This window comes from Xanthomonas sp. DAR 35659, from assembly GCF_041242975.1.
GTDB lineage: Bacteria > Pseudomonadota > Gammaproteobacteria > Xanthomonadales > Xanthomonadaceae > Xanthomonas_A > Xanthomonas_A medicagonis.
Window position 1 is genome coordinate 3,967,486 of the sequence record NZ_CP162488.1, and the last position, 56,558, is coordinate 4,024,043.

Sequence of the window (56,558 nt, forward strand, 5' to 3'; positions counted from 1 at the left end):
TCCACAGCGGCGCGGGGAGGACGCGCCGGCGCCGGCTGCGGCTCGAAAAACGGCGCGACCCGGGAGCCGCGCCGCTGCGTTCAGAACCGGTATCGTACACCGAAATATGCGCGCCGCCCGTAGCTGACGTACTCGCGGAAGTTGCCGTAGACAGGCTGGGATGCGACCCGCGGTTCGTTGGTCAGGTTCATCAGTTCCAGCGACAGCGACAGCTGTTTGCTGACCCGGTAGCGGGCGCGGAAATCGACGCTGGTGTTGTCGTCGTAGTAGCGGTTCTGCTGCGCGATATTGCCGGTGAAGTCCTGGTAATACTTGGAGCGGTACTTGCCGATCGCCTGCATGTCGAAGCGGCCCAGTTCCCAGTAGATCGAGCCGGACAGCACGTGGCGCGAGAACCCGCTGAGCCCGGCCGGGCCGACGATGGCCGGCAGCACGGTACCGGTGACCGCGTCGACCTGCTCGCCCAGGCGCGGATCCTGGGTCTCGTAGTCGGTGTCGGCGTAGTTGTAGCTGAGCTTGAGGCCCAGCCCATCGAACGGCTTGGGCAGGTAGGAGAAGCGGTGCGCGGCGCTGAGCTCGAAGCCGGTCAGCGTGCTCTTCTTGTCGGTGGTCACCTGGCGCGGGACCGGCACGGTGGCGCTGCGCCCGTCGACGACGAAGGTTTCGTCGAACAAGGCGGTCTCGGTGCCGCCGTTGAATTGCTTCCAGTACAGCGCGCCGGCCAGCAGGCTGTCCTCGTTGGGATACCACTCCAGCGACACGTCGCCGTTCCAGGACATCAGCGGCTTGGCCTCGGGATTGCCGCTGGCGGTGATCCCGGCCAAGGCCTCTTCCAGGGTGGTGAAATTCTCGGTCCCGGTGAGGTTGACGTTGCGTCCCGAGCCCAGCGCGGCGATGTCCGGACGCGACATCGCCCGGTACGCGCCCACGCGCAGCAGCAGGTTGTCGCGCAGTTCGAACGCGGCGTTGGCGCTGGGCAGCAGCTTGTCGTTGCCGGCCTTGGCGACCAGGGTCTGGTAGGCGCCGGTGGGCTGCAGGCGCAAGGTGCCGGCGCCGTTGTCGATCAGCTCCAGCTCGGCGCGCACGCCTTCCGAGCGCACGTCGGTCTTGACCCAGCGCACGCCCAGGTTGCCGCTCACCGGCAGGCCGAACAGTTCGCTGCGGTAGTCGGCCATCAGGAACAGCGCCTTGGTCTTCTCCACCACGTCGACGTTGTTGGGATCGCGGTAGTTCGGGTCCACGCCGGTGTCGCTGCTGCCGCGGAAGGCCTCGTACAGGCAGGACGGATCGAAGTAGGCCCAACTGGAGAGGGTGTTGCCGCTGGCCGCGTCGAGGAAGTCGTCCTGCGGGAACGGCGCGCGGCAGGCGCGGTTGGCGGCGACGATCTGCGCGCGCCCGGCGCCGCTGGCGGCGATGTCGGTGGTGATGGTGTTGTCGAAGTAGGTGTAGTCGGCCTGGCTGGCGCGCAGGCCGAAACTGATCTTGGTGAGCAGGCCCTCCTCGGGCAGGTAGCTGACGTCGAAGCGGCCGGCGCGAATGCGGTGCTCGTTGTCCTCTTCCTCGGAGGTGACCCGCGCCGCGCCGGTGTAGGCGTCCCAGTTGCCGGCGTCGAACGCCGGATCGAGCGCGATGCTCGGCACGTCGCCGCGCTTCTCCCAGTCGTAGTTGACGTAGCCGGTGGCGCCGCTGCTGATGCCCGGCACCACCGCGTTGTTCGCGTCGCGGGCGTTGGCGCGCAGGCGGGTCATGCGCTGGGTGTCCTGGCGCAGGGTGTGCGAATAGGACAGGTCGGTGGCGATCTCCCAGGCCACGCTCGGGCGCAGGATGATGTTCAGGCCGCCGCCGGTGTATTCCTCGTTGCGGTCGTAGCGCGTGGAGGTGGAATCGATCGAGGTGTTGCCCGAATAGCGGCGCAGCACGCCGTTGGCGTCGACGTCGCGGTTGACGATGCCGCGGCGGGTGTTGGACAGGCTCAGGTCCGAGCGGTTCTCGTGCCAGTTGCGGTCGGTGTGTTCGTAGTCGACGTTGACCTCGAGCAGGTCGTTGGGCTTCCACTGCACCGCGGCGAACTCGGACTGGCGGTCGTTGCGTTCCTGCTTGAGCCGGTAGATGCGGCTGCTCGGCACCAGGTAGTACGGCGCTCCGTTGGCGATGGCATTGGCGCCGACCTCGGCGCAGTTGGCGTTGCGCACGTTCTGGGTGCCGTCGCAGGCGTACCAGGTCGAGCCGCTGGTCATGCTCTCCTCAGGATCGGTGCCGTCCAGCGCCTGCAGCCCGATCGACACGCCGAGCTTGCCGCCGTTGGCGAACTCGAACTGGTCGATGTAGCTGGCGGTGCCGCGCCAGCCAATGCCGTCCTTGTCGCGGTACTTGTTGTCGTACTCGGCCCAGCTGCCGCGGCCGTCGAGCTGGATGGCGCGCTTGCCGTAGTCCAGCGGCTTCACCGTCTCCAGGCCGATGGTGCCGGCCACGCCGCCTTCGATCAGGTCGGCGCGCTGGGTCTTGTAGATGGCCACGGTGTTGATCAGTTCGGCCGGGAACATATTGAAGTTCACCGAGCGGTCGCCGCTGCCGTTGGTGATCTCGCGGCCGTTGAACTGGGTGCTGCTGAGGAACGCGCCGAGGCCGCGGATGGAGATCTCCGACGCGCCGGTCTTGTCGCGGGTGGAGGCGGCGCCGGTCAGGGTCTCGATGGCGTCGGCCAGCGACGGCGCCGGCAGGTCGCCGATGTCCTCGGCCGACAGCACGTCGGAGATCACCGTGTCGTCGCGCTTCTTGTTGATCGAGGACTGGATCGAACCGCGGATGCCGGTGACCTGGACCTGGTCCAGCGTGGTCGCCGCGCTGGCCGATTCCGGCGCTGGCGCGGACGGCGGCGGTTCCTGCGCCTGGGCCGCGACGCTGCTCAACGACACGGCGATGGCGCAGGCCAGCGCGGTGCGCAGGCTGCGTGCGCCGGCACGTCTGGCGGACGGTGCCGCATTGGGGTGCCGCATGGTCTCTCCTCCCGGGTAACGCCGTAGGGCTACGACTTGGGAGCGGAGCCTTTCATCGCCACTCGACCAATGTCAACAAATTGGTAGAAATATCCGTCCAGGCCAATTGGTTCTTTCATATGCCTGGCAATTTATGTGCATTTGCAGCACGAATCTGCGCCAAATAACCTTTCCAGATAACCGAATTTTGGTATGCGAATCTGGTTGACGACTGTTCGACCTCTGTTACCATCCAGCCCACGGCGACGCCGCCCGGCGCGCATCGGAGGGAGCAACATCATGGCAATCCCCGCCCCGCGCCACTGCGTCGCCCTGCTGGCGCTCGCGCTCGCCGCCAGCCAGGCCAGCGCCGCCGACATCCTGGTCGCCACGCCGGCCGAGTACCTCGCCGCGACCGCCGCCCTGCAGCCGGGCGACCAGGTGATCCTGGCCGACGGCGAATGGCGCGACTTCCAGATCGTGTTCACTGGCCAGGGCACCGCCGCCCAGCCGATCCGGCTGCGCGCGCAGACCCCGGGCAAGGTGATCGTCACCGGTCAGTCCAATCTGCGCATGGCCGGCGAATACCTGTTGGTCAGCGGCCTGGTGTTCCGCGACGGCTACACCCCTACCGAAGCGGTGCTGTCCTATCGCGTCTCCAGCAAGCAACGCGCGCGCCACAGCCGCATCAGCGGGGTGGTGATCGACCGCTTCAACCAACCCGAGCGCAGCCGCTCGGACAACTGGGTGGCGATGTACGACAACGACAACCGCTTCGACCACAACCAACTGGTCGGCAAGAACAATGCCGGCCCGACCATGGTGGTGGTGCGCGATACAGTGCAGGGCCTGGACAACCGCCACCGCATCGACCACAACTGGTTCGGCCCGCGCCCCAACCTGGGCGCCAACGGTGGCGAAACCCTGCGCATCGGCACCAGCAACGACGCCGGTTCCGACTCCAACTCGCTGGTGGAGAACAACTGGTTCGAGGGCTGCGACGGCGAAGTGGAGATCGTTTCCAACAAGTCCGGCGGCAACACCTACCGCGGCAACGTGTTCAAGCGCTCGCGCGGCGCGCTGGTGCTACGCCACGGCGACGGCAACCTGGTCGAGAACAACGTGTTCTTCGGCGACGGCAAGGACGACACCGGCGGCGTTCGCGTCATCAACCGTAGGCAGACGGTGCGCAACAACTACTTCGAAGGCTTGGCCGGCGACGGCTATTCGGCGGCGCTGAGCATCATGTACGGCGTGCCGAATTCGCCGGCCAACCGCTACGTGCAGGTGCAGCAGGCGCTGATCGAGCACAACACCTTTGTCACCAGCAAGCAGCTGTTCTTCGGCGCCGGCAAGGACGACGAGCGCACCGCCGCGCCGATCGACAGCGACTTCGCCGACAACTTGATCGTCGCCGAGCACGACCCGGTGCGCGTGCTCGGCGACCTGTCCGGGATCTCCTTCAGCGGCAACCTGCAGAGTCCGAACGCCTCGCCGCGGCTGCCCGGCGGGGTAACCGGCCGCACGTTGGCGATGACGCGCGCAGCCACCGGCCTGCTGGTCGCGGCGGACGCCGGCGGCATCGGTGCAGACCCTGCGCTGACCTATGTGCCGCGCGACGACGTCGGCGTGGCCTGGTACGCGAAGGAAACCGTGCCGGTGGCGCTGGACAGCGGCCGCCGCCAGCGCGTGCGGCCCGGCAACGACACGCTCGCGCACGCGGTGGCGGCCGCCGGCGCCGGCGATCGCCTGCAGTTGGATGCCGGCCGCTACCAGGTCGATCAGGTCCTGGCGCTGCACCACCCACTCAGCGTCGAAGGCCCGGTGCGCGGCCAGGCGCGGATCGCGTTCTCGCGCGCCACGCTGTTCCAGATCGAAGCCGGTGGCGCGCTGAAGCTGGCGCGGCTGCAGATCGACGGCAGCGGCGCAGCGGACCAAGTGGGCAATGCCGTGATCCGCACCGCGCCCGGTTCCAATGCGGCCAACTACGACCTGGTGATCGAGGACAGCCGCATCCACGGCCTCGCCGGCAACCGCGGCTTCGACGTGATCGCGCTGGGCAAGGGCACGCTCGCCGAGCGCATCGCACTGCGTCGCGTGGTGGTGGAGGACGTGTCCGGCGCGGTGCTGTCGGCGCGCGCCGAAACCAACGACCGCGGCACTTACAACGCCGCGTGGGTGGAGATCGCCGACGCGCAGTTCCGCCGCATCGCCGGACCGGCGGTGGATCTGTACCGCGGCGGCCGCGACGAGAGCACCTTCGGTCCGGTGCTGACGGTCAGCGGCTCGCGCTTCGAACGCGTCGGCGGCGCGCAGGTGCCGTCGCTGCGCCTGCACGGCGTGCAGCGCACCTTCCTGCACGACAACCAATTCGTCGACAGCGCCGCGCTCAGCGTCATCCGCACCACCGGCACGCCGCAACTGACCGCCACCCGCAACCAATTCCTCGGCACGCCGGCGCTGTCCGCCGACGCCGGCGCGGAGCCTTTGCTATGACCCGATCCAACCGCCTGATGCTGCTGGTGCTGGCCGGCACCACCGGCATCATGCCACTCGCCTGGGCCGCACCCGCCCCCACCCCCAGCGCCCGTGCCGCCGTCGCCAGCGACACCGCCCCGGTGCTGGTCAGCGCAGACGAATGGCGGCAGATGGCCCGCGACGGCGCGCGCTATCCGCTGTTCGCGCGCGAACAGGCGCGCGCCGAGGCCAGCCTGCGCAAGGCGATGCGGGCCGGCATCGACGTGCCGGTGCCCAAGGACCCGGGCGGCGGCGCCAGCCACGAGCAGCACAAGCGCAACTACCAGGCGATCCAGGCCGCCGGCGCGCTGTATCGGCTCACCGGCGAGCGCGCCTACGCCGACTACGCGCGCGACCTGCTGCTGGCCTACGCCAAGCTGTACCCGACCCTGGGCGCGCACCCGGCCGGGCGCGGCCAGGTGCCGGGCCGGCTGTTCTGGCAATCGCTCAACGACTCGGTCTGGCTGGTCTACGCCGCGCAGGGCTACGACGCGATCCGCGACAGCCTGACGCCTGCCGAGCGCGAGACCATCGACGCGCAGGTGTTCCGGCGCATGGCGCATTTCCTGTGCGAGGAAAGCGCGGACAACTTCGACAAGATCCACAACCACGCCACCTGGTCGGTGGCCGCGGTCGGCATGACCGGCTACGTGCTGCGCGATCCGGCGATGGTCGACAAGGCGCTGCGCGGCAGCAAGCGCGACGGCAAGGCCGGCTTCCTGAAGCAGATCGACCAATTGTTCTCGCCCGACGGCTACTACGCCGAGGGCCCCTACTACCAGCGCTATGCGTTGGCGCCGTTCGTGCTGTTCGCACGCGCGATCGAGCGCAACCAGCCGCAGCAGCGGATCTTCCAGCGCCGCGACGGCGTGCTGCTGAAGGCGGTGGACACGCTGGTGCAGAGCAGCTACGCCGGCTATTTCTTCCCGATCAACGACGCCATCCTGGACAAGGGCCTGGACACCGAGGAACTGGTCGCCGGCCTTGGCATCGCCTATGCGCAGACCCACGACGCGCGCCTGCTGTCCATCGCCCAGCGCCAGCAGCGGGTGCTGCTGACGCCGGAAGGCCTTGGCGTGGCCGCCGCGCTGGCGCAGAACCAGGCCAAGCCGTTCGCGTTCCGCTCGACGCTGCTGCGCGACGGCGCCGACGGCGACCACGGCGCGCTGGCGATCCTGCGCGCCGGCGGCGAGGACGGCCAGACCCTGGTGATGAAGAACACCTCGCAGGGCATGGGCCACGGCCACTTCGACAAGTTGAACTGGCTGTTCTACGACAACGGCCAGCGCGTGGTCACCGACTACGGCGCGGCACGCTTCCTCAACGTGGAGGCCAAGTCCGGCGGCATCTACCTCCCCGAGAACACCAGTTGGGCCAAGACCACGGTGGCGCACAACACGCTGGTGGTGAACGAGCGCAGCCACTTCGACGGCGACTGGCGCGTGGGCGAGCACTACGCGCCGACACCGCTGCTGTTCGCCCGCGACGACACCACCCAGATCGTGTCCGCACGCATGGATCACGCCTACGAGGGCGTCAGCTTCACCCGCACCCAGGCGCTGCTGACGCATCCGGAGCTGGGCCTGCCGATTGTGATCGACCTGCTGCGCGTGCACGGCGCCAAGCCGGCGCGCTACGACCTGCCGCTGCATTTCAACGGCCACATCATGCAGGTCGGCTTCGACGCGAAACGCGCCGTGGCCGAACGCCCGGTGCTGGGCAAGGCCAACGGCTACCAACACCTGTGGGTGGATGCGAGCAGCGACGCGTCACAGGCGCCGCGCAGCCTGAGCTGGCTGCTGGACGGGCGCTTCTACAGCTACCGCTTCGGCAGCAGCGCGCCATCGCGCGCGCTCCTGGCCGAGAGCGGCGCCAACGATCCGGACTTCAACCTGCGCCGCGAGCCGATGCTGCTGCAGCGCGTGGACGGCCAGGCCGACGTCACGTTCTTCGGCGTGCTGGAGCCGCATGGCGAGTACAACGGCACTGCCGAATACGTGCACGGCGCCGACAGCCGCATCCGCGACATCGCGCGCGTGCGCGGCGACGACGCCGAGGTGATCGTGCTGACCCTGGCCTCGGGCAAGACCCTGGCGCTGGCGGTGGCCGACGATGCCGCCGCCGGGCGCGAACACAGCGTGCAGGCACAGGGACAGCGCTACGCCTGGCGCGGCGGCTACGCGCGCTTCGACCGCGCGGCGGGCGGCCAGTGAGCGCGCCGGTGCCCGGCCTGGCCAAGCCGACCAAACGCAGCGCGGTGCGCTGGCTGATCGTGGGCCTGATCGCGGTGGCCACGGTGATCAACTACATCGACCGCAATGCCTTGGCGGTGATGTGGCCGGCGATCTCGAAGGATATCGGCGCGACCAAGGAAGACTACGCGCTGCTGGTGACCATCTTCATGCTGTTCTATGCCGCCGGGCAGTTCGTGTTCGGGCGCCTGTTCGACATCATCGGCACGCGCATGGGCTTCGCGCTGTCGATCGCGGTGTGGTCGATCTCCATCGCGCTGCACGCGGTGACCCATTCGATCCTATCCTTTGGCGTGGTGCGGGCGATGCTCGGCATCAGCGAGGCCGGCGCCTGGCCGGGCGCGGTCAAGGCCAACGCCGAATGGTTCCCGGCGCGCGAGCGCGCACTGGCGCAGGGCATCTTCAATGCCGGCGCGTCGATCGGCGCGATCGTGTCGGCGCCGCTGATCGCGCTGCTGTTCGTGTGGCTGGGCTGGAAAGGCACCTTCGTGCTGGTCGGCGCGATCGGCTTCGTGTGGCTGCTGCCATGGCTGGTGATCTACCGCGCCGGCCCGGACCGGCACCCGTGGGTCAACGCCGCCGAGCGCGCGCTGATCCTGGATGCGCCGGCCGACGGCAGCGCCGCGCACACGCCGGCCTATGTGCCGAGCCTGCGCCAGATCATGTCGCACCGGCAGAGCTGGGGCATCGTGCTGGCGCGCTTCTTCATCGATCCGATCTGGTGGCTGTTCGTGTCGTGGCTGCCGATCTACCTGGCCGAGACCTTCCACTTCGACATCAAGCAGATCGGCGCGTTCGCCTGGGTGCCGTTCGTCGGCGCGATGCTCGGCAGCCTGTCCGGCGGCTGGCTGTCCGGGCGCCTGATCGCGGCCGGCTGGAGCGTGGACCGCGCGCGCAAATGGACCATCACCCTGGGCGGGGCGATCATGGCGCCGGCGCTGCTCGGCGCGGTGCTCGCCGCCGAACCGACCGTCGCGGTACTGACCATCGCCGCGGTGCTGTTCGGTTTCCAGATCGCGATCGGCAACATCCAGACCCTGCCCGGCGACCTGTTCGACGGCAAGTCGGTCGGCTCGCTGGCCGGCATCGGCGGCATGGCCGCGGTGGCCGGCACGCTGGTCACCACCTGGCTGGTGCCGGTGATGACCGCCCACTCCTACGCCCCCATGTTCATCCTCGTCGCCGCGCTGGTGCCGGCCTCGCTGGCCGCTGTGTGGCTGGTGACCGGCCGCATCCACAAGCTCGACGCTCCCTCCGCACGCGACTGATCGCGCGCCTTCCCCTCCCCCCGCAAAGGACTCATCGCCCATGCAATTCAAAGACAAGGTGGCCATCGTCACCGGCGGCGGCCGCGACATCGGCCGCGACGTTTCGCTGAAGCTGGCCGCCGCCGGCGCCAAGGTGTGCATCAACTACGCCAACGACGCGGCCAGCGCCGAGGAAACGCTGCGGCGGATCCAGGCCGCCGGCGGCCAGGCCATCGTGCACCGCGCCGACGCGGCCGATGCGCAAGGCGTGGCCGGCCTGGTCGCGGCGACGCAGCAGGCGTTCGGCGCGCGCATCGACGTGCTGGTCAACGTCGCCGGCGGCATGGTCGCGCGCAAGCCGCTGGCCGACATCGACGAAGCCTTCTTCCACCAGGTCATGGACCTCAACCTGAAGTCGGTGTTCCTGACCACGCAGGCGGTGGCGCCGCACATGCAGGCCGGCGCGGCCATCGTCAACTTCGCCTCGCTGGCCGGCCGCGACGGCGGCGGCCCGGGCGCGGCGATCTACGCCACCGCCAAGGCCGCGGTGATGACCTTTTCGCGGGCGATGGCCAAGGAACTGGGCCCGCGCGGCATCCGCGTCAACGCCTTGTGCTGCGGCATGATCGCCACCCGCTTCCACGACGACTTCACCAAGCCGGAAGTGCGCAGCTTCGTCGCCAACGCCACCCCGCTGCGCCGCGAAGGGCGCGCCGAGGAAGCCGCCGACGCGGCGCTGTACCTGGCCTCGGACGCGGCCAGCTTCATCAACGGCGCCAACCTCGACGTCAACGGCGGCGTGTTCTTTTCCTGATTCCGGCGTAGGAGCCACGCTCATGGTCTTGCGATTCCCGCGCGTGCGGCGCTTGGTCTGGAATGCCGCCGCGGCGGCGATGCTCGCGCTGTGCCTCGCCGTCCCGGCGACGGCGCAGGACGCGGCGCACTGGGTGCCGGCATGGATCGCCTCGCCCACCCCGGACCGGCTCGACGGCCCGGGCGGCAGCTCGCTGCAGCTCGAACGCCAGAGCGTGCGCCAGGACATGCGCCTGGGCACCGCCGCGCAGGCGCTGCGCTTCCGCATCAGCAACGAACTGGGCACCGCGCCGCTGCGCATCGGCGCGGCCTCGGTGCGTCTGGCCGATGCCGCACAGCCGGCGCAGGCGGTGCTGTTCGGCGGCCGCGCCGAGGTCGTGCTGCCAGCGGGTGGCGTCCTGCTCAGCGATCCGGTGGCGTTGCGCGTGCCGGCCCTGGCCGAGGTCGCGCTGACCCTGTATTTCCCGGACGCGGTGCGGCCGGCGGTCCGCCGCACCGCGGTGCGCGTGGCCGACGGCCAGGCCGACGTGCCCGCCGCCACCGCGCTGAGCTACCGGCAGAACGTGGTGTCGGCGGTGTATGCGCAGACCACGGCCCGGCCGCGCGTGGTGGTGGCCCTGGGCGACTCGATCACCGAAGGCGCCACCGCCAGCCGCGGCCGCCACGGCGACTGGCCGGCGCTGCTGGCCACGCGCCTGGAACAGGCCTGCCCCGGCCAGGTGGTGGTGCTCAACGCCGGCATCAGCGGCAACAAGCTGCTCGACGCCGGCCGCAGCCCCAGCGCGCTGTCGCGCCTGGACCGCGACGTGATCGCCCTGCCCGGCGTGGACCAGGTGCTGCTGCTGGAAGGCATCAACGACATCCGCCACGGCGGCGCGCCGGCGCTCGTACCCGGACGCGACGCCGCCGACATGATCCTCGGCTACCGGCAGGTGATCGATCGCCTGAGCCAACACGGCATCGCCACCATCGGCGCGACGCTGACGCCGTTCGGCGGCTCCGAGCGCTACGAGCCGGTCGCCGCCGCCACCCGCCAGGCGTTGAACGACTTCATCCGCAACGGCAAGGCGTTCTCGGCGGTGATCGACTTCGACGCGGCCCTGCGCGCGCCGGATCAGCCCGAATCGCTGCCGGCCGCGATCACCCGCGACCACCTGCACCCCAACGACGCGGGCTATGCGCGCATGGCCGCGGCCATCGACCTGTCGCTGTTCGGCTGCAAGGCGCGCTGACCGAGCGGGATCGGGGCGTTGTTGCCGCGGCGTTGAGTGCACGAGGCTGCGCACGTCCCCTCATCCGCCCCTGCTGGTCCCCCGAAAAGGGGGCAGTGTTCCCGATGTAAGAAGGGAAGTTAGCCCCTCTCCCGTCGGGAGAGGGGTTGGGGTGAGGGTCCGGCGCAAAGCGACTCGCGGCGTTTGAGGCATGTCCTCACTGCAAGGGCCACCACACAGAAAACATCGATCCCGATTGAGCACGCGCCGTCGCCGCAGGCCGCCGCGAGCGGATCCGGTGGTGCCTTACCATGGGGCTTCCCGGACCGCGAACCCCACCCATGCCCGACAGCCTCCACGACCTGCAAGCCGCCCAGCGCGCATTCGCCGACGCACGCGAGTGGGGCCGGTTTCACACCCCGCGCAACCTGGCCGCGGCGCTATCGGTCGAGGCGTCGGAACTGCTCGAGCATTTCCAGTGGCTCACCGACGAGCAGAGCCGACAATTGTCGGACGACAAGAAGGCGCAGGTCGGCAGCGAAGTCGCCGACGTACTGCTCTACCTGCTGCAACTCTGCGACAAGCTCGGCATCGATCCGATCGAGGCCGCGCGGCAGAAGATGCTGGTGAATGCCAGGAAGTATCCGGTCGAGCGCGCCAAGGGGCGTATCACCAAGTACACCGAGCTGTAGGCGCGCGGGGCCGGCGGCGACGTGGCGGCCACTGGCGCACGCCGGCCGCGGCCGCCCATGCTCAGGTGGTTCTTGAGCCGCGCTTGCCGCCGGCCGATGTCCTGGCCGCGGTCCTCTTGGTCGTCGTCTTCCGCGCCGCCGTTTTCTTCGCCGTGCTCTTTCTGGCCGCGGACGTCTTGCTTGCCGACTTCCTGGCAGCGGATTTCCTTGCCGCGGGTGTCTTGCTCGCCGCAGTCCGGGGCGTGGCCTGCTTGCCGGCAGACTTGGCCGTGGATGTCTTCGCCGCCTTCTTCGCCGTAGTGCCGCGCGTCGCCGCGGCTTTCTTGGCCGCGGCCTTGCGCACGGCGGGCCCCTTGGTGTGCGCCGCTTTCTTCGCGGCGGCCGAACGGCTGGACGCGGTGCGCTTGCCGGCGGCTTTCTTGGCCTGCGTCGACAACGCCTTCTTGCCGACCGTGCGCGTGGCCGTGGCGCCCTTGCTGGCGGTCTTGAGCGCCTTCTTGGCGCCGCGCGAGCGCGTCGGCCACGGCGTCTTGCCGCTGCCGCCCTTGCGTTCTTCCTTGGCCACCTTCTTCCTGGTCGCCTTGGACGCCGTCTTCGATGCCCCGGTCTTGACGCCGGCGCGGCGCGCCTTCGACAGGCCGATGGCGATCGCCTGCTTGGTCGATTTCACCTCGGTCTTGCCTTCGCGGACGCGCTCGATCTCCTCACGCACGAATTCGCCGGCCTGCGTGCTGCCCGCCTTGCCCTGGCGCTTGTCGCGTCTGGCGCGTGCCGTGGTGGATTGCTCTGGCATGACGTTCTCCTGCAACCGGCCGAAAATGGCCACCGCCACAGGTGTAACAGCCAAAAAGTAAAGAACCGGCATAAACCGCGCGAAGCGCATGTGCACTGCATACGCTTGCTTACGGACAGCGTGGTTCGGGTCGGGACGCAGCGGAAGTGCAGCAGCAATCCCGACCAGGTGTCGCCGCAACATCGCCAGCGCGCACCAGCGAGCGAGCATCCACGCTCACCTCGCTCGTACCGCGCGTCGCAAGCGCGGCGGCGCCATGCTGTGGTTGCGCGCGTCGCTCCCGCGACGTTGCCGCCGGCAAGCCACACCCGTGCCGTCCGCGGCGGCGGCTGAGTTGGGCGGGTAGGCAGACGGACGCTGCGCAGGGCAGCGCTGTGCATGTGGTGCAAACGCCATCGACACTGCATGCGATGCGCCGACGCCTACCGGAATGCGCGCGCCCTTCTTCGCAGCCCGCGTCGCACAGCGCAGCGCGGCATAGGACTGCGGCGTGCGCGGTGGCTTAGCGACCGCGCACGCGCCGGTTCGGCACCGCATCGGCACCGTCCACCGCATCGGCCGGCGCCGGTTCCCAGCCGAACACGCTGCGCCCGCCATAGCGGTGCGACAGGCGCCGCTCCTCGGCGATCAGCGCGTCCACCGACGGTCCGCGCGCCTGCGGCTCCAGCAGACGCGCCTGCGCGTCCAGGCGCCGGATCGCCTCCAGCTTCTCCTCGCGCCCCAGCTTGGCCTGGCTGACCGCGCTCTTGAGCACGCCGATGGTGTGGTCGTAGACGCGCGTCGGCACCGGGAACGGATGCCGGTCCTTGCCGCCGTGCGCCATCGAGAAGCGCGCCGGGTCGGTGAAACGGCACGGAGTGCCGTGCAGCACTTCCGCCACCAGCGCCAGCGCGCGCACGGTGCGCGCGCCGACGCCGGGCACCTGCAGCAGTTCGGCGAAATCCTGCGGTCCGCATTCGGCGGCGGCGGCCAGGTTGGCGTGCAGGCGCCGGGTCACGATGTCGCTGCCGCGCACGTCGTGGTGATCGGGCAACGACAGATGCGGCAGGCCGGAGGGCAGGCGCGCCGGCGGCGCCGCGGACACGGCGGCGAACAGATCGCCGCTCGGCGCGAACAACGGATCGGCCTCCGCGGTGCGCGCGCCAGGCGCGGGGTCGCGTGCGGCGTGTGCGGTCGCGACGGCACGCGGCGCGGGCGATGCCGCATTGCCCGCGGCGGCCTGCAAGGCGCCGTACTCCCGCGCGATCCGGTCCGGCCCCAGCGTCTGCAACAGTTCCACCTGCGCCGCACGCGCTGCGGCGGCGCGGTGGTCGGCGAGATTGACGATGCGGCCCTGACCCGGCCCGTCGATCGCCGCATGCGGCGCATCGACGAAACTGGTCAACCCGTCGGACAGCCAGTGATAGCGCCGCGCCTGCTTGCTGGCGCCGTTCATGCCCTGCTGCACCACCACCCACTGCCCGTCGTCGCCGACGATGAAGCCATGCAGGTACAGATCGAAACCGTCCTGCACCGCGGCGCTGTCCACCTTCGCCACCAGCCGGCTGGCGCGCGCCAGGCCCGCGCCGTCCAGCCCGGTGCGCTCGCCCACCGCGCACAACTCCTCGGGCGTGGCGCGCGAATGCCGCCCGCGCCCGCCGCAGACGTGGATGCCCAGTTCGCCGGCCAGCGGCGTCAGTCCGCGCTTGAGCGCACCGAGCACGCTGGTGGTGATGCCGGAGGAATGCCAGTCCATGCCCATCACCGCGCCGAACGACTGGAACCAGAACGGATGCGCCAGACGCCGCAACAATTCGTCGCGCCCATAGCTGTGCACGATGGCCTGGCACATCACCGCCCCAAGCCGGGTCATGCGCTCGCCCAGCCAGTGCGGCACGCGCCCGCCATGCAGGGGCAGATCGGCGCTGCCGGAACGTCGGCTCATTCGTGGAACTCCGGGAAAAACGGATCGCCAGCGTAGCCAGGCCGCGTCTCACCGCGCGACCCAGCGGCCGTGAACAGACTGAGCCATTCAGCGAAGAACCCTCGCGACTCCACCACCCTGCAGCCGGGGCCGAGGCCCCGCCTACAGCGTATCCAGCCGGCTCTCCGCAAGCCTCTTGCGGGAGGGCGACGTCAGGGCACATCCAATCGCGCGCCCACACCGTCTATACGCCGCGTGCAGCGTCTCGGATACGAGCGGCATCGACGCAGGCAACGCGCCCACGTAGACTTCCGCGGCAATGAAGCATGCTCCGTATGCGCAAGTGCAGGCCACCTGGCCACGGCAGGGCCGCCACATCCTGGCCCACTTCGACGCCACCTCGATCGACGTCTACCAGGCGTATCGCCCCTCGATCGCGCAGTACGCGGTCGCGCAGCAGCGCTTCGGCGGCGAGTTCAGCTACACGCGGATGAGCTGGATCAAGCCGAACTTCCTGTGGATGATGTACCGGTCCGGTTGGGCGCAGAAGGAGGGACAGGAACGGATCCTGGCGATCCGCCTGCCGCGCGCCTTCTTCGACGACCTGCTGCGCAACGCGGTGCCCTCCACGTTCGACCCGGCGCGCTTCTCCAGCCGCGATGCATGGCAGGAAGCGGTCCAGCATTCCGACGTGCGCCTGCAGTGGGACCCCGACCATGCCCCCGACGGCGGCGCGCTGTCGCGTCGGGCGCTGCAGTTGGGCCTGCGCGGCGAGGCGCTGCGCCGATACGGCGAACAACAGGCCATCTCGATCACCGACATCACCGACTTCGTGCACGCCCAAGCCGTCAACCTGCGCCATGGCGAGGCGGCGCTGCGCGTGCCGGAAGAACGGATCTATCTGCCGGAAGCGAGCGCGGCGCAAGCGGTCGGCCTCGACGGCTGAGGCATCGGCCCTCGTCGTGACGGCGCACGCCATGCGCGCTGCGCGCATGCACGCGGCGCAGCGTCCGAACTGCATCGTCGCGCAGCTGCTGCACGGTCCCGGCATGCGCCTGGGCATACTGTCGGCCACACGCCTGCCGCAGGAAGCCGATGTCCTCCACCTCACTTCGCACATTGCTCGCACCTTGGGGCGAATTGCGCTCGCAACCGGCGTCCGACTGGCAAGGACCGCTGCCGCTGCCACAGGCGCTCGCCGATTTCTATGCGCAGGTGGGGCCGTGGGGCGAAACCCGCCACGCGCAGGTCGGCCCGACCGGCCTGTCGCTGGAGATCGGCGGCAACCCGGTCGACATTCCGCCATTGCACAAGCTCTGGCCGCTGCAGGCCGGCTATCGCTGGAACGCGGTCGACGGCAAGCGGCTGGCGGACTGGCCGGAGCACTGGCTGGTGATCGCGGACCAGGGCGCGGACCCGTTCATCCTGGACACCGCCAGCGGCGACGTCCTGTTCGCGTTCCACGGTGCGGGCGCATGGCAACCCCATCGGCTGGCGGCCACGCTGGAAACCGCGTTCGGCGGCCTGGCGACCATGGCCAACACCATGGCCGAACTCGGCGACCACGCGTTCGACGACAGCGACGAACTGCTCGACACGGCACGCAACGCGGTCGCCGCGTCCCTGGCGGCATACCTGGGCAGTGCGGCCGAGGCCGCACACTTCCTGGATGCGCTGGAGTGGTACCAGACCTGAGCCAAATCGGCTTGGCCTAGTGCGACACGGCCGCATGCGACGCAGGACACTTCGAGCAGTGGCCACAGCGCTTGCGCGCCGTTCGCGCGACCGCCGAAGACCTGAAGCGCGCATCGCGCTTCCTGCAGCGCTTGCAGGAGCGGCCTCAAAGCACCTCTAACAACCGATCAAAATTTTGGGGGGCTAATTCGAAGTGCGCTTCAGCCGCGACAGGCGCCATCGCTGCCTGTCGCGGCTGAAGCCACTCCTGCAGGGCCAAGACGACCCGCTACCCTGGCAGCACTTCCGCCAGGAACGGCGCGGTGCGACTGCCCGCATGCCGCGCCACCGCCTCCGGCACGCCCGAGACGACCACCGCCCCGCCTTCGTCGCCGGCACCCGGCCCCATGTCGACGATCCAGTCGCTGGCCGCGGCCACGCGCATGTCGTGCTCCACCGCCACCACGCTGTTGCCCGCCTCCACCAGTCCGTGCAACTGACGCAGCAGCGTGTCCACGTCGGCCGGATGTAGGCCGGTGGTGGGCTCGTCCAGCACGTACACCGTGTCGCGGCGTTGCGCGCGCTGCAGTTCGGTGGCCAGCTTGATGCGCTGCGCCTCGCCGCCGGACAGCTCGGTGGCCGGCTGGCCCAGCCGCAGATAGCCCAGGCCCACTTCGCCCAACACCTGCAATGGCCGCGCGATCGCCGCATCGTCGGCGAAGAACGCCGCCGCCTGCGCCACGGTCATGCGCAGCACCTGCGCGATGTTCTGCCCGCGCAGTTCGATCTCCAGCGTCTTGGCGTTGTAGCGCGCGCCGTGGCAGGTCGGGCACGGCGCGTACACGCTGGGCATGAACAACAACTCCACGCACACCGCACCCTCGCCCTCGCAGGTGGCGCAGCGGCCCTTGGCCACGTTGAACGAGAAGCGCCCGGCGTCGTACTTGCGCTTGCGCGCCGCCGGCGTCGCCGCGAAGCGCTTGCGCACGTGGTCGAACAGGCCGGTGTAGGTGGCCAGATTGGAGCGCGGCGTGCGCCCGATCGGCTTCTGGTCCACCTGCACCAGCCGCCGCACGTGCTGCAGGCCATCGGCGATGCGGCCGTCGGTCGCGACCTGCGCGCCGCGTTCCAGCGGATCCACGTCTTCTTCCGGATCGGCATGCGTCTGGCCCAGGTGCGCCGCGAGCAACTCCACCAGCGCCTGGCTGACCAGCGAGGACTTGCCGGAGCCGGACACGCCGGTGACCGTGGTGAACACGCCCAGCGGAATGTCCACGTCCAGCGCGGCCACATTGTTGCGGGTGATGCCGCGCAACTGCAGCCACCCGCGCGGCGTGCGCGGCGCGTGCGCGACCGGCGCCTGCTCGGCGAACAGATAGCGGCGCGTGGACGAGGCGGCGACTTGCGCCAAGCCCGCCGGCGGCCCGCTGTACAGCACCTGCCCACCCTGCTCGCCCGCGCCCGGGCCGACATCGACGATCCAGTCGGCGTGGCGGATCACGTCGATCTCGTGCTCCACCACGAACAGCGAATTGCCCGCGGCCTTGAGCTGGTCCAGCGCCGCCAGCAACGCCTGCGCGTCGGCGGGGTGCAGCCCGGCCGACGGTTCGTCCATCACGTAGACCACGCCGAACAGTTGCGAGCGGATCTGCGTGGCCAGGCGCAGGCGCTGCAGTTCGCCCGGCGACAGCGTCGGCGTGCTGCGCTCCAGGGTGAGGTAGCCCAGCCCGAGTTCCTGCAGGATGCGGATCCGCGCCAGCAAGTCCTCGGCGATGCGTTGCGCGGCGATGGCCTGCTCGGGATGGCGCTTGGCATCGCGCATGCGTCCTTCCGCCGCCGGACGCAGCAGGTCGGCCACTTGCGTGAGCGGACGCTGCGACAGCGCGCCGATGTCCAGCCCGGCGAAGGTCACCGACAGCGCCTCGCGCCGCAGGCGCTTGCCGTCGCAGGTCGGGCATTGCGTGCTGAGCAGGTACTGCGCCACGCGCTTCTTGATCAGCGGGCTCTGCGTGGTGGCGAAGGTGTGCAGCACGTAGCGGCGCGCGCTGCTGAAGGTGCCCATGTAGGCGGGCTCCTGCTTGCGCTTCAACGCGCGCTGCGTCTCGGCGAGGGTGAAACCCGGATACACCGGCACCGTCGGCTGTTCGTCGGTGTAGAGGATCCAGTCGCGGGTCTTCTTCGGCAGCTTCGCCCAGGGCACGTCCACGTCGTGGCCGAGCGTGGTGAGGATGTCGCGCAGATTCTGGCCGTGCCACGCCGGCGGCCACGCGGCGACCGCGCGCTCGCGGATGCTCAGCGTGCGGTCCGGCACCATCGACGCTTCGGTCGCGTCGTAGATGCGGCCCAGGCCGTGGCAGGTGGGACAGGCGCCGGCCGGCGTGTTCGGCGAAAAGCCGTCGGCGTAGATGATGTCCTGCCCCGGCGGATAGTCGCCGGCGCGCGAGTACAGCATGCGCAGCGAATTGGAGATGGTGGTGACGCTGCCCACCGACGAACGCGTGCTCGGCGCGCCGCGGTGCTGCTGCAGCGCCACCGCCGGCGGCAGGCCCTCGATCGCGTCCACGTCCGGCACCCCGGCCTGGTCGATCAGGCGCCGCGCGTACGGCGAGATCGAATCCAGGTAGCGCCGTTGCGCCTCGGCGAACAAGGTGCCGAACGCCAGCGACGACTTGCCCGAGCCGGACACGCCGGTGAACACCACCAGCGCGTCGCGCGGCAGCGCCACGTCCACGTCCTTGAGGTTGTGCTCGCGGGCGCCGCGGACGCGGACGAAGCCTGAATCGATGGAAGCGGGCGACTTGGACATGGCGGGCGATCGGCGAGGCGACGGGCAAGCTTAGCGGGTCGCGCGCGTTCGCCATGTCCACGCGGGCCGCCGCGCGGCGACGCGACCTCCATCCAGTGTAAGGTTGCCACCCGTTCGCCTCCTGGAGCACGACCGCATGGACATCCGCCACCTCGACCCGCACTCGTCCGCCATGCCCGTGCTGGCCGCGTGGTATCACGCGGCATGGGGGCGGGACGCGGGCTTTTCGCTGGAGGACGAACTGCGGCGCCTGCGGCGCGTGCCGGATGCGCGCGGCCTGCCGCATGTGCTGGCGGCGTTCGAGGGCGAGCAACCGGTGGCCGCCGCGCAATTGAAGTACCAGGAAATGGATGCGTTTCCGCAATACCCCTACTGGCTGGGCGGCGTGTTCGTGGCCGAGCCGTATCGCGGCCGCGGACTGGCCGGCCGCGTGATCGCGCACGCGCTGGACGCGGCCGCGGCCCTGGGCCTGGATGCGCTGCACCTGCAGACCGAGGCGATGGACGGCGGCCTGTACGCACGGCTGGGCTGGCAGCCCGTCACCGAGGCCGACGCGCACGGCACCCGTGTCCTGGTGATGGTGCGCCGCGTCGGCTAAGCGGGCCGGCGTGCGCGCCAGCGCACGTGGTGGACCAGAGCGCGGCGCTAGGCGACGCGCTACGCCGACGCAGCACAGGGCGGCGCCGGAACGCACCGCGCAGCGCGTCCTACACGTAGCGCGGGATCGGCCCCAACTGCGGCGTCTGGTCGGGCAGTTCCACCTGCGTTTCGTCCACGTAGCACCAGCCCCAGCCTTCGGGCGGATCGTAGCCCTCGATGATCGGGTGTGCGGTGGCGTGGAAGTGCTTGCTGGCGTGGCGGTGGGGCGAATCGTCGCAGCAGCCGACATGGCCGCAGCTGCGGCACAGGCGCAGGTGCACCCACGGGCTGCCGATCCTGAGGCACTCCTCGCACCCGCGCGCGCTCGGGTTGACCTCGGCGATGCTGGAAAGATGCGTACACCGTGCGCTCATGCGCTGGCCCTCTCGTTGGCGGCGGGCGCACTGCGCCGCGCCAGGAACTGATGGATCTGCGCGACCACCGCGGCGCCCTCGCCCACCGCCGCGGCCACGCGCTTGACCGAACCGGCGCGTACGTCGCCGATCGCGAACACGCCCGGCCGGTCGGTCTCCAGCGGCAGCGCCGGCACCTGCCCGAGCGCCGGCTCGGCGCCGGTGACGACGAAGCCGGCGTGGTCCAGGCGCACGCAGCCGTCCACCCAGCCACTGTTGGGGTCGGCGCCGACGAACAGGAACAGATGGCGCAGGTTGCAGCGGTGGGTCGCGCCGGTGGCGCGGTCGCGGAACTCCGCGCTGGCCAGGCGCTGCGACGCATCGGCCTGCAGCGACACCACCTCGGTGCCGGTATGCAATTCGACGTTCGGCAGCGCGGCGATGCGCTCGATCAGGTAGCGCGACATCGACGCTTCCAGCCCGGGTCCGCGCACGATCAGGTGCAGACGCTTGACCTTCGGCGCCAGGAACACCACCGCCTGGCCCGCGGAATTGCCGCCGCCGACCAGGGCCACCTCCTCGCCCTCGCACAACCGCGCCTCCACCGGCGAGGCCCAGTACGACACGCCGTTACCCTCGAACGCGGCCAGGTTGGCGATGTCCGGGCGGCGGTAACGCGCGCCGGAGGCGATCACCACGGTGCGCGCCTGCACGCGCAGGCCGTCGCGCATTTGCAGTTGCAGCGGCGCGGCGCTGCACTCCTCGGCGGTGGCCGCATCGCAGTGCAGATGGCTCACTTCCAGCGGCAACGCCAGTTCCGCGCCGAACTTCAGCGCCTGGTTGTAGGCGCGCCCGGCCAGGGCCTGGCCGGAGATGCCGGTGGGAAAGCCCAGGTAGTTCTCGATCCGCGCCGAGGCGCCGGCCTGGCCGCCGATCGCGCGCTGGTCCAGCACCAGCACCGACAGTCCTTCGGAGGCGGCGTACACCGCGGTCGCCAGCCCGGCCGGGCCGGCGCCGACGATGGCCACGTCGTAGCGCTTGCGCGGATCCAGCTCCGGAATCATGCCCAGGCAATGCGCGGCCTCGGCATCGCCGGGACGCCGCAGCACTTCGCCGCTGGGGCAGACCATCAGCGGCAGTTCGTCGTGGCGGATGCCCAGGCGTTCGACCAGCGCGCGGCCCTCGTCGTCGTTGGCCGCGTCCAGGAACGTGTTGGGATAGCCGTTGCGGGTCAGGAAGCCCTGCAACCGGGTCAGGCGCGCCTCGCCCGGTTCGCCGATCAGCACCGAACCGGCGGTGTCGCCCTCGATCAGGCCGACCCGGCGCAGGATCAGCGCGCGCATCACGATCTCGCCGACATCGGCCGAGCTGATCATCAGCGAACGCAGATGCGCCGCATCGAACGGCACCGCGACACAGCCCTCCGCGCCGGCACGGCCTCCGGCCAGCGAAGCGCGCCCGGCCAACTGGCTGACCTCGCCGGTGAACTGCCCGGCGGTGTGTTCGGTGACCGGCTTCTCGTGGCCCAGGCCATCGCGGCGCACCACCGCGATCGAGCCCTGCACCACCAGCCACACCGGCGCCGGATGATCGCCGACCGCGAACACCTCCTCGCCCGGAGCGAAGCTGCGCGGCGCGCCGCTGGCGAAACGGCGCGCGGTCTCCATCTGCGTCGGGTCCAGCTCCGGGAACATCTGATGGCGACGGGTATCGGCCAGGCTCATCGGCATCCTTTGGGCATCGGGCGGCGCGCACAGCATGCGATGCAGGGGCGGCCCCGGCAATCACCCATTTTGGGAAGGCGCTCCCGCTGCCGCGGCGTGCTCTTGTGTTCGCGCGGCGATGCCCCATCCAGGTGGTGCGAGGTTTCCGCCGGCGTTCGACCGGCCCCATCGCCCACAAGGAATCGCCCCATGTCCGTCTCGATGTATCGCCTTACCGTCCCGGTGTTCCTGCGCGGTCTGGGCGTGCTGCACCATTACGTGGCGTTGGCCGAGCGCCATGCGCAGGACACTGGTCTGGACCCGCAGGCCCTGATCGACGCGCGCCTGGCGCCGGACATGCTCGGCTTCGCCGGGCAGATCCAACGCGCTTCGGACACGGCGAAGAACACCATCGGTCGCCTCAGCGACATCGCGCCGCCCCGCATGCCCGACGACGAAACCACCCTCGCGCAGTTGCGCGAGCGTATCGCCGCCACCCAGCGCTTCCTGCACGGCGTGGACGCCACGGCCCTGGACGGCGCGCAGGAACGCGCGGTCTCGCTGAGCGCAGGCAAGCTGAAGGCCGAGTTCAACGGCAGCGACTATGTGCTGACCTTCGCCTTGCCGAACTTCTTCTTCCATGTCGCCACCGCGCACGCGATCCTGCGCCAACAGGGCGTGGCGGTGGGCAAGCTCGACTACCTGGGACCGTTCGACACGGTATCCACCGAGACGACCTAAGCCCCTCTCCCACCGGGAGAGGGGTTGGGGTGAGGGTCCGGCGCGAAAGCGACGCGCGGAGTCTGGGTGCGCGAGGCTGCGCCCGTACCCTCATCCGCCCCTGCGGGGGCACCTTCTCCCGACGGGAGAAGGAACAGCGCTAGCCCCTCTCCCACCGGGAGAGGGGTTGGGGTGAGGGTCCGGCGCGAAAGCGACGCGCGGAGTCTGGGTGCGCGAGGCTGCGCCCGTACCCTCATCCGCCCCTGCGGGGCTCCTTCTCCCGATGGGAGAAGGGAACAGCCAGCGCGGAGTAAAGGCTATCGCTGTCGATAGCCCATCAGGAACAACTACGCCAACGACGGCGCAGCAATTCTCCCTGCCGAATCAGCATCAAACGCCACATCCGCCAACGCATGCATCCGCGCCACCGCCGCCGCGAACGGACGCAGCACCGCGACACCGCGCCCGGCGAAGACCGCATGCAGCGCCGCGTAGTACCACAAGGTGCCGTCCCGCCCAGCGGTGAAGCGCTCGAACACCTCCACGCCCACCTCCGGATCCTCCAGGTCGGCAACAATGCTGCGCGCGTTGTACAGCTTGTCGCAGGCCGACACCAACAGCACCGCGTCCGGCGCCTGGCCCAGATGCACCAGATAGGCCTGCTTGCGGATGCGCCAGTCGCGGCGCTTGGCCGGCACGTCGTCCTGCGCCGCCTTGTGCTCGGCACTGGCGTCGGTGCAGGCCATCACGATCGCCGCCACCGCATCGCCGAACTGCGCGCGGATCACCGCCTCGTGCCCGGCGCCGCAGTCCTCGACCACGTCGTGCAACAAGGCCGCGATCGCCTGGTCCTCGTCGCCCCCGGCCTCCAGCACCAGCGTGGACACGCCCAGCACATGGCTGAAATACGGCACCGTGCCGCCCTTGCGGAACTGGCCGGCATGGGCGATGCGCGCGTAGTCCACGGCGCGCGCGTAACGTTCGGTGAGAGCGGTCATGCGGGCTTCCTGACGGGACAAGCCCGCATTATCGCCAAATCCGCGCGCCACTACCGCCGAGCGGTCACCCCGGCCGCACCCGGAACACCACGCTCATCCGCGGCCCCACCGGGCGCGCCGTCTTGGGGATGCCGTGCTCGTGGGTGAGCTGCGAGGCATGGCTCATCGCCAGCAGGCTGCCCGGCGCCAGGTCCAGCGAGAGCGTCCGGCGGTCGCTGGCCTTGGCGCGAATGTTCATGCGCCGAGGCGCCCCCAGCGACACCAGCGCGATGGGATGCGGCGCAACCAGCGTGTGCAGCTTGTCGTTGTGCATCGCCACGCTGTCGCGGCCGTCGCGGTAGAGATTCAGGCCCACCGTGGTGTACGGCGCCGGCAGCCGTGCCTGCACCAGCGCGTGCAGGTCGCGCAGCGGCAAGGCCTCAGGCAGCGCCTGCAAGCCATACGAGGCCAGCAAGCGCGGCACATCCACGACCCGGTCGTACATCGGCCGGCGCAGGCATTGCCAGGCGGCCCTATCGCGCAGCGTCGCGAACCATGCCTGAGCCACGGCCGGATCCAGCAACTGCGGCCAGTAGCGGATACCGCCTTCGGCATCGTCCACCAGGCAGTGCGGGGCAGCGTCGGCGTGAGCGAACAGATCCATGGGCAGAAGATGGGGACGCGGCGGAAGGGGCGCCATCGCACCATCTGAACGGCTCAGCGGCTGCGACAGCGGCACGACCGGACGCGCACCGCGACGAATGCTTACTTTTCCCCTGCGCCGCGTTAACGTTAGGCTTGCCAGCATGCAATACCGGTTTCCGTCCCACTTCAGCACAGGCGATACGCACGCATGAGCGCAGCGCGCACCACGACAGCAGACGTCCCCACCGACCACGCCACCTCCGGCTCCGGCACGAACAACGCGGCACCCGTCGCCCGCGCGCCGACACCGACCGCCACGCTGGCGCGCGGTACACCCCGCGCCTCCAACAGCAACGTGTTTCAGTCGCCGTTGTCCGCCGGCGGCGCGGATGCCGAACAGCGTCTGCGCGCGCAACGCGCTCAACGGCTGGCCCAGGTTGCGGCGATCGGCAGCGTGGCGGCGTTGGCCGCGGTCGCACTGATCGCCTGGCGTCGCGCGCGCCGTTGACACGCACCCCGCCACGGCGTGGCGCTTGTACTGCGCAGCCCCGGAAGCGTCCCGTGCGCCGACGGGATCGGGTTCGTCGCCATGGCAGCAAGCGCCACAGCGACCTTGTCTCCGCAAGAAAGCTTAGATCCCGCGCCCTCCTGCAGATCGGCCGCCACAGCCACGCGCTACAATGAGCGCCTCAGCGCGTCGCAGAAAGCGACACACCTGCCATGCCGCCGCCCCGCAGGAGAGTCCGCATGAAGTCATGGCACGTCACCGTCCGAATCGCAATCCTGCTGCTCACCTCCGCCTGCAGCATGCCCGCCGCCGCGGGCAAGATGCCGATGGCCTCCGATGTGCTGGCCGTCCCCGCCGACGTGCCGACCCACGTGCTGTTCACCTGCGCCGAGGACACCATCGCCCGGTTTTCCGACACCAGCAGTTCCTGGCCCAAGGTCACCCGCAAGGACACCGCCGCCGGCGTCTTGGAGTCCGGCGATTTCCCGGAAAGGAACCGAACCGGCTTCCGCATGCACATCGAGCGCCCGCAAGGCGCCGCGCAGGCAAAGATCACCCTCAAGGGTGCCGGCGCCTACTTCACCGATCTGGGCGTGGACCAGGCGATGCAGGACCTCAAATCGGAACTGGACACCTGCATCGCCAGCCAGCACCTGTAGTTCCGCTCACTTGGGAAGAAGCGCTGCATGCCCACCTACTCCATCGAAGCGCGGTCACTCAGCGTTCTCGGCATTGCCGGGCATGCGTTCTGGGTTCTGCGCGACGAACAGGGCAAGGCCCTGGCCGAACTGCACGGCCTGGCCACCGACCGACAGACCGGCAGGCCGATTCCGATCGGCACCGACGCCCGCAGGCACGCGCTGCGCGCTTGGCACTACGCGCATGACGCCGACTACGCCAGTTCCATCGGCGCCGAGGCCGACAGCACCAGCTACATCCGGCCGAACCAGCCCTCTCGTATCGTAGCCACCGGCGACAAGGACGATATCCTGGCGCGCTGGAATACGGCGGCGCGCGCCGTGCCTGAACTCAACGCCCGGGACCTGGACTACCCCAACTACGGCTTCAAACTGCTCGGTGGCACCATCAACAGTAACTCGACCTTTCGCACCTTCGGCGAACTGATGGGCGTGCCGGTATCTGCCTTATCTCGCAGACTGCAACCGGGCATTGTCAACTGCATGCTGTCGCGTGATCGCATCGAGGCGCTGCGTTACCGCGAGGGAACGGAGGAGGACAGAAAGTGTGTCTGCACACGGGCCAGCGATGCTATCCGCCTAGTCGAAGCGTGCAAGCATGCCATTCCGAGGCAAATCCGCAGCGTCTGAGGTCAGCCTGGACGAGAGGTTTATCGCAGCCGAAAATCGGTCATGGCGCATCATGATCGGCGCCATCGCCCTGGGCCTGATAGGGGGACTGCCGCTGCGCCGGCCACGACACCTCGCGCAGCACCATGTCCAACTGTTCCGCGAGCAGTTCCATGCAGACCGCCAGCTCGCCCGCACGCACCTTCGGGGCGGCCTCACGTTCCTCGGCCACGCTGCGTGGCTCTGCCAGTCTTGCGAGGAACTTGATGAACTCGCCCAGCCGCACCAGCCGGAACTGGCTCTCTTCGGGCAGAAAATAGCCCGACATTTCCAGATCGTCCGTTCTGTACTCCGACATCGTCGCCTCTCCTTCCATGAAGTGGCCGTCCGCCGCCATGGCGGACGGGAAGTCGGGAGGCTAGAAACCGCGAACAGCCGGCGGGTTTATTCCCCTTGCGGGTGTTGTATTCACCGCCCTCCCGACGCAGAACGTCGCGTCGGTTGCACCTGCGAAGCATGCAGGCACAAAAAACCCACCGGTTTGTCGGAGGTGGGTACCGCTGTTCGAGGAGTTTCTAGGCTCCGTTTAGTAATTTTGCTACTGGCCGAGTGGCGCGTCAATAGGCTGGAGCGAGTTCGACTCTCACAGGAAGTCAGCGCAAGTAGAGCTGGCGCGACGTTGATCCAAGGCGGCAGCGATCCGCTGCCAGGCAGCACATCCTGACTCGTTGCCTCAGTACACATGGCATCAAGACCGTGAATGAAAAGGCCAAGAACCCAGGAGCAAAACGGAAGACGCGCAAGCCCCGCATCCATGAAAACCCATGCCTCCGATCTAGATCTACAGGCGCCCGCCTACGCAATCCAGCCCATACAATCCCCTTTACCAAAGACTTGGCCAATCGGGGGAACGGCATGACGCCAGAAATCAAGGCAAGGCAGCTCATCGACAGCAAGCTGGAAGCGGCGGGCTGGCTGGTTCAGGACGCCAAGCAGGTCAACCTTGGGGCTGGCAGAGGCGTCGCGGTCCGCGAGTACCCCACCGATAGCGGCCCGGCCGACTACGTCCTGTTTGTTGACCGCGAGTCGGTCGGCGTCATCGAAGCCAAACGTGATGAAGCTGGTGAAAACCTCACAATGCATGAAGCCCAGACCGAGCGCTATGCCAATGCCACCCTGAAATGGCGCAAGAGCAAAGAGCCTCTGCGCTTCCTGTACGAAAGCACCGGCCAGATCATCCACTTCACGGACGGGCGCGATCCCCATCCCCGCGCGCGTGAGCTGTTCCACTTCTTCCAGCCCCAGACCCTCGCAGATTGGGCAGCCGAAGCCGACACCTTGCGCCACCGGCTCGCCGAGCGCATGCCGGCCTTGCCCGAGGAAAACCTTCGCGACTGCCAAGTCAGCGCGGTCACAGGGCTGGAGCGCTCCTTGGCCCAGAACCGGCCGCGCGCACTGGTCCACATGGCAACCGGCGCGGGCAAGACCTTCACCGCCATCACCTCGGTCTACCGCCTGCTCAAGTTCGGCGGGGCCAGGCGTATCCTGTTCCTGGTGGACACGCGCAATCTGGGCAAACAGGCACATCAGGAATTCATGGCCTATACGCCGCCCGATGACGGCCGCAAGTTCACCGAGCTGTACAACGTCCAGCGCCTGACGAGCAGCCAAATCGACCCCCATGCTCAAGTGTGCATCAGCACCATCCAGCGCATGTATTCCATCCTGTCCGAACAACCAATCGACGAATCGGCTGAGGACGTCTCGATGGCTGAACTGCCCTCGGCGATCAAACAGCCAAGGCCGGTCGCGTACAACGCCGCCGTCCCCATCGAGACCTTCGACTTCATCGTCATCGACGAATGCCATCGCAGCATCTACAACCTGTGGAAGCAGGTCCTGGATTACTACGACGCCTTCCTGATCGGCCTGACGGCCACCCCGGACAAGCGCACCTTCGGGTTTTTCAACGAAAACATCGTGGCCGAGTACAGCTACGAGCAATCCGTCGTGGACGGCGTCAACGTCGGTTACGACGTTTACGAGATCGACACCAAGATCACCAAGGCCGGCGCCGAGCTCAAAGCCAAACAGTGGGTGGACCACCGCCATCGCGAGACCCGCAAGAAGCGCTGGGCCGAGACGGATGAAGACGTGGCCTACACCGGCAAGGAGCTCGACCGCTCGGTGGTCAACACCAGTCAGATCCGCAAGGTCGTCCAGGCGATGAAATCCGCGGTAGAGACCAGCATCTTCCCCAACCGCAAGGAAGTCCCCAAGACGCTGATCTTTGCCAAGACCGACAGCCACGCCGACGACATCATCAAGGCTGTCCGGGAGGTCTACGGCCAGGGCAACGCCTTCTGCAAAAAGGTGACCTACAAATCCGATGAAGATCCCGACACTGTCCTGTCCAATTTCCGCAACGACTACCACCCGCGCATCGCCGTCACCGTGGACATGATTGCCACCGGCACCGATGTGAAGCCACTCGAAGTGCTGTTGTTCATGCGCGATGTCCGCAGCAAGGGCTACTACGAGCAGATGAAGGGGCGCGGTGTGCGCAGCCTGGACATGGAATCGCTTAAGAAAGTCAGCAACAGCGTGAACAGCGCCAAGACCCGCTTTGTCCTGATCGACGCGGTGGGCGTGGAGAAGTCCCTCAAGACCGAAACCCGCCCGCTGGAGAAGAAGCCTGGCGTCAGCCTGGACCAGTTGCTCAAGAGCATCGCCGTTGGCGGGCAGGACGAGGACACCGTGCTTAGCCTTGGTAATCGGCTTATACGCCTGAACAAGCAGTTGGATGACAAGGCGCTGACCCGCATCAAGCAGACCGCCAAGGGCGCCAGCCTGTCCGAGCTGGCCCGTGGCCTGGTGAGCGCGGCAAACCCGGACCTGGTCCTGGCCGACGCGTTGGATGCGGCACAGGCAGCGGGCATCACCCGCAGCGCAGAGACGATCACTCCCGAAGAACTGGATGCCGCTCGCGCCAAACGCATCGCCAGCGCCTGTCGCCCCTTCGATGATCCAGCGCTGCGTGAGGAGATTGAATCGGCTCGCCGTAAGCACGAACAGTTGATCGACCATATCAATCTAGATGAGATCACTTTTGCTGGCTACAGCGCACAGGCCAAAGTCCAGGCAAAGGCGACCGTCCAGGCCTTCCAGGATTACCTGCAGCAGCACAAGGATGAGATCGCCGCGTTGGGCTTCTTCTATGCCCAGCCATATCAGCGCCGGCAACTTACTTTCGCCATGATCGAGGAACTGCACGAAGCGCTGGGGCGCCCACCGCTGATGCTGACCACCGATCGGTTGTGGTCCGCTTATGCTCGCATGCAGCCCAGCAAGGTCACGGGCGCCAATGCGCGCCGCCAACTGACGGATCTTGTTTCACTGGTGCGCTTTGCATTGGGACTGGACGATGAACTGCGCCCCTACGCCGATAGCGTGGACAAGCGCTTCCAAGCATGGATTTTCCGGCACAATGCGCGCCGCACCACGTCGTTCACGGCAGAGCAGACCGAATGGCTGCGCTTGATAAAGGATCATATCGCGTCCAGCTGTGCGATCAGTCGCGAAGATTTCGACTACGCCCAACTGGCTGGCAAGGGCGGCTTGCAGAAGGCGTGGAATGTATTTGGTGAGCAGCTCGATGGGCTGCTTGATGAAATGAATGAGGAGTTGGTGGCGTAAGCCATTTCTTTTATGGCACTGACTAAAAGCATCGCAGAGATCATCTCCGAAGACACATCAGGTTTACTTGGTATACATCCAACGTGGTCTCGCGTGCGATTGGCCGAAATTGCCAGCGTGCTCAATGGATTCCCATTCGAGTCCGTATTTTTCACAGGCACAACCGGCATCCCTTTAATTCGTATCCGCAACATTTCAGAGGGAAAAACACAGACCCGTTATAACGGCCCATATGAGAACAGGTTCATCGTGAATACGGGAGACCTTTTGATCGGCATGGATGGCGATTTCCACGCAACCTGCTGGAAGGGCGAACAAGCTCTTCTAAATCAACGCGTTTGTAAAATCACCCCAAATGAAAATTTTTATCACCCAAAGCTTATCGAATACGCACTACCTGGCTATTTAAATGCAATTAATGCCGCGACGTCATCGATTACGGTAAAGCATTTATCGTCAAAAAGCATCGAGGAAATTGACCTCCCACTACCTCCGATAGGCGAACAAACCCGGATCGCCGGAAAGCTTGAAGAACTATTGTCCGACCTCGATGCCGGCGTAGCCGAACTGAAGGCAGCGCAGCGCAAACTGGTGCGTTACCGCCAGTCACTACTGAAGGCCGCCGTGGAAGGCACCCTCACCGCCGACTGGCGTGCTGCGCGCGCGCAAACCGGCGAACCACAAGAAACTGGCGCCGAGCTACTGCAACGCATCCTCAGCGAACGCCGCGCTCGCTGGGAAGCCAAGCAACTCGCCAAGTTTGCCAAACAAGGAAAGAACCCACCCAAAGGCTGGCAAGACAAATACCCTGCCCCAGTCCTACCAAAGGCGGTCGGCCTCCACGCCCTGCCAGTCGGTTGGGCGTGGGCAAGCTTGGACATGATTGGGGAGATTGCATCGGGCGTAGCCAAGGGCACAAAGCGTTCGTCCGCGACCATCACGCGCGAAGTCCCATACTTGCGGGTAGCAAATGTCCAACGTGGCTACCTCGACCTCACGCAGATCAAAACCATTGCAGCTACAGAGGCTGACATCGAGGAACTTCGTCTTCAGCCTGGGGACGTTCTTTTCAACGAAGGCGGAGATCTCGACAAACTTGGACGCGGGTGGGTTTGGCAAGGCGAATTGAAAGAATGCATCCATCAGAATCATGTCTTCCGCGTTCGTCCGTACCTGTCCGGAACACCGTCCGAACTGATCTCGCATCATGGCAACACATTCGGAAAAGACTGGTTCAAGACCGCCGGCAAGCAAACCACGAATCTGGCATCGATCAACATGAAAATGTTGCGCGAGTTTCCTATCCCCGTCGCAGCAGAACTGGAAGGGCGAAAGATTCTTGAGATACTGTCGCCCATGCTTGATATCCTGGCCGCCCAGGAAAAGAGCATAGAACTTGGCTTAAAGCAGGCAGCTGCTCAACGCAAAAACATCCTCAAAGCCGCGTTCACAGGTCAGCTCGTCTCCCAAGATCCAAACGACGAACCCGCCAGCGTACTACTGGAGCGTATCCGCGCAGCGCGCGTCGCAGCCGGTGCGAAGCGAACAGGCAAAACTGCGCGAAAGACCAAGGAATGCACATGAGCGACAGCCAGGGCGAACTGATCCTGTACCGGACAGAGGACGGTCAAGCTGACATCCAGCTACGCGCGGTGGACGGTACAGTGTGGCTGAACCAAGCCCAGATTGCTGAGCTGTTCAACACCACCAAGCAGAACGTCAGCCTGCATATCCGCAATGTGCTGGACGAGGGGGAATTGACCGCCGAGGCAACTGTCAAGGAATCCTTGACAGTTCAAACCGAGGGCAAGCGCCAGGTCAGCCGTGCGGTTCAGACCTATCGCCTGGAGATGATCCTGGCGGTTGGCTACCGGGTGCGCTCTCCGCGCGGCGCCCAGTTCCGACGCTGGGCCAGCACGGTGCTGGCTGAGTACCTTGTGAAAGGCTTCGCCATGAACGATGCCCGCTTGAAGGATGCCGAGCGGGTCGATTACTTCGAGGAACTACTGGCGCGAATCCGCGATATCCGCAGCTCGGAGAAGCGCTTCTACCAGAAGTTGCGCGACCTATTCAAGGAAAGCAGCAGCGATTACGACGGCACGGCACAGATGGCCAAGACCTTCTTTGCCACCATCCAGAACAAACTGGTTTTTGCCATCACCGGCAAGACGGCCGCCGACCTGATCGTGAGCCGCGCCAATGCCGAGGCGGAGAACATGGGCCTGACCAACTGGCCGACTCCGCGCATCCGCAAGGCCGACGCCATGGTGTCCAAGAACTACCTGCACGCCGACGAGCTGGACCAACTCAACCGGCTGGTGACGCGGTTCCTGGACTTTGCCGAGGACCGTGCGCTGCGCCGCATGGAAACCCGCATGGCCGACTGGATTGCACAGACCGACCGCTTCCTGGCATTTGACGAGCGCCCGGTCCTGAGCAATGCGGGCCAGATTTCCCACGACCAGATGGAATCGGTCATTGGCGAACGGTTCACTGCTTTCGACAACCGCCGGCGCGACGCAGAGCGGCTTGCCGCCGAACAAGAGGCCGCCGCCGACTTGGCACAACTTGAATCCAAAGCGGCAAAGCTGCTTCCAGGAAAAAGAAATAAAGGCAAGAAGAACTGATGAACAGCAACACTCTGGTCCAGAAGCTTTGGAATTTCTGTAACACACTGCGCGATGATGGCGTTGGCTATGGCGATTACCTGGAACAGCTGACGTATCTGCTATTCCTGAAACTCGCCCACGAATACTCGCTTCCGCCCCACAGCCGCGACACCCACATCCCGCGTAGCTGCAACTGGAACAGCCTAAGGAAGCTGACCGGCCCGACGCTAGAAGGACACTACATCAAGGTGCTGCACAAACTGGGCGAAGAGCCCGGAATGTTAGGCGCCATCTTTTTCAAAGCTCAGAATAAGATTCAGGACCCAGCCAAGCTAGCGCGCTTGGTACAGATGATCGATGCGCAGGAGTGGCTGAGCCTGGACATCGACGTTAAGGGCGAGCTGTACGAAGGCTTGCTGCAGAAGAACGCCGAAGACACCAAAAGCGGCGCCGGCCAGTACTTCACGCCGCGCCCGCTGATCCAGGCGATGGTGGAATGCGTACAGCCCGAGCCCAAGAAGACCGTTGCGGATCCGGCCTGTGGCACAGGCGGCTTCTTCCTAGGCGTGCACGAATGGCTGACCCGTCCCGGCAGTCGTCTGAACCCATCGCAGGGCAAATTTCTGCGGCACAATACATTTCACGGCAATGAGATCGTGGCGGGCACTCGGCGTATGTGCCTGATGAACCTGTTCTTGCACAACATCGGCGAGTTGGACGGGATTCCCGCTGTTGAACGCTCCGATGCGCTGGTGAGCGAGCCTTCGCAGCTGTTCGATTATGTGCTGGCTAATCCACCATTTGGCAAGAAGAGCAGCATGACGATCACCAGTGAAGACGGTGAGGAAGATCGTGATGCTTTGACGTACGAACGGCAGGGCTTCTGGCAGACCACGTCCAACAAACAGCTGAATTTCCTGCAGCACATTGTTTCGATGCTCAAGGCGACGGGGCAAGCAGCGGTGGTGCTACCGGACAATGTCCTATTCGAAGGGGGAGCGGGCGAGAAGATCCGCCGGAAGCTGCTGCAGAGCTGCGATGTTCACACGCTGCTTCGTCTTCCAACGGGCATTTTTTATGCGCAGGGCGTCAAGGCGAACGTACTGTTCTTCGACAACAAACCCAAGGACGGCAAGGTTCACACCAAAGGAGTGTGGATCTATGACCTGCGCACCAACAAGCATTTCACCTTGAAAACGCGCCAGCTCAAGCGCGAGGACCTTCAAGATTTCGTCGATTGCTACAACCCCACTAACCGGCATGCGCGCAAGGAATCAGAGCGCTTCAGGTACTTCGACTACGAAACGTTGACCAAGCGCGACAAGGCCAGCCTGGACATTTTCTGGTTGAAGGACGAAAGCTTGGACAACCTTGATGATCTGCCACCGCCGGATGTTCTGGCACTCGAGATCATCGACCACCTGGAAGCGGCGCTGCTGTCTTTCCGTGAAGTCAGTGCAGCACTCCCTCGATCAAGCGCCGAGTAGTTATCGACAGTTGGTATAAAGAGGCCCCGTTTTCGCGGGGCCTTTTCTGTTGCTGCTGTTGTCTGAAACTCAGCCCTTAGGCGCCTTCAACCAAGCCTCAATCCAAGAAAGCATTAGACGCGCAGTTTGACTCGGGTCTGGATGCAACAAGTCGCCTGGCAGAGCCCGCCACTCACTCATCCCCAGCAAGAAACCACACCGGCTTGAGCGGCATGCGGGTGCGGGCGACGTCGTCGAGCTGGGCGTAGTGCGCGGTCCACAGACCCAACAGCTTGCGCGCATCGATCAGGTTGATGCGGCGATGCGACTGCCGCGCCTCGTAGTCCGCATCATTGGTAAAGCCGGACAGGGCCACGAACAGGCCCACGTCGCCCTCGCCGAGTACGGCCATGAAGCTGCGAAGGTCCCTCACGTCGATGCGCGGGGAGTTGGCGTTGCGCTTGACCTGCACTTTGATGCGCGGCGGCCGGGTGCCGAGCGGGTCGTTGTAGGCGATGATGTCGGTGCCGCCGTCCTTGCCGGGCGGGGCGATCCAGGCCACGTGGTAGCCCATCGCTTTCAGCAGCGAGCCGACGAGTTCCTGGAACTCGTAAGGCGGCATGGCCGCCAGATACGCCTCGATCTCGGCCCACGCCCTCTCCTCGGCTTCTTCCAGGGTGATGGTGGCCGAGCTCTCGCCGAGTTCTTCCTCGCCCTCGTCGTCCTCCACCGGGTCCGGCTGGGCGCTCTTCCATTTGCGGTAGAGCTGGCCGACCGCGCGAGTGAACTGTTCCGGGTCGGGATAGGCCTGCAAGGCGGCTTCGCCCTCGGGCGTCAGCGTCCAGATGCCCTTGTCCTTGACCATCCAACCAGCCTTCACCGGCGCCACGGTACTGAAGCGCACGATCTTCTCGAAACGGCGGCCGCCGGTCTCGTAGTTCCCTTCCTCGTACTCGGTCAACGTGGCCTGCTTCGCCAACAGCTCCAACGCGTCACTGGCCCGCATTCCCTCTGGCTGCGTTTTGAGGATCTGGAACAGCATGCGGATCAGCTCGCCTTTGCGGCGCTTGGTGATGTTGGCCATCGGCTTTCCATGTCTCCGGTGTCTTTGGTGCGGGACGCATGCTCAATGATAGCCGCCTTCACGCTTGGCTTACCGCCAGACTCGCGGGTTTAGCCCTTGCGTGCCGCGTCCAACCGAGACTGCAACGCCGCCAACACGTTCTTTGCCTCGACATAGCCGCCAGATCGACGGGCCTTGGCACGGGACGCCAACCCACGCGCGACGAACGCTTCCTGCTGCTGACGCGGTGACATCTCGCCAAGCACGGACTGCTCGGCGAAGCTCGTGGCAGCTTCGCCTTCATGGGACACCGCCTGGGACGCTCCGCACACCGCGGGATCGCGCTTACACCAGGGATGGGAAGCGGACGTCATGGCGCTCGCCCGCATCGGCAGAAAGAGCCGCGCACTTGCATCCCACCGAGACCAGCACCATGGCGCATCAGCCCATCCCGCGTTGCCTAGCCCCCTGCTCTTGCGCAAGCGCTTGCTCCTGTGCCTGACTCTGCGCCAGCGTGCGGGCATCGAGCGCTTGCAGCTGGGCCAGCGACTGTTCCACTGGCGTGTTGACCGCCACGTCGGTGGGCATGCCGGCACGCAAATGCGCCGGATTGCTCGGCTCGCCCTGCACGACGAACACGGTTGCGCCTGCAGCGGCACGCGGCGTCTGCTCGCTCAGCTGCACACGATCGATGCGCTCCAGCCCGTGCTCCTTCGCCAATTGCGCGAGGCTGGCGCCCATGCGCTCCATGTGTTCGTGGCTGAACCTGTCCAAGCCCGCATTCAACTGCCCGACCAAGGTGCTAGCTTGCGCATGCAAAGGATGCGGCACCCGTTGCGCAGGTTCGGCGTCTGCCCGTCGATGCGGGTCGTGGGCTGGCTCGGCAGGCCTGCCGTCGGGGCGCCCTGGTTGCTGTGGTGGACGCTGGCCATGCTCTGCCGGTCCAGGCTGCGCGCCTTCCCGAGGATGCCCCTGATCGCGCTGCTGCTCCCGCACCGGACCTGGCGTCGTGCTGGTCAGCACATACTGCCAGCGAGTTTGCGCGGGATTGCCCTGCACCGCGTCGATGAAGCCCTGGTATTCCGTAGGGTGAATTGTTTGGCAGCCTGCGGAATCGGTGCTTCCCTTGGAACCGCGGTGGATCTTGAAGGTATCGTTGAGGTCCTGTACTGCGTTGACGTCGGCTTGGTCGAACCAGCCGTCCGCATTGGTGTCGCGCTGAACCGCGCCGCGGCCTGCAGCGACCGCTGCCTGGCTGGGCCGCAGGGCGTTATCCATGGTACCTGGGCTAATCGGATTCGGATGCTGCCCCATCTGCATCTCGATGGTGACATCACTCAGCCTCCCCAGATCCCGGATGCCATCCGCGTTGACGTCGTCGCCTTCGATCTTTCTTGGTTTCGCGATGCTTTCGTAGCCAGGAGAGGGAGCGAACGTCCGATTTTCCACACCTCCTTCGGCACGGGGCCGATGCCCCGTGTTGCCGGCATGGTGGTCGTACTGCGCTGTCGGCTCCGTGTTTGCTTTCTCGGCGACCTGCACGTGGCGCGTGCCATCGGCGTCCTTCCACAAGACGACGAGACGATCGTTGTAGACCCCAGTTCCGGCTTGCGCCTCGTTGACGTCGGGGGTGGTGGGATCATCCTCGCGAAGCGTCGCGGAATGCCGCCGATCTTGCATTGCGGCAAACGTCGAATTTTCCTGACGTAAGCCCAGCACGACACGTTCGTCGGCACGTGACAATGCATCGTGCGCCGCATCGTTGCCCCGCACCTGCACGATGCTGGCGTAGACATCGTAGGTTTGTGCATCGCTCAACCTGTCCATCTGGGCTTGCGCAGGGAAGCGCGGCTGTGCGGTTGCCGCGGTCTGTAGCCGCTGCAGCGTCGTTGCGGCGGCAGGGTCGGCAGCTCCGTGCAGTTGGGTCGCGATACTGGCGCTCGCGCCCACGCCCACATAGCGATCCAGCGCATCCTGCACGGCCTCTGGCTGGTTCTGCCGACGCTCTTCCAGCAGCGCCAAGGCATCTGCCGATCGATTGGCGTTGAAGAGCGCAGTGATCCGGTCTGCGCTGGACCGAATATCGAGGTCGTTGGATCTGGCCATTGCGATGCTCCTTGCGGGAATGGTATGTGGTGTCACTTGGCGACGACGAAGCGATCCTCAAAATCATCCGGATAATCCGAGCACTCGGGTTTGCCCGGGAGCGCCTGGCGACATGGCCACTGCGATCTAGTGACGCGATCGACGCGCTCGAAGCGCTCGCCCGTCCATCGCACGAAGCCGAAGTGGGCATAGCCGCCCGCCCTGCGGGGATCGTCCGTCTTCAGTGGCTGGTCGGGATCGAATTCCATCAGCCAGCGCATCGTCGGGGCATAGGGCAATTTGTCGTCGAACAAGAACAATTCGCTGCCGCCGTGGCTCTCCTGACGTGCGCGATCTTCGGCGCTCAACTGCGGATCGCGCGGCAACACTTGCGCACTCACATCGTGCACCACGCCGTCGTCACCGAGACGGTAGGCCTTGCGTCCCTTGCCCGAGCGGCAGTCCATGCTTGCACCGCTCGCATCGCATTTCACTGGCCATACCAGGTACACCGTCTTTTGTGGATCGGGGCTTTCGAAGGAGCGGATGGTGACGCCCCCAGCAACCAGCGTGAAATCCGGACGACGGCCCAAGCCTGGTGCAGCCAGGTAGATCGCGCTGCGCAAGTCCGCCATGCGCGTGTCTGGACTTTCGGCAAGCGCATCCTGAGGAATGGCCAGCAACGCGCGTGCAATATGTGCAGGCGCGGGGCCGCGACAATAGGCATCTTGCAGGAGTTGCTCGGGCGAAGCGCCATGCGATTGGTCACGATTCAAGCAGACGGCGCCCAGTTCCCGCTCCGCCTTGAAGAGAACCCAGGGATGTGGCGTTGCCGCTGTGGCGTTCGGGAAACCGGCGGCTCCATTTGTATGGCTTGCCGCCGCGACACCCTGTGGCGCGGCATGCGGCTCAGCTTGCCCCAAGGCACGCTGCTGCATGCACCCCAGGGTGGCAAGAGACAGCATACATGCCAGTGTCGTGCGAATCCGGATGGTCTTCACACCGTATCCTCCGTTGCACCGCAGGAAAATGCGGGTTCGATCCCAATACTCGCGGATCCAGCCCCAACCATCCTCAATCTACCACCGGCCCTTAGTTGTCTTCATCCTCTCTTGGCGAGCGACGCGGGCCTTCAAATGATACGTCCGGGGTTTCCTAGACATCTCAAGGCCATGGAAAGTGGCAGATTCGGAGGTGTCCATGAGCAGTAAGCGGTATACGGATGAGTTCAAGGTCTGAGCGGTCCGGCAAGTCACCGATCGTGGGTTCAAGGCGGGAGAAGCCACCGAGCGACTGGGTGTCACCACGCACAGCCTGTCCGCATGGCGCCGCAAGTCCGGCAAGCCTGGCGTGGTGCAGCATGCCGAGATGGATCAGAGCGCGGAGATCCGGCGCCTGAAGGCCGAGCTACAGCGGATCACCGAGGAGCGCGACATCCTAATAAGGCCGCCGCGTCACTTAGCCAAGGGATAAAGGCAAAGTACGCCTTCATGCAGCACTATCGCAGTCAATTCAGGCTGTGCACGAATGTGTCGCGTGCTGCGCGTCAACCGAGTTGGCTACTACGCCTGGTTGCGCACGCCCAACAGTCAGCGCGGCAAGGAGGCATGCATCGACTAAGGGGTAACGAACCGATCGCCCATCTTGTCCAGTGAATCGGAGCATTCCGGCGCACCTTCGGGGACCTGACGACACGGCCAGTGCATGCGGTCGACCTTGTCGGTCAGCTCGAACCGCCGGCCTTTCCACACCAGGAAGCCGAAATGCACATAGGCCCAATCGTTGTAGTAGCGGGGATCGTCGGCCAGTGGCGCATCGGGATCCAATTCGATCACCCAGCGCAGCACGGGAACCGTCCACAAGCGCGACGTATCCAGCAGTGGAACCGGTTCTGCGTAGGGGTCATAGCGGCGAATCTCTGCCGCGGTCAAGGTGGGCGCGGCAGGAAGAACCTGGTCGCTGGCGTCGGCCAGCTTGCCATTTGCAGCCAAGCGGAATGCGCGTACTCCGGTGCCGTTCCGGCATGCCAGCGCATGCGCCGTGCACGCCACGCCGTCCACCAGATAGACGGTATCGCGCGAATCGGGCGCCTCGAACGAACGCACCCATAAGGTCTCGGTGACCAACAGGAAATCCGGGCGCTTGCCCAAACCGGGCGAAGCGACATAGACCGCGTCGTCCAGCTCCTTTAGCCGCGCCTCCGTGCTCTCGGCAAGGTCGGTTGGCGCGAGCGACAGCACGACCTTGGCCAGGGGACGCGGCGCCGGCCCGAGGCACTCGTCGGCAGGCAAGAGGACGCTGCGACCAGAAGAGTTGCGTTGCGCCCGCGTCGAACACCTTGCGCCCATGGCCCGCTCCAGCGCGAAACGCGTCCATGGCTGCTGCGAGGACGCCGGCACGGCCGGGTAACGGTCCTCGGCTGCGACGGAGGTCGGCGGAGGCGGCACAGGCGCCGCTATCGAACGGGCGCTCTGTTGAGTACAGCCCAAGGTGACCAACAACAGCATCCCTGCAAAACATCCACCGGAGCCAACGCGACCCATGTACTTCCTCCTTGCGTGCGCAGCACCGAAGCAAAACGACTGCGCTTGTGGCGGGCGAGACCACTATGTGTCGGGAAAAGACCTCAGTGCAAGAGCAGCGGTAGACGAATGCTGACGGTGAGCGGGCGAGCGCGGATTGGCTTTGTAGCGCCCCTGCTTGCCTTGCCGCCGGTGAGCATGCTGCCGCCGGAGCGCGGGTCGGCCGCCTGCAGTACGACGTGGTCGATGGCTTGCAGCACACCGAGCTCGATGCGGACCTTGCCGTCGAACGTCATCGTGTGGGCGTGCGGCGTGATCTCCAGGGCTTGGTGGCACGGCCTGGCGCGAAGCGGCTTTCCAGGGCCAGCGCAACGTTCCTGGCGTCGCCCAGCCGCGTCAGGCCGGAGCGGATCAGGCCCTCGAACTCGCGCGCGTCGAAGGGCTCGGCCGTGAGCTGCTTGCCCGGGCCGGCGAGGTTCTCAAGCGGCGAGGTCATCCATGCCTCCGATCACCCAGATCTTGGGCTGCTGCAGCACGCGCTGCAGGAACGCGTTCTCGTCGCGCAGCCGCTTGGCGTAGTCGGCGCGGGTGTACAGGGTGGGATTGACCGGGCGGCCCAGCCGCGCCTGCGCGCCGTCCAGGGCGCGCATCAGGTCGGCGTAGCCCAGGGTGTCGGAGATCACCATCAGGTCGATGTCGCTGCGCGCGGTGTCGCTGTGCTTGGCGACCGAGCCGTAGACGAAGGCGGCCACGATGTCGGCGGCGATGGGCTGCAAGGCCTCGCCGAGCGGGCCGGCCAGACCCACGGTCTTCTGCACGATGCCCAGCAGTTCCTGATGGATGGGAGCGCGCGGGTCGGACTGGTAGCGGCGCTGGTTGCCGGTGCGCTGCACGCTGAGCAGGCCGGCATCGGCCAGTTTGGCCAGTTCGCGCTGCACGGCGCCGGAGCCGGCGCCGGTGGCGGCGATGAGTTCGTTGACGCCGAAATCGCGCTGCGGCTGGCCGTACAACTGGGCGAGGACGCGTTGCTGGGTGCGGGTGAACAGGGCGTCGGCCAGGCCCACGGGCCGCGCCGTGGCGACGGACGGCGTGGCGCTGGTTGCGGTGCCGGCGGAGGCCTTTGTACCCATAATGGGCACATTACTGCCCAATTTGGGCATTTACAAGATTGGGTGGTGGGGATCTGCCTGTCGCCAGGATGTGCTTGGTACCCGACCCTCACCCCCAACCCCTCTCCCGGGGGGAGAGGGGCTTTCCACTGCGGCGCCTGCCCTGTTCCTGCAGGCCCGCGATTCCCGTGCGTGCGGCCGCCGCGGACGCTACGCGCGCCTCCACGCTACAGTGGCGTCAGCTGTTGCAGCTGGGCCTGGCTGGGGAAGCTGCGCACGCGGTAGCGCGGCGGGTAGTACTCCGATTGCAGTTCCATCAGGGCGCCGACCACGCCGACCGCCTGGTCCCACTGCGCGACCACCACGTCGGCGTCGCCTTCCTCCTTCGGAGCGACGAAGGCGATGCGATCGGCCTTGGGCAACAGGGTGTCCACGCCCTCGGTCCAGGTGGCGAGCGAGAACTGCTGGCCGCCGTCGCTATCCCCGTAAACGCGGTAGGAGGCGACGAACACGTCCAATTGCTCGGCCTCAAGCACCTTCTCCAGCAATTCCTTTTGCAGGGAATAGCTGGAGATGTCCATCATCCGTCGCAGGTCGCCCTGGCGACGCAGGTGCTCGGGCTGCGGCAGCGCGAACGGGACGATCCGCCGCTCGTCGTAGGTGTAGGCCAGCGAGGAGATGCAGCGGCCGTGCGTGGCCGCCTCCACACTCAGTTCGAGCATGGCCGCCATCGCGGCCTCATCGCGGTCGCCGACCACCAGCAGGCAGTCGCGGGTGGGCAGCATGAACACCGGTCGGCCCTTCACCGGCACCCGCTCCAGCACGTCGGGCAACAACACGCGGCTGGTGTCGTAGGCGTCCTGCCAGGCGCCGCGGAACACGCCCGGCGCGACCTCCGCGAAGCGGTCCGGGGTGGCGTCGCGCAGGTTGTCGTGGGCGATGGCCAGCCCCTCCTCCAGCGTGATGCCCCATTCCTTGTTCGGCCCCTGCATCAGGGTCGAGGTGGAATCGGGGCGGTCGATCGCCAGCAGTTCAACGCAGTCCTCGGCCATGTCGCGGCAGGCGACGACGAACGGCGCGTCGGGCCCGTGCTCGCGGCGATGGTTCAGGCGCATTTCCTCGAACATGCCGCGATGGCGCACCACCGGCATCAGCATCGAGCGCACCTGCTCGAATGGCTTGACCTGGTTCTGCTCCTCGTGCCCTTGCCCGAACGCGGCGACATAGCTGCGGATCGCCTCGTCGCGTCCGCGCCGATCGGCATTGCGGTAGGTGTGGTAGAGGTTGTGCAGGTTGATGATGCGGCCATTGCCGCCGATCAGTTGGAAGGTATCCGGGCGATAGACCAGATCCTCGCCGAAGCCTCGCGCGTGGAGCGCGGCGAGGAACCGCTTGGCGAAGGCAGCGGGACTGGGCTTGCGATTGAACAGCGTATCGAGCAGTGCGGAGAACATCGGCGAGCGTCCTTGTCGTGTGGTGATGTGCGAATCGGCGCGCGCACGCTACCACAGCCGCAGCCCGTGGTTGCCTGCGCATGCGGCAGTCCTGGCGTGGCAGCTGCCGACCCAATTTGCCGTCCAAGGATCTGCGCCTGGCTGCAGCGACGCAGATCCGTGTGCCTGTATCCGTCGCTCGGGCGATTTCACGCCCCTCCCACGGCGCGGGGCATCCGACACGCGCGCCACCTCGCACATGATGCGGGTGGGCGCAGCGGGCCTGTCCATCCGCCCGGCACGGTCCGTGCGGGACCCGACCGGGCAAACCCGCCGGCGCTCACAACGGCGGCAATTGCCGAAACTGCGCCTCGTCGGGAAACGCGCGCACGCGGTAGCGCGGCGGATACAGCAGTGGCTGCCGTTCCATCAGATCGCCGAACATGGCGACGGCCTCGTCCCAGGGCACGGCCGCGATGTCCTCGTCGTCCTCGCCGCGCGGCAGCACCAGCGCGATGCGGTCGGTCCTGGGCAACATGGCGTCCACGCCCTTGCTCCAGGTGCAGATCGAAAACTCCCGCATCCCGTCCTCGCGGTCCTGGTAGATGCTGAGCGAGGCGACGTAGATGTCCTGATCGGTCGCCTCGTGGAGCTTGTCCAGTGCGGCCTTCTGGTCGGCATAGGCCGGCGCATCCAGCAGCCGGCGCAGATCCGCCTGGCGTTGCCGCTGCTCGGGCAGCGGCAACGCGAACGGCACGATGCGGCGCGCGTCGTCGTAGGTGAACACAAGCGCGGAGACGCTGCGGCCTTCCCCGGCCGCTTCCACGCTCAGCTCCAGCATCGCACCGATAGCGGCCGCATCGCGGTCGCCCGCCACCAACAGGCAGTCGCGCGCGGGCAGCATGAACACCGGGTTGCCCGCCACAGGAATGCGATACAGCAGGTCCGGCAGCAAGGCGCGACTGGTGTCGTACCCGTCCTGCCAGCCGCCGCGGAACACGCCCGGCGCGACTTCGACGAAGTGGTCCGCGGTCGCCTCGCGCAGATTGTCGCAGGCGATCGCCAGGCCTTCGTCCAGCGTGATTCCCCATGCCGGCGGCGGCCCCTGGAACAGCGCGGAGATCGAATCCGGCAGATCCTGCGCCAGCAGTTCGACGCAATCCTCGGCGACGTCGCGCCAGGCATAAGGGAACGGTGCATCCAGACCGTTCTCGAGAAGATGCTCCAGCCGGATCTCCTCGAACATGCCGCGATTGCGGATCACCGGCATCAGCGTCGGGCGCGCCTCTTCCAGGGTCTTTTCCCGACCGACCTCTGTCTGCGCGTTCAGCGATGACGCCACGTAGGCGCGCAACGCCTCGGCGCGGCCCTTGCGCGTGGCGCGCGCGTAGGCCTGGTAGGCGTTGTGCAGATTGATGGTGTGGCCATTGCCGACGACCAGCCGGAACGCGTCGGGCTGGTAGGCCATGTCCTCGCGATACCCCTGCTTGCGCAAGGCCTCCATGTACAGCCTGGCGAATGCGTCCGGGCTGGGATTGCGATTGAACAGCTTGTCGAGCAATGCGGAGAGCATCGTTGGTCTTCCTTGATCATGATGGGATGCGTGATGCGTCGCCCGCTCGTCGCAGGCGCCGCATCGGGAATTGTCTTACAAGAAAGCCCCGCCGGAGCGGGGCTTTCCATGGGCCAAAGCCGACAACGCACGCTTGGATCAGGCGAACGGATCCTGCAGCACCATGGTGTGGTCGCGGTCCGGGCCGGTGGAGACGATGGAGATCGGGCAGCCGGCCAGTTCCTCCAGCGCGCGCAGGTAGGCGCGGGCGGCGGGCGGCAGTTCCTCCCACACGGTGATGCCGTGGGTGTTCTCGCTCCAGCCTGGGAACTCCAGGTACACCGGGGTGCACTCTTCCCAGCCCTGCGCGTCCAGCGGCGCGTACTCGGTGCGCTTGCCGCGGTATTCGTAGGCGATGCACACCTTCAGTTTCTCCATGCCGTCGAGCACGTCGAGCTTGGTGATGCACAGGCCGGAGATGCCGTTGATGGCCACGGCGCGCTTGAGTGCGACGATGTCCATCCAGCCGCAGCGGCGCGGGCGGCCGGTGGAGGCGCCGTACTCGGCACCGCGGTCGCGGATGCCCTGGCCGATGGCGTCGTCCAATTCGGTCGGGAACGGGCCGCCGCCGACACGGGTGGCGTAGGCCTTGGCGATGCCCAGCACGTAGTCGATGTCCTGCGCGCCCACGCCGGTACCGGCCAGCGCACCGCCGACGGTGGTGTTGGAACTGGTGACGTAGGGATAGGTGCCGTGGTCGATGTCCAGCAGCGCGCCCTGCGCGCCTTCGAACAGCACGCGCTTGCCCTGCTTGCGCAGGTCGTGAAGGATGCCGGCGACGTCGGACTTCATCGGCTGCACGTACTCGCCGAAGGCCAGCGCTTCGTCGAAGGTCTTCTGGAAGTCGACCGCCTCCACGCCCAGGTACTTGGTCAGCACGAAGTTGTGGTAGTCCAGCGCGGTGCGCAGCAGCTCTTCCAGCTGCGGCGGGTAATGCAGGTCGGCGACGCGGATGCCGCGGCGCGCCACCTTGTCTTCGTAGGCCGGGCCGATGCCGCGGCCGGTGGTGCCGATGGCCTTGCCGCCGGCGGCCTTCTCGCGGGCCTGATCCAGGGCGATGTGGTACGGCATGATCAGCGGCGCGGCCGGCGAGATCTTCAGGCGCGAACGCACTTCCACGCCCGCTTCCTCCAGTTCGCTGATTTCCTTGATCAAGGCCGCCGGGGAGATCACCACGCCATTGCCGATCAGACACAGCGCGTCGTCGCGCAGGATGCCGGACGGGATCAGGTGCAGGACGGTCTTCTTGCCGTTGATGACGAGGGTGTGGCCGGCATTGTGGCCGCCCTGGAAACGCACGACGGCCCCGATTTCCTCGGTGAGCAGATCGACGATCTTGCCTTTGCCTTCATCGCCCCACTGGGCGCCGAGCACGACAACTGACTGACCCATGGCTGGGTAACTCCTGGTTTGCTGCGTGACCATCGGGGCCACGCGGATGTGGTGGCCGTGCGGGGGCCGACCGGCACCGGTGCGGCTGCTCCATCGGGGAGCGTCCAGGCAACGGCGGACCCATACACGGAAAAAGCCGGTCGAGACGCTCGCGTGGAGCGGGCCCGGCCGGCTTTTGTGCATTATCCGGGTTTTGGGTGGCGGTCACCACCCCTTCCGGCAGCGTGTTCAGCGGCGCGCCCGGGTCGAACGAACCGCACCCGGCTCAGGCACGGACCCACAGCAGCGCCAGCAACCCCACGGCCAGCGCCGCGCCGCCGGCGGTGCGCAACTGCGCGGCGGGTATGGCCAGCATCTGCTGCACCAACCGCTTCCAGGCCTCCGGTGCCACCAGCAGGATCAGTCCCTCGAAGATGACGACCAGGCACACCGCGGCGATCAGATCGTGCATGGGGTCTCACAGGCAGAAGGCGATGGCGTGTACGCGTCAGCTGGACCGCCCCCATCCTGTAGGAGCGGCTTCAGCCGCGACAGGGTTCGCGGAACGCCTGCCGCGTTCGGACTTTTCTGGGAGATCCTGTCGCGGCTGAAGCCGCTCCTACAAAGGAAGGCGGCTGCGGCCGATATCGACAACGGGACTAGGACCCGCTTTGCGAATCCCCAATCCCCAATCCCCAATCCCAGCCCCTCAGCGATCGCTCTTGAGGTACTGCAGGAACGGATCGTTCTTGTCCAGCACGATCACCGCATTGCCGTCGCCCATCGCGCCACGGTAGGCCTCCAGGCTGCGGTAGAACGCGTAGAACGACGGGTCGACCGAGCCGGCCTTGCCGTAGATGCTGGCGGCCTCGGCATCGCCCTCGCCGCGCAGCTTCTGCGCGTCGCGCTCGGCCTCGGCGACCAGCACGGTGCTTTCGCGATCGGCCTGGGCGCGGATGGTCAGCGCCTGCTCCTCGCCCTCGGCGCGCAGCTTGCTGGCTTCCTGCTTGCGTTGCGCGCGCATGCGCTCGTACACGTCGGTGATCACCTGGCTGTCGGTCGGCAGGTCGATCTGCTTGATGCGCAGGTCGGTGATCTGCATGCCCAGGGTCTTGCTGGCGGCGTTGATCGCGCCAAGTTGCTGCGCGATCAGTTCGCTGCGGTCGCCCGACACCAGCTGCTGCAGGGTGCGCGCATTGATCTGGTTGCGCAGCGAGTCGACGATGATCGGCGCCAGGCGCGCATTGGCCACCTTCTCGTCGCCGCCGGTGCCGCGGTAGAACGCGCGCACGTCGGAGATATAGCCGATGGCGAAGAAGTCGACGCTGACGTCCTTCTGCTCGGCGGTGAAATACCGCGCCGGCGGCATGTCCAGCACCTGGAAGCGGCGGTCGAACACCCGCGCCGTCTCCACCAGCGGCAGCTTGAAGTGCAGCCCCGGCTTGAGGTCGGCGCGGACCACGCGGCCCAGGTTGAGGACCATCGCGGTCTGGTCCTCGCGCACCACGAATACCGAGCTGAGCAGCGCGAACAGCGCGACCACCGCAACACCGGCCCACAGGGAAATCCTCATCGCTGCACCTCCTCACGGCCGCTCGGGCGCGGCGTGCGCTCCGGGCTGCGGATACTCTCGGCCGGGCTGCTGGACAGCGACGGCATTAGGACCTCCTGCGGCAGCGTCGGCACGCCGCCGTTGGACGATGGCGATGGCGCCGGCGCGGCGCCGCTCGCACCGCCCTTGGCGCCATCGGCGGGCATCGGCACGTAGATCAGCTGGCGACCGTCGCCACCGACCACCTTGCGGTTCTCCGCCAGCACCTGCTGCACCGTCTCCAGCCACAGGCGCTTGCGGGTGACCTCCGGCGCGTTCTGGTACTGCTGCTGCAACAGGCTGAAGCGCTGCGCGTCGCCTTGCGCGCGGGCGATCGCCGCCTCCTTGTAGCCCTCGGCCACGGTGCGGGTGCGCGACGCCTGGCCGCGCGCTTCCGGCACCACCTTGGCGGCGTAGGCGCGGGCTTCGTCGATCAGCCGCTCCTTGACCTGCTGGGCGCCGTTGACCTCGTCGAAGGCCGGCTTCACCTCTTCCGGCGGGCGCGCGTCGGGCAGGGTCAGCCCGGTCACGATCAGGCCGGTGCGGTAGGCGCTGAGCGCCGCCTGCAGGCGGTCGCGCGCGGCGGTGGCCATCGGCCCACGGTTGTTCAGCACCACGTTGAGATCGGCGCGGCCGACCTGTTCGCGCACCGCGCTCTGCGCGGCCTGTTCCAGCACCTGGTCGGCGTCGCGCGAGCCGAACACGTACATGCGCGGATCGTCGATGCGGTACTGCACGTTGAGCGAGACGCTGACGATGTTCTCGTCGCGGGTCAGCACCGGCACCTGGTTGCTGAAGGTCTTGATCTCGGTGGCGTTGACCTTGCGCACCGATTCGATCGGCCACGGCAGCTTGAAGTTGGGGCCGGGCTGCAGGATCCGCGAGAACTGGCCGAAGCGCAGGACCACGCCGCGCTGCTGCTCGCCGATCAGCTGGAAGCTGCTGAACAGCAGCAACAGCACCGCCGCCGCCAGCACCCAGCGGCCGATGTTGCCGCCATCGCCGCCGAACATGTCCTTCAGGGGACCGGGCATCCCGCCCCACTTGCCGCCACCGTTGCCGCCACGAGGCTTCCAGGGATTGCGCCCGTGATTGTCCGGGCCATCTCCGCCCTTGCCGCCGGGTGTGTTCCAGGCCATGCATGCTCCAAGAAGGTAGGTGGCGGCGCGTCGGTCCGCGCCGGTCACCGGAAGTGAGTCGCCGATTCTACAAGATGGGGCAGATCGGACGGTTCGAAAGGGCTATCTTGGTGCATTCCTTCGTGCCGACCAAGGTGTGCCCATGGCGATCCCCGCCCAGTTCCCCTCTTTCCGCATCCACCAGGACGACGCCGGCTACCGCGCCGCGGTCGAGCCGGTGGCCCTGGACCAGCTCAGTCCGGGCGAGGTGGTGATCCGGGGCGCCTGGTCGTCGGTCAACTTCAAGGACGCCCTGGCCGGCACCGGCCAGGGCAAGATCCTGCGCCGCTTCCCGCTGGTCGGCGGCATCGACGTGGCCGGGCACGTGGTCGAGTCCCGCGACCCGGCGTTCAAGGAAGGCGATGCGGTGCTGGTCACCGGCTGCGGCCTCAGCGAGACCCGCGACGGCGGCTACAGCCAGTACGCGCGGCTGGAGGCCAAGTGGGTGGTGCCGCTGCCGGCCGGGCTGAGCCTGCGCGAGAGCATGGTGCTGGGCACCGCCGGCTTCACCGCGGCGCTGGCGCTGCTGCGCCTGCTCGACAACCGGCAGACCCCGGAACTGGGCCCGCTGTGCGTGACCGGCGCCACCGGCGGGGTCGGCTCGCTGGCGATCGACATCTTCAGCCGTGCCGGCTTCGAGGTGCATGCGGTCAGCGGCAAGGCCGACCGCGCCGATCACCTCAAGGCGCTGGGCGCCACCCAGGTGCTGGGCCGCGAGACGCTGCAGACCAGGCGGCCGCTGGAATCGGTGCGCTTCGGCGGCGGCCTGGACAACGTGGGCGGGGCGATGCTGACCAGCCTGCTGGCGCAGACCGCGCCGTACGGCAACGTCGCCAGCGCCGGCCTGGCGGCGACCGCGGAGCTGGACATGACGGTGATGCCGTTCATCCTGCGCGGCGTGGCGCTACTGGGCATCGGCTCGGCCGGCACCGCCCGCGACCTGCGCGACCGCATCTGGCAGCACCTGGGCAGCGACTGGAAGCCACGCCACCTGGAGACGATCTGCACCCGCGAGGTGGACCTGGCCGGGCTGCCCGAGGTGTTCGCGACGATGCTCGCCGGGCAGTCGTTCGGGCGCACCGTGGTACGGCTGGATCCGGCCGCGTAGACGCCCCGAAGCGTTTGTGACGCGCACCGCTTTCCGGGTGCGCGGTGCTGCCACTACACTCCTGTCTCCTAGGGGGGAAACACATGGCACGCATCCTGATCGTCGACGACTCGCCGTCGCAGTTGCTCGGCATCCAACGCATCGTCGAGAAGCTGGGCCACGAAACGATCACCGCCACCGACGGCGCGGCCGGGGTGGAAGCGGCCAAGGCGTCGCTGCCGGACCTGGTGCTGATGGACGTGGTGATGCCCAATCTCAACGGCTTCCAGGCCACCCGCACCCTGCGCCGCGAGCCCAGCACCCAGCACATCCCGGTGATCCTGGTCACCACCAAGGACCAGGACACCGACCGCATGTGGGGCATGCGCCAGGGCGCGCGCGCCTACATCACCAAGCCGTTCTCCGAGGACGAACTGTCGGAGGTGATCGAGCGGGTGTTCAGCGGCGAGGATGCGCCGTAGGAGCTGGGATTGGGGAATGGGGAATGGGGATTCGCAAGGGCGGGTTTCCAGCGGCGTTTGAGCGCGGCGCGAAGCCATGGTCCACACGGTGCCCCTGTAGGAGCGGCTTCAGCCGCGACGGGCGTTACCGGTAACGCGTGTCGCGGCTGAAGCCGCTCCTACAGGTGCGTCGCCATGGCGAGACTTCGAGCATGCCGCTGCCGCAGAGCTCCAAACGCATTGCTCGGGCGGGCGCATGACGGGGCGATGCCGCCTTATCGAGACGGCATCGCGGATGAAGCCGTTCCCACGACGCACCGGCCTGACGAGGGATCGCGCTTGCGACTCCCCAATCCCGGCTCCCCAATCCCCGCCCCCACTCAAACGGCTTCGCCAAACGCCTTGGCCAACCCGCGATACGCCTTGCGCTGCGCCTCGGTCTCCGGGGCCGGCGCCAGCACTTCCAGTTCGACGATCTGGTCGCCCGCCGGGTTGCCCGGCAGGCCGCGTCCGCGCAGGCGCAGCTTGCGCCCGGCGTCGGAGTCCGGCGGGATCTTCAGTTCCACCGCCCCGCCCAGGGTCGGCACGCTGATGCTGGTGCCCAGCGCCGCCTGCCACGGCATCACCGGCAAGGTGTAGAGGATGTTGAGTCCGTCCACCTCGAACTGCGGGTGCGCGGCGTACTCGATCTCCAGCAGCAGGTTGCTGCCGCCGTTGCCCTGCCCGCTCAGGCGGATCACCTGGCCCGGCCGCACGCCCTTGGGCACGCGCACGTCCAGTTGCTTGCCGTTGATGGTGATGCGCACGCTGTCGCCGGCGTACACCGCTTCCAGCGGCACCGCCAGCTTGGCGCGGGTGTCGCCGCGCGGCGCCGCGCCCGGACCGGGGCCGGCACCGCCCTGGCGCGCACGCTGCTGGCGCGCGAACAGGCTTTCGAAGAAATCGCTGAAGCCGCCGCCGGCGCCGCCGTTGCCGAACACCTCCTCGAAGTCGAAGCCCTGCGCCCCGCCGTAGTTCGGCGGCGCATGGAACTCCTCGCCCGGGCGGTAGCCCTGCGCGCGCAACTGGTCGTAGGCGGCGCGCTTGGCCGGATCGCGCAGCGCCTCGTAGGCCTCGTTGATGGCCTTGAACTTGTCTTCCGCGCCGGCTTCCTTGCTGACGTCGGGATGGTACTTGCGCGCCAGCCGCCGGTACGCGGTCTTGATCTCGGCATCGCCCGCGCTGGGCTCCACGCCCAGGGTGGCGTAGTAATCCTTGAATTCCATCCATCACCTCAAAAAGAGTCGGCCCGCCGCCTTGCGGCAACGGGCCGGTTGCATGCTGCGCACCATCGCCCGGCCATTCTACTGGCCGGCCGGCAGGCGCGGCGTCGCGGTGGCGACGCCGGCGCGGGCGGGCGCTTACTGCACGATCGTGGCCCCGGTGTCGACCTGGATCCGGCGCGGCGTGCTCGCCGGGCGCTTGGGAATGCGCACTTCCAGCACGCCATGGTAGCCGGTGGCGGAAATGCCGTCCGGATCGGCGCTGTCGGGCAGCGCGAACCGGCGGTGGAAGCTGCCGTAGCGGCGCTCCACGCGCGAGAAGCGCTCGCTGTCGGCGGCCGACTCGCTCTTGCGCTCGCCCTTGATCGACAGGATGCCCTTGTCCATCGACACCTCGATCTCGGACGGGTCGATGCCCGGCAGGTCGGCGTACAGCACGAAGCGATCGGTCTCCTCCTTGATGTCCACGCGCGGCACCCACTGCGCGGTGACGACGGCCGACTCGTCGGTGCCGCCGTTGGGATCGAAGAACCGGTCGAACACCTGCTTGATCTCGTTCTGGAACGCGGCCTGGGCCGGCCACTGGCGATAACGGACGATGCTCATCTCGTGGTCTCCTGAAACGTGAATGAGGTAAACCCTGACGGGTGGTTCGCGGCGGCGGGCACGCCCGGCCGCCATGCCTGCCAGATAGGTGTGCCGCGGCGCTTTTCAAGGCGTTGACGCCACCTTCCCATTTCGATTTCTAGACTCGATTCACTCAAGGAGCCCGACATGCCCATCCAGCCCGGCGAACGCATTCCCGAAGTGGTCCTGCAGCGCATCCGCGACGGCGTGGAGCAGGTGGACACGCGCACCCTGTTCGACAGCCACCGCGCCGTGCTGTTCGCGGTACCGGGCGCCTTCACCCCGACCTGCTCGGAGAAGCATCTGCCCGGCTACGTCGAGCACTTCGAGGAGTTCCGCAAGCGCGGCATCGAGGTGTACTGCATGGCGGTCAACGACCCGTTCGTGATGCAGGCCTGGGGCAAGAGCCAGTTGGTGCCCGACGGCTTGCAGATGCTGTCCGACGGCAACGGCCAACTGGCCAAGGCCCTGGGCCTGGAAATGGACGCCAGCAGCTACGGCATGGGCGTGCGGGCGCGGCGCTTCGCGCTGTACGCCGACGATGGCGTGGTGCGCGCGCTGTTCGTCGAGGCGCCGGGCGAATTCAAGGTCTCCGCCGCCGACTACGTGCTGCAGCATCTCCCCGACTGATCTCCCTTCACCCACCACACAGGAACCGGCCAGCCATGTCCAACAAGCCAGCCAACGACGCCAAGCCGCTGCAGAACACCGCCGGCCTCACCGACACCGCCACGCTGCGCGCCAACGCGCGCCAGAGCATCGAGGACGGTGCCATCACCAAGAGCTACAGCGCCGACCGCGAGGCGGTGATCAAGCTGCTCAACGACGCGCTCGCCACCGAATACGTGTGCGTGCTGCGCTACTACCGCCACTACTTCATGGCCTCGGGCATGCTCGCCGACGCGGTCAAGGCCGAGTTCCTGGAACACGCCCAGCAGGAACAGGAACACGCGCACAAGCTGGCCGAGCGCATCGTGCAGCTCGGCGGCGAACCGGACCTCAACCCGGACACCCTGACCGCGCGCTCGCACGCCGAGTACAAGGAAGGCGAGGACCTGCGCGACATGGTCAAGGAGAACCTGATCGCCGAACGCATCGCCATCGACAGCTACCGCGAGATGATCAACTTCATCGGCGACAAGGACACCACCACCAAGCGCATCCTGGAGAGCATCCTGGCGCAGGAGGAAGAGCACGCCGACGAGTTCTCGGACCTGCTGGAAGGCTGGATCGGCAAGTAGTTCGTCCGCTCGGTTTTCGCGCACCGCCAGCGCCCGGCACCCGCCGGGCGCTGCTTTTTTTGTAGGAGCGGCTTCAGCCGTGACACGCGCCATCCGCACGTCCTGTCGCGGCTGAAGCCGCTCCTACAGGGATGAGGGTCATGCGATTTCGGCGTAATGCGCCGAACCCGCCGCACTCAATGCAGTACCCGGAACCGCACCTGCGTCCAGGCGCCATTGCTGGCCAGGGCGGTCAGGGTGTGGTCGCCGGCCTCGGCGAAATCGCGCTGGAAGGTGCGCGCGCCGTCGGTGCGGGCGATCCAGCGTCCGTCCAGCAGCCAATCCACCGGCGCGGTGGTGCCCAGCGCGCGCACCTGCAGGCGCACGCTGGTACTGCCCGGGGCGCGCGCCAGGGTGGCGCGGTCGGTGAGCCCTTCGATGCGCAGCACGTCGCTGCGGCCGCGGCCGTCGTCGCGGCAGTCGGGGGACAGCGGCGGCAATTGCGCCGCCTGGCGTTCGCTGGCGTGCAGCCATGGGGTCAGCAGCGCCGGCCAGCGCGCGATCTCGCGCGGCACCGCCTGGTGCGGCCGCGTGCAGTCCGGCGACAGGCGCAGGCCGCTGCGCGCATCCACCTGCAGCGTGTCGCGGCCGGCGCTCCACAGCCGCGCGTCGCGTTCGGCGAAGGTCGGCGGCACCGCGCCGTCCAGCGCGTAGGCCGAAAAGCGCCGCTGGCACAGGGCCGGCGGGGTCTGCGCGGCGGCGATGCCCAGCGGCCAGCACACGTCCACTTGCTGCACATTGCCCGGCATCGGCCGCGGCGCGTTGTCGCCGCGCGCGCGCGGCAGGCTGTCGATGGTCTCGAACATCAGCGGCAACGCGGTCACCGCGCCGTACTGGCCGGGCAGCGGGGTACCGTCCGGACGCCCGACCCAGACCCCAACGGTGTAGCGGCGCGTGCTGCCGATCGCCCAGGCGTCGCGGTAGCCGTAGCTGGTGCCGGTCTTCCAGGCGACGCGCGGGCGCGTGCCGACATCGAAGGTGCCCACGCCGTAGCCAGGACGCGGATTGGCCTCCAGCATCTCGCGCACGATCCACGCCGCGCCGGGCGACATCAGGCGCCGCTCGATGACCTTGTCGGTCGGCGTGTAGCGCACGTGGCCGGCGATGCCGTCGCGGTTGAGCGCGGCGAAGGCGCCGACCAGTTCCTCCAGTTGCGCGCCGGTGCCGCCGAGGATCAGCGCCAGGTTCGGGGTGCTGCCGCGCGGGAACTTCAGGCCGATGCCGGCGTTGTTCAGGCGCGCGGCGAAGCGCGCCGGCCCGACCCGGTCGAGCAGGTCCACCGCCGGCACGTTCAGCGACAGGCGCAGGGCGCTGGCGGCGCCGACCGGGCCGTTGAACGCCTCGTCGAAATTGCCGGGCCGGTAGTCGCCGAAGCTCTGCGGCGCGTCCACCAGCAGACTTTCCGAGTGGATCAGGCCATCGTCCAGGGCCATGCCGTACAGGAACGGCTTGAGCGTGGAGCCGGGCGAGCGCCAGGCCTGCACCATGTCCACGTCGCCGAGCCGCTTGCGGTCGCCGAACGTCACCGAGCCGACATAGGCGCGCGCCTGCAGGTCGCGGTTGTCGACCACCAGCAAGGCCGCGGAAGTACGCTCGGGCAGTTGCGAGAAGTAGGCGCTGACCCGGTCCTCCAACGTGCGCTGCAGGTCGGCGTCGATGGTGGAGACGATGTGCGCGGCGCGCGGGGTCTGCCGGCGCAGGCGCTCGGCCAGCAACGCGGCGTGCAGCGGCGCCTGCAGCGAGCGCGCCACCACCGGTTCGATGCGCGCGTCGTCGACCTGCTCGCGCGGCCACACCTGCAGGTCGACCATGCGCTCGAGCACCTTGTCGCGCGCGGCGCGCGCGGCCTCCGGGTGCCGGTCCGGGCGCAGCCGGCTCGGCGCCTGCGGCAGTACCGCCAGCAGCGCCGCCTCGGCCTGCGACAGGCGCGCCGCCGGCTTGCCCAGATAGGCCCAACTGGCGGCCTCCACGCCCTCGATGGTGCCGCCGTAGGGCGCGCGCTCCAGGTACAGCTGCAGGATCTGGCGCTTGCTCAGATGCACTTCCAGCTGCACCGCGCGCAGCACCTGCTGCGCCTTGCCCCATGGCGTGCGTGTGCTGACGTCGGCCGGCATCAGGATCCGCGCCACCTGCATGGTCAGGGTGGAGCCGCCGGAGACGATGTGGCGCGAGAACACCCACTGCTTGGCCGCGCGCAGCAGCGCCCAGGGATTGACCCCGGGGTGGTGCCAGAACCAGCGGTCCTCGTAATTCAGCAAGGCCTGCAGGTACAGCGGCGAGACGCTCTGCGCGGTGGCCGGATAGCGCCACACGCCGTTGCCGTCGGCGAACGCGCGCAGCGGGGTGCCATCGGCGGCCACCACCAGGGTCGAGGTGTCGCGCGACTTCGGCAGCGGCAGCGGGAACGCCAGGTCCAGCAGCAACAGCGTGCTCAGCAGCGCCACCGTGCCCCAGCGCAGCCAGGGCAGCAGGCGCGTCCAGCGCCGGGTGCGCCGCGCGGGATGCGTGGCGGCGGTGTCGTCCTGCAGCATGCGGGCTCCCTGTGGAAGCGGCTATTTTGCCCGTTGCGGCGGCGTCATGGGCGATGCGCGCGCGGGGCGCCACGCCGGCGCAGCGGGGGCGGCGGCAGGACGGCCTTTGCCATGGCGACCCGCGCTGCCCGCGCGGCGCGCTGGCCCGCCGGCATCGGGACAGCGCAGAAGGTCTCCTGTTGCGAACGGCCTGCGACGCTCGGCACTGCCTGCGCATGCTCTTGCCGAGCGTGCCCGGCTACTGGGCGTCGCCTTCGCCGTCGGCCAGCGGCAGGCGCAAGGTGGCGACGCTGCCGGGCGCGTCGGTACGCGGCTGCAGGTCCAGGCCGCCGCCCTGCGCGTCCAGGATCTGCCGCGACAACACCAGGCCGATCCCCGAGCCGCCCGGCTTGGTGGTGAAGAACGGCACGAACAGGTTGTCGCTGGGGGGCAGGCCGGCGCCGCCATCGATCACCTCGATGCGCGCCATCGCGCCGTCGCGGCGTGCGCGCAAGGCGACCGGCGCGTCGCCGCCGGATTCCAGGGCGTTGCGCAGCAGGTTGATCAGCACCTGTTCGAGTTGGTCGGCATCGGCGCGCAGCCGCAGCGCCGGCGCCAGGTCCAGTTGCACCCGCGCATCGCCGAGCAGCCGCCGCACGCGCGCGCACAGCGGCGCCAAGTCGAGCGGCGCCGGCACCGGCGCCGGCAGCCGCGCCAGGCGCGCGTAGCCGCCGAGGAAGCGCTGCAGGGCCGCGCTGCGCTGCTCGATCAGGCCCAGCCCGTTGCGCAGATCGGCATGCAGTTCCGGGTCCAGGGTGGCCGGCGCGGCCGGCAGCAGGCGCCCGAGGGTCTCGGCGATCGAGGCGATCGGGGTCAGCGAGTTGTTGATCTCGTGGCTGAGCACGCGCAGCAGGCGCCGGAACGCCTGCGCCTCTTCCTCGCGCAGCGCGCGCTCCATCGGCTGCACCAGCAGCAGGCGCCCGGCCTGGCTGCGGCTGCGCAGCGACGCATGGCCGATCTGCCAGCGTCCCTGCTGGCCGGCGAAGGCATGGGCATGGATGCTGCCCGAGGCGAGCGCGAACAGACCGGCCAGGCCCAGGGCCTGCGCGGTTTGTCCGATCAGCTGTTCGGCCGGGGCGCCGAGCAGGCGTTCGCCGGCCGGGTTGAGCAGACGCAGGCGCTGGTCCTGTTCGAAGGCGAACACCGCCCCATCCAGCGCCGCCAAAGTCTTGCTCAGCAGTTGCAGGCTCTCGTGCGAATCGCGCTGTTCGTCCTGCAGCCGCTGCGCCAGCGCGTTGAAGCGCTGCAGCAGGCCATCGTCGTCGCGCTCGCGCGCCGTGCGCGCCACGCGCACGCTGTAGTCGCCCTCGCGCAAGGCATCCAGCAGGCCGCCCAGCGTGCGCAGCCGCTGGCCGCTGCCGCGCTGCTGCCATCGCCACAGCACCGCGGTCAGCAACAGCACGCAGCCCAGCAGCAGCGCCGCCTCCGGCGGCCGCGGCGCGCCCACCGCGAGCACCAGCAGCAACGCCGCCATGGCCGGCGCCGCCAGCCACAGCGGCCGCCAGCGCACGCGCTCAGCCGCCGTCATCGCTGCGCAGGCCGTGCTTGCCCAGGCGCCGGTACAGGCTCTGCCGGGTGATGCCGAGCTGGTCGGCGGTGCGCTGCAAGTTCCCCTGCTGCTGCGCCAGGGCCTGCCGCAGCAGCAGCGCTTCGGCCTCTTCCAGGGTCAGTTGCGCCGACAGCACCGGGACGGCGGCGCCCTGCGCGGGCTGCAGGCGCAGCGCGTCGCTGCCCAGCGTCGCGCCATCGGCGAGCAACGCCGCGCGCTCCATCGCGTGCGCCAGTTCGCGCACGTTGCCGG

The 56,558-nt window shown here is 67.6% G+C and carries 48 protein-coding genes and 2 pseudogenes (1 of these 50 running past the window's edge); 22 read left to right on the plus strand and 28 right to left on the minus strand.

The annotated features are described in order from the left end of the window. Positions 1-80: 80 nt before the first annotated feature. Complete coding sequence (locus tag AB3X07_RS16585) at positions 81-2,996, minus strand: TonB-dependent receptor (RefSeq protein WP_369939755.1); 2,916 nt, start codon at positions 2,994-2,996, stop codon at positions 81-83. A gap of 279 nt (positions 2,997-3,275) precedes the next feature. On the opposite strand from AB3X07_RS16585, the gene AB3X07_RS16590 reads away from it, so the two are divergent. From AB3X07_RS16590 to AB3X07_RS16615, 6 genes are all read left to right on the plus strand, one after another. Then, positions 3,276-5,471 carry a polysaccharide lyase 6 family protein gene (locus tag AB3X07_RS16590; protein WP_369939756.1) on the plus strand — a complete coding sequence of 732 codons (2,196 nt, stop codon included), beginning with the start codon at positions 3,276-3,278 and terminating at the stop codon, positions 5,469-5,471. A 17-nt stretch (positions 5,472-5,488) separates the two neighbouring features. Continuing rightward, entirely contained in the window at positions 5,489-7,705 is a 2,217-nt protein-coding gene (locus AB3X07_RS16595; protein WP_369944790.1) for an oligoalginate lyase, read from the plus strand. Continuing rightward, positions 7,702-9,012, plus strand: coding sequence for an MFS transporter (locus tag AB3X07_RS16600; RefSeq protein WP_369939758.1), 1,311 nt, complete (start codon positions 7,702-7,704; stop codon positions 9,010-9,012). The genes AB3X07_RS16595 and AB3X07_RS16600 overlap by 4 nt, the downstream gene beginning before the upstream one ends. Before the next feature lie 40 nt (positions 9,013-9,052). Continuing rightward, entirely contained in the window at positions 9,053-9,805 is a 753-nt protein-coding gene (locus AB3X07_RS16605; RefSeq protein WP_369939759.1) for an SDR family NAD(P)-dependent oxidoreductase, read from the plus strand. Positions 9,806-9,827: 22 nt separating this feature from the next. Continuing rightward, complete coding sequence (locus AB3X07_RS16610) at positions 9,828-11,036, plus strand: SGNH/GDSL hydrolase family protein (protein ID WP_369939760.1); 1,209 nt, start codon at positions 9,828-9,830, stop codon at positions 11,034-11,036. Between the two features lie 320 nt (positions 11,037-11,356). Further along, entirely contained in the window at positions 11,357-11,707 is a 351-nt protein-coding gene (locus AB3X07_RS16615; RefSeq protein WP_369939761.1) for a nucleotide pyrophosphohydrolase, read from the plus strand. 280 nt (positions 11,708-11,987) lie between these two features. On the opposite strand, the pseudogene AB3X07_RS16620 reads toward AB3X07_RS16615, so the two are convergent. Together AB3X07_RS16620 and AB3X07_RS16625 are read right to left on the minus strand one after the other, a co-directional pair. Beyond that, a pseudogene (locus AB3X07_RS16620) lies at positions 11,988-12,500 on the minus strand (DUF6496 domain-containing protein); the annotation flags it as partial. Between the two features lie 502 nt (positions 12,501-13,002). Beyond that, entirely contained in the window at positions 13,003-14,424 is a 1,422-nt protein-coding gene (locus AB3X07_RS16625) for a DUF763 domain-containing protein (RefSeq protein ID WP_369939763.1), read from the minus strand. Between the two features lie 298 nt (positions 14,425-14,722). On the opposite strand from AB3X07_RS16625, the gene AB3X07_RS16630 reads away from it, so the two are divergent. Further along, positions 14,723-15,349 carry a DUF4291 domain-containing protein gene (locus AB3X07_RS16630; RefSeq protein WP_369939764.1) on the plus strand — a complete coding sequence of 209 codons (627 nt, stop codon included), beginning with the start codon at positions 14,723-14,725 and terminating at the stop codon, positions 15,347-15,349. A 149-nt stretch (positions 15,350-15,498) separates the two neighbouring features. Then, entirely contained in the window at positions 15,499-16,098 is a 600-nt protein-coding gene (locus tag AB3X07_RS16635; protein WP_369939765.1) for a hypothetical protein, read from the plus strand. Between the two features lie 268 nt (positions 16,099-16,366). Here AB3X07_RS16635 and AB3X07_RS16640 read toward each other — a convergent pair whose 3' ends face one another. Continuing rightward, positions 16,367-18,883, minus strand: coding sequence for an excinuclease ABC subunit A (locus AB3X07_RS16640; RefSeq protein ID WP_369939766.1), 2,517 nt, complete (start codon positions 18,881-18,883; stop codon positions 16,367-16,369). Between the two features lie 136 nt (positions 18,884-19,019). Here AB3X07_RS16640 and AB3X07_RS16645 point away from each other — a divergent pair, with 136 nt between their 5' ends. Then, complete coding sequence (locus AB3X07_RS16645; protein WP_369939768.1) at positions 19,020-19,481, plus strand: GNAT family N-acetyltransferase; 462 nt, start codon at positions 19,020-19,022, stop codon at positions 19,479-19,481. 109 nt (positions 19,482-19,590) lie between these two features. On the opposite strand, the gene AB3X07_RS16650 is transcribed toward AB3X07_RS16645, so the two are convergent. Then, positions 19,591-19,896, minus strand: coding sequence for a UBP-type zinc finger domain-containing protein (locus AB3X07_RS16650; RefSeq protein ID WP_369939769.1), 306 nt, complete (start codon positions 19,894-19,896; stop codon positions 19,591-19,593). Continuing rightward, positions 19,893-21,599, minus strand: coding sequence for an FAD-dependent oxidoreductase (locus AB3X07_RS16655; protein WP_369939770.1), 1,707 nt, complete (start codon positions 21,597-21,599; stop codon positions 19,893-19,895). The genes AB3X07_RS16650 and AB3X07_RS16655 overlap by 4 nt, the downstream gene beginning before the upstream one ends. Before the next feature lie 189 nt (positions 21,600-21,788). Between AB3X07_RS16655 and AB3X07_RS16660 the strand changes: the two genes are divergently transcribed. Continuing rightward, the gene (locus AB3X07_RS16660) at positions 21,789-22,319 is read left to right on the plus strand and encodes a DUF1993 domain-containing protein (protein WP_369939772.1); all 531 of its coding nucleotides are present in this window, start codon (positions 21,789-21,791) and stop codon (positions 22,317-22,319) included. Positions 22,320-22,645: 326 nt separating this feature from the next. Here the strand turns inward: AB3X07_RS16660 and AB3X07_RS16665 are convergent, their stop codons facing one another. After that, positions 22,646-23,296 carry an HD domain-containing protein gene (locus AB3X07_RS16665; protein WP_369939774.1) on the minus strand — a complete coding sequence of 217 codons (651 nt, stop codon included), beginning with the start codon at positions 23,294-23,296 and terminating at the stop codon, positions 22,646-22,648. Between the two features lie 64 nt (positions 23,297-23,360). Continuing rightward, positions 23,361-23,939 (minus strand): alpha-ketoglutarate-dependent dioxygenase AlkB, encoded by a 579-nt coding sequence (locus AB3X07_RS16670; RefSeq protein WP_369939776.1) that lies wholly within the window; start codon positions 23,937-23,939, stop codon positions 23,361-23,363. 189 nt (positions 23,940-24,128) lie between these two features. Here AB3X07_RS16670 and AB3X07_RS16675 point away from each other — a divergent pair, with 189 nt between their 5' ends. The 3 genes from AB3X07_RS16675 (at position 24,129) to AB3X07_RS16685 (ending at position 25,756) form a co-directional block, all read left to right on the plus strand. Beyond that, positions 24,129-24,428, plus strand: a complete 300-nt coding sequence (locus tag AB3X07_RS16675) for a hypothetical protein (RefSeq protein ID WP_369939778.1) — start codon at positions 24,129-24,131, stop codon at positions 24,426-24,428. Between the two features lie 239 nt (positions 24,429-24,667). Further along, on the plus strand, positions 24,668-25,087 hold the full coding sequence (locus AB3X07_RS16680) for a hypothetical protein (protein WP_369939780.1): 420 nt from the start codon (positions 24,668-24,670) through the stop codon (positions 25,085-25,087). 27 nt (positions 25,088-25,114) lie between these two features. Beyond that, positions 25,115-25,756 (plus strand): hypothetical protein, encoded by a 642-nt coding sequence (locus AB3X07_RS16685; RefSeq protein WP_369939782.1) that lies wholly within the window; start codon positions 25,115-25,117, stop codon positions 25,754-25,756. Positions 25,757-25,796: 40 nt separating this feature from the next. Here AB3X07_RS16685 and AB3X07_RS16690 read toward each other — a convergent pair whose 3' ends face one another. Next, a complete protein-coding gene (locus AB3X07_RS16690) occupies positions 25,797-26,093 on the minus strand; it encodes an XAC0095 family protein (protein ID WP_369939784.1) in 297 nt (98 codons plus the stop codon). Between the two features lie 557 nt (positions 26,094-26,650). On the opposite strand from AB3X07_RS16690, the gene AB3X07_RS16695 reads away from it, so the two are divergent. The 4 genes from AB3X07_RS16695 to AB3X07_RS16710 are packed head-to-tail and all read left to right on the plus strand — an operon-like array spanning position 26,651 to position 33,527. Next, the gene (locus AB3X07_RS16695) at positions 26,651-29,431 is read left to right on the plus strand and encodes a type I restriction-modification enzyme R subunit C-terminal domain-containing protein (protein WP_369939786.1); all 2,781 of its coding nucleotides are present in this window, start codon (positions 26,651-26,653) and stop codon (positions 29,429-29,431) included. A 12-nt stretch (positions 29,432-29,443) separates the two neighbouring features. After that, positions 29,444-31,015, plus strand: a complete 1,572-nt coding sequence (locus tag AB3X07_RS16700) for a restriction endonuclease subunit S (protein WP_369939788.1) — start codon at positions 29,444-29,446, stop codon at positions 31,013-31,015. Beyond that, positions 31,012-32,058, plus strand: a complete 1,047-nt coding sequence (locus AB3X07_RS16705; RefSeq protein ID WP_369939790.1) for a virulence RhuM family protein — start codon at positions 31,012-31,014, stop codon at positions 32,056-32,058. The genes AB3X07_RS16700 and AB3X07_RS16705 overlap by 4 nt, the downstream gene beginning before the upstream one ends. Further along, entirely contained in the window at positions 32,058-33,527 is a 1,470-nt protein-coding gene (locus AB3X07_RS16710; protein ID WP_369939792.1) for a type I restriction-modification system subunit M, read from the plus strand. The genes AB3X07_RS16705 and AB3X07_RS16710 overlap by 1 nt, the downstream gene beginning before the upstream one ends. 172 nt (positions 33,528-33,699) lie before the next feature. Here the strand turns inward: AB3X07_RS16710 and AB3X07_RS16715 are convergent, their stop codons facing one another. From AB3X07_RS16715 to AB3X07_RS16730, 4 genes are all read right to left on the minus strand, one after another. Then, entirely contained in the window at positions 33,700-34,590 is an 891-nt protein-coding gene (locus AB3X07_RS16715; RefSeq protein ID WP_369939793.1) for a restriction endonuclease, read from the minus strand. An 89-nt stretch (positions 34,591-34,679) separates the two neighbouring features. Continuing rightward, entirely contained in the window at positions 34,680-34,943 is a 264-nt protein-coding gene (locus AB3X07_RS16720; RefSeq protein WP_369939794.1) for a hypothetical protein, read from the minus strand. Between the two features lie 67 nt (positions 34,944-35,010). Further along, positions 35,011-36,675, minus strand: a complete 1,665-nt coding sequence (locus AB3X07_RS16725; RefSeq protein WP_369939795.1) for an XVIPCD domain-containing protein — start codon at positions 36,673-36,675, stop codon at positions 35,011-35,013. A 32-nt stretch (positions 36,676-36,707) separates the two neighbouring features. Beyond that, on the minus strand, positions 36,708-37,619 hold the full coding sequence (locus tag AB3X07_RS16730) for a hypothetical protein (RefSeq protein WP_369944791.1): 912 nt from the start codon (positions 37,617-37,619) through the stop codon (positions 36,708-36,710). 235 nt (positions 37,620-37,854) lie between these two features. Between AB3X07_RS16730 and AB3X07_RS16735 the strand changes: the two are divergent. Then, a pseudogene (locus tag AB3X07_RS16735) lies at positions 37,855-38,259 on the plus strand (transposase); the annotation flags it as partial. 11 nt (positions 38,260-38,270) lie between these two features. Here AB3X07_RS16735 and AB3X07_RS16740 read toward each other — a convergent pair. From AB3X07_RS16740 to hflK, 10 genes are all read right to left on the minus strand, one after another. After that, the gene (locus AB3X07_RS16740; RefSeq protein WP_369939797.1) at positions 38,271-39,161 is read right to left on the minus strand and encodes a hypothetical protein; all 891 of its coding nucleotides are present in this window, start codon (positions 39,159-39,161) and stop codon (positions 38,271-38,273) included. Positions 39,162-39,280: 119 nt separating this feature from the next. Then, on the minus strand, positions 39,281-39,472 hold the full coding sequence (locus tag AB3X07_RS16745; RefSeq protein ID WP_369939798.1) for a hypothetical protein: 192 nt from the start codon (positions 39,470-39,472) through the stop codon (positions 39,281-39,283). Then, positions 39,469-39,672, minus strand: coding sequence for a hypothetical protein (locus tag AB3X07_RS16750; protein WP_369939800.1), 204 nt, complete (start codon positions 39,670-39,672; stop codon positions 39,469-39,471). Before AB3X07_RS16750 ends, AB3X07_RS16745 begins: the two co-directional genes overlap by 4 nt. Then, positions 39,656-40,306 carry a transcriptional regulator gene (locus AB3X07_RS16755; RefSeq protein WP_369939802.1) on the minus strand — a complete coding sequence of 217 codons (651 nt, stop codon included), beginning with the start codon at positions 40,304-40,306 and terminating at the stop codon, positions 39,656-39,658. The genes AB3X07_RS16750 and AB3X07_RS16755 overlap by 17 nt, the downstream gene beginning before the upstream one ends. A gap of 206 nt (positions 40,307-40,512) precedes the next feature. Beyond that, complete coding sequence (locus AB3X07_RS16760) at positions 40,513-41,739, minus strand: DUF1444 family protein (protein ID WP_369939803.1); 1,227 nt, start codon at positions 41,737-41,739, stop codon at positions 40,513-40,515. A gap of 319 nt (positions 41,740-42,058) precedes the next feature. After that, a complete protein-coding gene (locus tag AB3X07_RS16765) occupies positions 42,059-43,291 on the minus strand; it encodes a hypothetical protein (RefSeq protein WP_369939804.1) in 1,233 nt (410 codons plus the stop codon). 138 nt (positions 43,292-43,429) lie between these two features. After that, positions 43,430-44,722, minus strand: coding sequence for an adenylosuccinate synthase (locus AB3X07_RS16770; RefSeq protein WP_369939807.1), 1,293 nt, complete (start codon positions 44,720-44,722; stop codon positions 43,430-43,432). Between the two features lie 265 nt (positions 44,723-44,987). Beyond that, positions 44,988-45,173: a DUF2065 domain-containing protein gene (locus AB3X07_RS16775; protein ID WP_369939809.1), complete on the minus strand. Its 186-nt coding sequence runs from the start codon at positions 45,171-45,173 to the stop codon at positions 44,988-44,990. A gap of 237 nt (positions 45,174-45,410) precedes the next feature. Next, positions 45,411-46,274 carry a protease modulator HflC gene (hflC, locus tag AB3X07_RS16780; protein ID WP_369939810.1) on the minus strand — a complete coding sequence of 288 codons (864 nt, stop codon included), beginning with the start codon at positions 46,272-46,274 and terminating at the stop codon, positions 45,411-45,413. Then, positions 46,271-47,431, minus strand: a complete 1,161-nt coding sequence (gene hflK / locus AB3X07_RS16785; RefSeq protein WP_369939812.1) for an FtsH protease activity modulator HflK — start codon at positions 47,429-47,431, stop codon at positions 46,271-46,273. Before hflK ends, hflC begins: the two co-directional genes overlap by 4 nt. A gap of 142 nt (positions 47,432-47,573) precedes the next feature. Between hflK and AB3X07_RS16790 the strand changes: the two genes are divergently transcribed. Beyond that, a complete protein-coding gene (locus AB3X07_RS16790) occupies positions 47,574-48,578 on the plus strand; it encodes an acryloyl-CoA reductase (RefSeq protein ID WP_369939814.1) in 1,005 nt (334 codons plus the stop codon). A gap of 83 nt (positions 48,579-48,661) precedes the next feature. Then, entirely contained in the window at positions 48,662-49,039 is a 378-nt protein-coding gene (gene pilH / locus AB3X07_RS16795; RefSeq protein WP_369939815.1) for a twitching motility response regulator PilH, read from the plus strand. Positions 49,040-49,398: 359 nt separating this feature from the next. Here the strand turns inward: pilH and AB3X07_RS16800 are convergent, their stop codons facing one another. Together AB3X07_RS16800 and AB3X07_RS16805 are read right to left on the minus strand one after the other, a co-directional pair. Next, entirely contained in the window at positions 49,399-50,283 is an 885-nt protein-coding gene (locus tag AB3X07_RS16800) for a DnaJ C-terminal domain-containing protein (RefSeq protein WP_369939816.1), read from the minus strand. Between the two features lie 135 nt (positions 50,284-50,418). After that, positions 50,419-50,886 (minus strand): Hsp20/alpha crystallin family protein, encoded by a 468-nt coding sequence (locus AB3X07_RS16805; RefSeq protein WP_369939818.1) that lies wholly within the window; start codon positions 50,884-50,886, stop codon positions 50,419-50,421. 168 nt (positions 50,887-51,054) lie between these two features. Here AB3X07_RS16805 and AB3X07_RS16810 point away from each other — a divergent pair, with 168 nt between their 5' ends. Next, positions 51,055-51,537 (plus strand): peroxiredoxin, encoded by a 483-nt coding sequence (locus tag AB3X07_RS16810; RefSeq protein ID WP_369939820.1) that lies wholly within the window; start codon positions 51,055-51,057, stop codon positions 51,535-51,537. A 35-nt stretch (positions 51,538-51,572) separates the two neighbouring features. Next, positions 51,573-52,148: a ferritin-like domain-containing protein gene (locus tag AB3X07_RS16815; RefSeq protein WP_369939821.1), complete on the plus strand. Its 576-nt coding sequence runs from the start codon at positions 51,573-51,575 to the stop codon at positions 52,146-52,148. A gap of 176 nt (positions 52,149-52,324) precedes the next feature. Here AB3X07_RS16815 and pbpC read toward each other — a convergent pair whose 3' ends face one another. The 3 genes from pbpC to AB3X07_RS16830 form a co-directional block, all read right to left on the minus strand. Continuing rightward, positions 52,325-54,718 carry a penicillin-binding protein 1C gene (gene pbpC / locus AB3X07_RS16820; protein ID WP_369939823.1) on the minus strand — a complete coding sequence of 798 codons (2,394 nt, stop codon included), beginning with the start codon at positions 54,716-54,718 and terminating at the stop codon, positions 52,325-52,327. Positions 54,719-54,956: 238 nt separating this feature from the next. Beyond that, positions 54,957-55,466 (minus strand): sensor histidine kinase, encoded by a 510-nt coding sequence (locus AB3X07_RS16825; RefSeq protein WP_369944792.1) that lies wholly within the window; start codon positions 55,464-55,466, stop codon positions 54,957-54,959. Positions 55,467-56,271: 805 nt separating this feature from the next. Further along, positions 56,272-56,558, minus strand: the end of a protein-coding gene (locus AB3X07_RS16830) for a sigma-54-dependent transcriptional regulator (RefSeq protein ID WP_369939824.1). Its footprint extends 1,111 nt past the window's final position; only the last 287 of its 1,398 coding nucleotides appear in the window; the start codon falls outside the window, past its right edge; its stop codon occupies positions 56,272-56,274.

Bases quoted from the DNA above. Each gene is read 5' to 3' on its own strand.
- AB3X07_RS16660 (WP_369939772.1), top strand. From the start codon at position 21,789: ATGTCCGTCTCGATGTATCGCCTTACCGTCCCGGTGTTCCTGCGCGGT.
- AB3X07_RS16750 (WP_369939800.1), bottom strand. From the start codon at position 39,672: ATGACCTCGCCGCTTGAGAACCTCGCCGGCCCGGGCAAGCAGCTCACG.
- pbpC (WP_369939823.1), bottom strand. From the start codon at position 54,718: ATGCTGCAGGACGACACCGCCGCCACGCATCCCGCGCGGCGCACCCGG.
- AB3X07_RS16605 (WP_369939759.1), top strand. From the start codon at position 9,053: ATGCAATTCAAAGACAAGGTGGCCATCGTCACCGGCGGCGGCCGCGAC.
- AB3X07_RS16680 (WP_369939780.1), top strand. From the start codon at position 24,668: ATGAAGTCATGGCACGTCACCGTCCGAATCGCAATCCTGCTGCTCACC.
- AB3X07_RS16725 (WP_369939795.1), bottom strand. From the start codon at position 36,675: ATGGCCAGATCCAACGACCTCGATATTCGGTCCAGCGCAGACCGGATC.
- AB3X07_RS16760 (WP_369939803.1), bottom strand. From the start codon at position 41,739: ATGTTCTCCGCACTGCTCGATACGCTGTTCAATCGCAAGCCCAGTCCC.
- AB3X07_RS16670 (WP_369939776.1), bottom strand. From the start codon at position 23,939: ATGGATCTGTTCGCTCACGCCGACGCTGCCCCGCACTGCCTGGTGGAC.
- AB3X07_RS16805 (WP_369939818.1), bottom strand. From the start codon at position 50,886: ATGAGCATCGTCCGTTATCGCCAGTGGCCGGCCCAGGCCGCGTTCCAG.
- AB3X07_RS16625 (WP_369939763.1), bottom strand. From the start codon at position 14,424: ATGAGCCGACGTTCCGGCAGCGCCGATCTGCCCCTGCATGGCGGGCGC.
- AB3X07_RS16690 (WP_369939784.1), bottom strand. From the start codon at position 26,093: ATGTCGGAGTACAGAACGGACGATCTGGAAATGTCGGGCTATTTTCTG.
- AB3X07_RS16710 (WP_369939792.1), top strand. From the start codon at position 32,058: ATGAACAGCAACACTCTGGTCCAGAAGCTTTGGAATTTCTGTAACACA.
- AB3X07_RS16590 (WP_369939756.1), top strand. From the start codon at position 3,276: ATGGCAATCCCCGCCCCGCGCCACTGCGTCGCCCTGCTGGCGCTCGCG.
- AB3X07_RS16675 (WP_369939778.1), top strand. From the start codon at position 24,129: ATGAGCGCAGCGCGCACCACGACAGCAGACGTCCCCACCGACCACGCC.
- AB3X07_RS16615 (WP_369939761.1), top strand. From the start codon at position 11,357: ATGCCCGACAGCCTCCACGACCTGCAAGCCGCCCAGCGCGCATTCGCC.
- AB3X07_RS16665 (WP_369939774.1), bottom strand. From the start codon at position 23,296: ATGACCGCTCTCACCGAACGTTACGCGCGCGCCGTGGACTACGCGCGC.
- AB3X07_RS16800 (WP_369939816.1), bottom strand. From the start codon at position 50,283: ATGGAATTCAAGGATTACTACGCCACCCTGGGCGTGGAGCCCAGCGCG.
- AB3X07_RS16630 (WP_369939764.1), top strand. From the start codon at position 14,723: ATGAAGCATGCTCCGTATGCGCAAGTGCAGGCCACCTGGCCACGGCAG.
- AB3X07_RS16810 (WP_369939820.1), top strand. From the start codon at position 51,055: ATGCCCATCCAGCCCGGCGAACGCATTCCCGAAGTGGTCCTGCAGCGC.
- AB3X07_RS16765 (WP_369939804.1), bottom strand. From the start codon at position 43,291: ATGCTCTCCGCATTGCTCGACAAGCTGTTCAATCGCAATCCCAGCCCG.
- AB3X07_RS16755 (WP_369939802.1), bottom strand. From the start codon at position 40,306: ATGGGTACAAAGGCCTCCGCCGGCACCGCAACCAGCGCCACGCCGTCC.
- AB3X07_RS16650 (WP_369939769.1), bottom strand. From the start codon at position 19,896: ATGAGCGCACGGTGTACGCATCTTTCCAGCATCGCCGAGGTCAACCCG.
- AB3X07_RS16595 (WP_369944790.1), top strand. From the start codon at position 5,489: ATGCTGCTGGTGCTGGCCGGCACCACCGGCATCATGCCACTCGCCTGG.
- AB3X07_RS16645 (WP_369939768.1), top strand. From the start codon at position 19,020: ATGGACATCCGCCACCTCGACCCGCACTCGTCCGCCATGCCCGTGCTG.
- pilH (WP_369939815.1), top strand. From the start codon at position 48,662: ATGGCACGCATCCTGATCGTCGACGACTCGCCGTCGCAGTTGCTCGGC.
- AB3X07_RS16585 (WP_369939755.1), bottom strand. From the start codon at position 2,996: ATGCGGCACCCCAATGCGGCACCGTCCGCCAGACGTGCCGGCGCACGC.
- AB3X07_RS16745 (WP_369939798.1), bottom strand. From the start codon at position 39,472: ATGACGTTCGACGGCAAGGTCCGCATCGAGCTCGGTGTGCTGCAAGCC.
- AB3X07_RS16775 (WP_369939809.1), bottom strand. From the start codon at position 45,173: ATGCACGATCTGATCGCCGCGGTGTGCCTGGTCGTCATCTTCGAGGGA.
- AB3X07_RS16685 (WP_369939782.1), top strand. From the start codon at position 25,115: ATGCCCACCTACTCCATCGAAGCGCGGTCACTCAGCGTTCTCGGCATT.
- hflK (WP_369939812.1), bottom strand. From the start codon at position 47,431: ATGGCCTGGAACACACCCGGCGGCAAGGGCGGAGATGGCCCGGACAAT.
- AB3X07_RS16815 (WP_369939821.1), top strand. From the start codon at position 51,573: ATGTCCAACAAGCCAGCCAACGACGCCAAGCCGCTGCAGAACACCGCC.
- AB3X07_RS16740 (WP_369939797.1), bottom strand. From the start codon at position 39,161: ATGCTGTTGTTGGTCACCTTGGGCTGTACTCAACAGAGCGCCCGTTCG.
- AB3X07_RS16640 (WP_369939766.1), bottom strand. From the start codon at position 18,883: ATGTCCAAGTCGCCCGCTTCCATCGATTCAGGCTTCGTCCGCGTCCGC.
- AB3X07_RS16610 (WP_369939760.1), top strand. From the start codon at position 9,828: ATGGTCTTGCGATTCCCGCGCGTGCGGCGCTTGGTCTGGAATGCCGCC.
- AB3X07_RS16790 (WP_369939814.1), top strand. From the start codon at position 47,574: ATGGCGATCCCCGCCCAGTTCCCCTCTTTCCGCATCCACCAGGACGAC.
- AB3X07_RS16705 (WP_369939790.1), top strand. From the start codon at position 31,012: ATGAGCGACAGCCAGGGCGAACTGATCCTGTACCGGACAGAGGACGGT.
- hflC (WP_369939810.1), bottom strand. From the start codon at position 46,274: ATGAGGATTTCCCTGTGGGCCGGTGTTGCGGTGGTCGCGCTGTTCGCG.
- AB3X07_RS16635 (WP_369939765.1), top strand. From the start codon at position 15,499: ATGTCCTCCACCTCACTTCGCACATTGCTCGCACCTTGGGGCGAATTG.
- AB3X07_RS16720 (WP_369939794.1), bottom strand. From the start codon at position 34,943: ATGACGTCCGCTTCCCATCCCTGGTGTAAGCGCGATCCCGCGGTGTGC.
- AB3X07_RS16770 (WP_369939807.1), bottom strand. From the start codon at position 44,722: ATGGGTCAGTCAGTTGTCGTGCTCGGCGCCCAGTGGGGCGATGAAGGC.
- AB3X07_RS16700 (WP_369939788.1), top strand. From the start codon at position 29,444: ATGGCACTGACTAAAAGCATCGCAGAGATCATCTCCGAAGACACATCA.
- AB3X07_RS16715 (WP_369939793.1), bottom strand. From the start codon at position 34,590: ATGGCCAACATCACCAAGCGCCGCAAAGGCGAGCTGATCCGCATGCTG.
- AB3X07_RS16695 (WP_369939786.1), top strand. From the start codon at position 26,651: ATGACGCCAGAAATCAAGGCAAGGCAGCTCATCGACAGCAAGCTGGAA.
- AB3X07_RS16730 (WP_369944791.1), bottom strand. From the start codon at position 37,619: ATGCTGTCTCTTGCCACCCTGGGGTGCATGCAGCAGCGTGCCTTGGGG.
- AB3X07_RS16655 (WP_369939770.1), bottom strand. From the start codon at position 21,599: ATGAGCCTGGCCGATACCCGTCGCCATCAGATGTTCCCGGAGCTGGAC.